We start from the raw sequence: 56,744 nt of genomic DNA, 5'->3' as shown, positions 1-56,744 counted from the left end.
TCCAATTCTGGCATCACTTCTACAGATGTGAAAGAGGTATGGCGACGTTTAGCAGAGTCAAACGGCGAAATTCGCACCAAACGGTGAACTCCCATTTCTGACTTGAGAAGACCATAGGCATTAGGCCCTTCAAATGATAAGGTCACCGACTTAATACCAGCCTCATCACCTGCTTGATAATCCAATACTTCTACTTTAAAACCTTTAGCATTGCCATAGCGAGTATACATACGCAGCAACATATCACCCCAGTCCTGAGCCTCTGTACCACCAGAACCTGGATGGATTTCCAAGATGGCATTGTTGTGGTCATAAGGTTCTGACAAGAGTAGAGTCATCTCATAGCTGGTCATCATCTTATCAAGTTCGGCTAACTGCGCTACCAGTTCTTCTTGAACCGACTCGTCTTCTGCCAAAAAGTCCAATAAAATTTCAACTTCATCCTGCAACTCTTCCATCTTATGGAAGGTATTATAGGTGTTTTTTAATTCATTTAATTCTTGCGACGTTTTTTGGGCCGCGATATTATCGTTCCAAAAATCAGGTTCTGTCATCTTGTTTTCCAAGATGGCAATCTCTTCCTCTAGACCTTCTAGGTCAAAGAGACCCCCTGAAAGAAGCTAATTTTTCACGATTTGCGTCAATTTTCTGACGGATTACTGAAATGTCCATAAATACTCCTTTTTTACATCATTTCATTATAGCATATTTTATCATTTCTTTCCATCTTTTGCTCTACTCCTCTTTTCATGAAAAAAGAAGCCTTTCGGCTTCCCTTCTTACAAGACTTTTGCTGAAGTACGAGTAATCTCTTCTACTTGAATATTCTCTGATTCAAATTTTTCTTTCAAGGCTGGTAAATCAATTGATCCATCGATTTGAACTTCGATGATCACCTTACCATCTTTACGCGGAATATTTACTGTATGAGAGATATTCAAATTTTCTTCTGCAATCAAAGAAACAATCTTTCCGAGGACACCAACTTCATCTTCTGTAACAAAGCGCACACGAATTCCTTCTTCACCGTAACCAGCAATTTCAAGAAAGGCTTGGAAAACGTCACGATCTGTAATAACCCCATAGACTTGATGGTTATCTACGACAGGAAGAATACCAATCTTGTTTTTCAACATCAGATAAGTTGCATCTTCTAGACTAGCATAGCCTGAGACAGTGACAACATCACGAATCATGACATCTTTTACTTTTGTCTTATTTAGAAGATAATTCATCTCATAGATAGAAAGACTTGTTGCCTTGGATGGACTAGCTTGGGCAATGGTTCCCTCAGTCACCAAACCAACCAATTGATCATTTTCGATAACAGGCAAGCGGTGCAATCCTTGCTCTCTCATTAAATCTGCTGCATGAGATACTGTTGTATCTGGACTAATATAAACTACCTTGCGGGTCATAAAATCTTTAACTGCCATGAGACTTCTCCTTTTCTATGCTTATCCCTATTATACAATCTTTTTGCAAATCTATCAAACGCTTACATTTCTTTTTCAAAATTCAGAAAAGTATGAATAAGCTAGCAAAAAGAGCTCTAAAATCGAGCTCTGTGAATGAAGGGTAGATACGCTTCATTCGATTTTATTTCAATTATCAGAAGCTAACCTTCCAGTGCAGATGAGAATTGCTTCGCAATCTCTATTCACCGACTAAAAAGGTCCCCCGGACTATAATGATGATTACTTCGTAATCCTCATCCACCGACTAAAACAATCCACTGGATTCGGATGATTGCTTCGCAATCTCTATCCACCGACTAAAACAATCCACTGGATTCGGATGATTGCTTCGCAATCTCTATCCACCGATTAAAAAGGTCCCCCGGACCTTTTTAACCACCTAGATATGCTTTTCTGACTTCTTCTGATGAGGCGAGTTCTTTTCCTGTTCCTGATAGGACGATTTTTCCTGTTTCCAGTACATAACCTCGGTCAGAGATTGCGAGTGCTTTATTGGCATTTTGTTCAATCAAGAGGACGGTTGTTCCTTGTTTCTGGATGTCTTGAATGATATCAAAAATCTCTTGGATAAAGATTGGGGCAAGTCCCATTGATGGTTCATCTAAAAGAAGAAGTTTTGGTGTTGACATAAGAGCGCGTCCCATGGCAAGCATTTGTTGTTCTCCTCCTGAAAGAGTGGCTGCGTCCTGGTTCTTGCGTTCTTCAAGACGTGGGAAGCGTGAAAAGACCTTCTTCAAGTTAGCTTGATTTTCTTCACGATTTTTCTTTAAGAAAGCTCCCATTTCAAGATTTTCCATAACAGTCAAGCCAGGAAAGACGTGGCGTCCTTCTGGAACTTGCGAAAGACCACCTGCCACGATTTTCTGAGCCGGCATTTTTTGGATTTCTTGACCTAAAAACTCAATCTTTCCTGAACTCGGTCTAACCAAACCAGACAAGGTACGGAGAATGGTTGTCTTACCTGCACCATTGGCACCGATAAGGGAAACAACTTCTCCTTCATTCACTTCAAAGCTTACATCACGGACTGCTTGGATCATACCGTAATGTACAGAAAGATTATCAACTTTTAACATAGACATTAGGCTTCACCTCCTAAATAAGCTTCGATAACGCGTTTATTGGTCTTAATTTCGTCTGGAGTTCCCTGAGCAATCAAACGACCATATTCAAGTACGTAGATACGTTCTGTTACTTCCATGACCAGATTCATATCGTGTTCAATCAGCATGATCGTAATCTTAAATTCATCTTTGATACGACGAATTAACTCAGTCAATTCAGCTGTTTCCTGTGGGTTCATACCTGCTGCTGGTTCATCTAAGAAGAGAATTTTAGGTTCCGTAGCGAGGGCACGAACAATTTCCAAACGACGTTGTTGTCCGTAGGCAAGATTTTTAGCAAGCGTTTCTGCATCACCATCTAAATCAAAGATTTTAAGCAATTCCAAAGCCTTAGCCTTTAATTCTTTTTCACTCTTGTAAAAAGCTGGTAGGCGTAAGAAACTAGCAAAAACATGTTGTTTGTGATGGTTGCCAAAGGCAATCAAAACATTGTCCAAAACGGTTAAATCTTTAAAAAGACGGATATTTTGAAAAGTACGTCCAAGTCCCAAAGAAGCAATCTTATAAGGTGACTTCCCATTTAAAAGGTGACCATCTAGGGTCACTGTTCCCTCGCTTGGTTCATAAACACCCGTCAAGAGGTTGAAAAGAGTGGTTTTCCCAGCTCCGTTTGGACCGATTAGTCCAACCAGTTCCCCTTCGTTCAATTCAAGAGTCACATCTCCAACAGCTGTTAGACCGCCAAAATGTTTGGTTAACTGTTTTACTTCAAGTAATGCCATTAGTTTTGTTCCTCCTTCTTAGATTTTTTAAAGAAACGTGATAGACTCAATTCCCATGTTCCAAGGAGTCCACCTGGTCTGAAAATCATTACCAATACCAAGGCCAAAGCGTAAATAATCATACGCACACTAGCAACATCTTGGAGAAGCATATTCAAAATTCCCAAAACAATAGCTGAAACGATGGCACCTGTAATGGAACCAAGTCCACCAAAGACAACAATAATCAAAACGTTGATTGAGTTGATGAAGGTGTAATCTTTCGGTACAACTGAACCGATAAATCCTGCCTGAAGTGACCCTGCAATACTTGCAGTAATAGCACCAAAGACAAAAGCGATAATTTTAATTTTAGTCGTATTAACCCCAACTGACTCAGCAGCAATTTCATCCTCACGAACGGAGAGGGTTGAACGACCAATTGGACTACGCAAGAAGTTCAATGTTGCAATGGTTGTGATCACGACAAAGAAGTAAACCATTTGCCAAGTTGTAAAGTTAGGAATTCCCAAGATACCTGCTGCACCATTTGTAAGGCTTCCACCATTGATGATAAAGATACGGATAATTTCAGAAACACCAAGAGTCGCTACCGCAAGATAGTCCCCCTTCAAGCGTAAGGTTGGAATTCCGACAAGCAAGGCAACTGCCCCTGAAAGTAAAGCCCCTACAATCATAGCTCCAAAGAAGGCACCGTAGGTTGGTGATTTAGATCCAATAATAGCAGCGGCATAGGCACCAATCGCCATGAAACCAGCATGACCAAGTGAAAATTGTCCTGAAAAACCAACGATTAAGTTAAGGCCAACAGCCAAAATAATATTAATTCCAATTTGTTGTAAAATCTGTACATAGAATAGATTGAGTACTCCGATTGAAACCAGTACACTAATCAAGCCATAGCCAGCTAACAAAAGGAGTAACCATAGAATATTAACTTTTAAATTTTCTTTCATCGTTTACACCTTCTCTTTCACATTTTTACCAAGGATACCAGCTGGGCGAACAATCAAGATCAACAACAAGATTCCATAAACAATGGCATCACGGAAGTCTGACATTCCAAAGGCTGTCGCAAAGGTTTCCAATAGACCAATCACAAAACCACCCAGAGCCGCACCAGGAATGATTCCGATACCACCAAGTACTGCGGCAACGAAAGACTTAAGACCTGGAGTAACCCCCATCAAAGGCTCAAGAGAGTTATAATAGAGGGCAATCAGAACACCAGCCGCACCCGCAAGAGCTGAACCCAAAGCGAAGGTAAAGCTGATAGTACGGTTTACATTGATCCCCATCAATTGAGCTGCATCGCTATCTACGGATACCGCACGCATGGCTTTCCCCATCTTAGTCTTTTGGACAATGACTTGTAACAAAATCATCAAAATCAAGGAAATGGCCAAAATCATTAACTGCACGTTTGTTAGGCTAACCGGTCCCAAATCATAGCGAACTGTTTGAATCGCTTGAGGGAAGGCACGGGTATTGGCACCAACCAGATAGACCATGCCATACTCCAATAGGAAGGAAACCCCAATAGCTGTAATCAAAACAGCAATACGAGTAGAGTGACGTAAAGGTCGGTAAGCAAGGAACTCAATCACGACACCAAGAATGGCCGTCGCTAGCATAGCTACAATAAGCGCTACAAAGAAATTCATTTGGAAAGAATTAATCAAGAAATAACCGATAAAGGCTCCCATCATATAAATATCACCGTGGGCGAAGTTGATGAGCTTGATAATTCCGTAAACCATGGTATATCCTAGGGCTAATAGCGCATAAACACTACCTAGAATCAAACCATTTACTAGTTGTTGGAGCATAAGATTCACTCTTTCTATTTATAATTCCGAGGGTTTCCCCTCACTTTTTGATAGGTTCTTAAACATCGAAACAGGGAGTGAGTCCGAGTCTCATTCCCTATTTCAACATTTTCTATTATGGTTTTACAACTTCTGCTGCTTCAACCTTACCATTGTTCATGGTCATCATGTAAGCAGTTTTGACTGTGTTGTGGTCTGCATCGAAGCTTGTTTGACCAGTTACACCTTCAAAGTCTTTTGTTTTAGCAAGGTTATCCTTGATTTCACCTGAGTTTTTAGCACCTTTTGCTGCATTTGCTACAAGGTGAACTGAGTCATAAGCCAAGGCTGCAAATGTTGAAGGCTCTTCATTGTACTTAGCACGGTAAGCATCAAGGAAAGCTTTTGCTTTAGCTGAAACTTCTACAGTAGTTGAGAAGCCTGAGATAAAGTAGATGTTTGATGCTTTTTCAGCAGTTGCTTGTTGTACAAACTCTTCACCGTTGAATCCATCACCACCAACGATTGGTTTGTCAATTCCCATACCACGCGCTTGGTTTACAATTTTACCAGCTTCAGTGTAGTAACCTGGGACGATGATAGCATCAAAGTCTTTCCCTTTCATTTTTGTAAGGGCTGCTTGGAAGTCTGTGTCACCTGCTACGAAAGTTTCATCTGCAACGATTTCACCTTTATAAGCTTCACGGAAGGCTTTGGCAATACCTTTAGCATAGTCACTGGCATTGTCAGTGTAAAGAACAACTTTCTTAGCTTGCAATTTTTCAGAAACATAGTTTGAGATAATTTTTCCTTGGAAGCTATCTTGGAAAGTTCCGATAAAGAGGTAATCTTGACCTTTAGTCAATCCATCTTGAGTCGCACTTGGTGAAATCAATGGAACACCTGCTTTTGTAGCGTTCGCTACCGCAGCTGCAGTTGCACCAGATGTCGCAGGTCCTACGATTGCTGATACTTTAGATTGGGTTACAAGGTTAGTTGTTACTGAAGCAGCCTCTGCTGTTTCAGACTTGTTATCTTTATCAACTACTTCGATTTGTTTTCCATCGATACCACCTGCTGCATTGATTTCATCAACGGCAAGTTGGGCACCTTTTTGTTCAGATGTACCGTAGGCTGCTACAGCACCAGTTTCCTCGAAGTTAAATCCGATTTTGATTGTCTTTTCCTCTACTGAGTTACCAGCAGCGTTTGACGCTCCAGACTTCACTTCTCCACAGGCTGCAAGAAGTGCTACACTTGCAAGCGCCACAAACGATAGGGCAAATTTTTTCTTCATCTTTTTTTGTCTCCTTATTTCTTAAATAAATAGCATGTTAAGAATATACCGAATTATCAGAAAATTGTCAACACTTTTCTTGAACTTTTTCGATGATAACGTTTTCCTCTCGATGAAGATTGCCCACAAAGGGTGTTTCCAGCTCTTGGATATGACAAACTCTGACTTTTTTGATAAACTTTTCCTTGCTCAAGCGCCCGACCAATTGCTCCACTTCTTGAGTTGGAACATAAAGCTGTAAGTAACGATGTTTCTTGGAATGATAGGTAATATCTCCATAATCCTGCAGTTTTTTGGCATCACGATTATAGTAAAGATAGATAATCAAGCCAGATCGATTGACTTTTTCAAACATGATAAATCCTCTTTCTAAGAAATCTCTCCCTATTATACCAAAAAAAGCAAACCCAGTCGAGTTTGCCTCCTTTGATTATTAGTTCAATGAATTGTTGGCCATGATTTCATCAATAAAGCCATATTCAAGTGTTTCTTGAGCACTCATCCAGTTATCGCGTTCTGCATCTGCATGGACTTTTTCGATTGACTGACCTGAATTTTCAGCCAAGATTTTTTCCAAGGTATTACGAGTTTTAAGTAAGTGTTCTGCAGCGATCGCCATATCAGTTTGTTGGGTACCACCACCTGTACCACCCATCGGTTGGTGGATCATGTATTCAGCATTTGGAAGCATGAAACGTTTGCCTTTTGCTCCACTTGATGCGATGACCGTCCCCATAGATGCAGCCATTCCCATAACAATGGTTTGGACATCTGCCTTAATAAAGTTCATGGTATCAACGATTGCCAAACCAGCTGAAACGGAACCACCAGGTGTATTGACATAAAGGTAAATATCTTTTGTACTATCTTGGGCATCCAAGAAAAGCAATTGGGCAATAACAGAGTTGGCCATGTTGTCTTCAACTGGACCAGTCAGCATAATGATGCGGTCTTTGAGAAGACGTGAGTAAATATCGTAGGAACGTTCTCCACGGCTTGTTTGTTCAATAACTACAGGAATCATTCATTTCTCCTTTTGAGTTTTAATTTTGTTGGTCAAATGACTGAAGATAAGACTATTATAATATCTAGGTCAAAAAAGGTCAAATTTTTGCTCTGTTTTCATTAGACAGAAACAAAAATTCAACCTCCTTTCGTGACTGGAACTTCTTTTCCAAGTCAATCTCTTTTTAATTTTATTTTGTACCGAACAAGCGGTCCCCAGCATCTCCAAGACCTGGAACGATATAACCGTGTTCGTTCAAACGTTCATCCAAGGCTGCTGTAAAGATTTCTACATCTGGATGAGCTTCTTGAAGGGCTTTAACACCTTCTGGAGCAGATACAAGGCAGACAAATTTGATATTTGATGCGCCACGTTTTTTAAGAGAATCAACAGCCAAGATTGCTGAGCCACCTGTTGCCAACATTGGGTCTACAACAAAAATTTGACGTTGATCAATATCTTCAGGCAATTTCACCAAGTACTCAACTGGTTGAAGCGTTTCTTCATCACGGTACATACCGATGTGACCAACCTTAGCAGCTGGAACCAAGCTCAAGAGCCCATCGACCATCCCGATACCTGCACGCAAGATTGGAACGATGGCCAATTTCTTACCTGCCAATTGTTTTTGAACTGTTTTTGTAATTGGTGTTTCGATTTCCACATCTTCTAGTGGAAGATCACGAAGTACTTCATACCCCATCAACATTGCAATCTCATCTACTAGCTCACGAAAAGCTTTTGTAGAAGTATCTGTACGACGCAAGATTGACAATTTGTGTTGAATCAGTGGATGATTAATAACTTCAATTTTTCCCATTTTTGGAATTCCTTCTTTCAATTTATTCTTCTTATTATACCAAAAAATGGTTTAAAAATCTTTCTAAGCCATTTATTTTTGATAATTTTTACATTAAATTTGCTTCTTTAAGAGCTACCTGTACGGTCTCAAGTGGTAGATGGGTCAATTCTGTCCCTTTTTCTTGATAAAGGTATTGGGCATAGTCATCCATTCGATACTGGTTGATATAAACCACGCGCTTGCAACCGACCTGAAGCAATTGTTTGGTACAGTTGAGACAAGGAAAATGCGTCACATAGGCTGTAAAGCCTTTAGGAACACCACGTTCTGCACCTTGGAGAATGGCATTAACCTCAGCGTGAAGAGTTCGAACACAGTGGCCTTCAATAACCAGACATTCGTGATCAATACAATGCTCAGTCCCTGACACCGAACCATTATAACCTGTGGAAATTACCTTATTATCCTTTACTAGAATCGCACCCACTTTAGCGCGTTTACAAGTGGAACGATTAGCAATTAGTAGGGCTTGGGCTGCAAAATACTCATCCCATGCTAGTCTTTTTTCAGTCATATCTCTTCTCCTTTTTCTCTATTTTTTAAAAAATGGTAACCGTAAATCCGCTATCTTTTCAGCAGGTACCTTCATGCCATCCTTGATCCACTTTAGAAGGACAGAGACGATGGCCGAGCTCCAGAAGGAATGAAGATAAGAGCTGACACCTTTTGATTTTCCATGGTATTTTTCCAGAAACTCCTGCATGGCTTGGACAAAGATTTTTTCCAGATGGTAATCTAAGGCCAGTTGAATCACTCTGGCTTCCTTTCTGGCCTCCCGGAAAAGGTGAACCCAGACCAGATAAAGGTCTGTCTTTAAATCATAATGATGCAACTGTTCCATAATATTGTGGACAGTTCGTTTAAAGACGCTTTCTAAAATCTCCTCTTTGGAATCATAATTGCGATAAAAGGCCGCACGAGAAACGCCTGCACGTTTGACCAATTCAGAAATACTAATCTTGGTCAAGTCCTTTTTTTCCAAGAGTTGCAAGAGGGCTGTTTCGATGGCTTCTCTAGTTAATAAATTGGATTCTTGGTTTGATTTTCTGAGATTTTCAAGAGACTTTTCAGAGATTCTACGTTCAGACATAACATTTTCTTTCTACTTGTCACAACAGACGGATGAGGCTTTTGTTTCAAGGGCTTTCATGATATAATTGTAAAAAAAGACAGAACCTTTGTCAATGTATAACTGACAAAGATGGAGAATTTCTATGACTTGGAAGATTATTGCTGACTCTGGTTGTGATTATCGTCAGCTAGCAACACCAGCTATTGACACGACCTTTGTAAGTGTTCCCTTAACCATTCAAGTAGCTGATCAGGTCTTTGTTGATGATGCCAGTCTTGACATTGATCAAATGATGGAAACCATGTATGCAACTGCAGAAGCTTCAAAATCAGCTTGTCCAAGCCCAGATGATTATTTGCGAGCATTTGAAGGTGCCAAAAACATTTTCTTGGTAACCATCACTGGTACTCTTTCTGGCAGCCACAATAGTGCTCAACTAGCCAAGAATATTTATCTTGAAGAACATCCTGATACTAAAATTCATGTAATTGATAGTTTGTCTGCTGGTGGGGAAGTTGACTTGCTCATAGAAAAATTAAATGACTTTATTGACCAGGGTCTATCTTTTGAAGAAGTCGTTGAAGCTATCACTGCTTATCAAGAAAAAACCAAGTTGCTCTTTGTCCTAGCCAAAGTAGATAACTTGGTGAAGAACGGCCGTTTGAGTAAGCTTATCGGTACAGTCGTTGGCCTTCTCAACATCCGTATGGTTGGAGAAGCTAGTGAAACCGGAACTCTCGAACTACTACAGAAAGCACGAGGACCAAAGAAATCAGTTCAAGCTGCCTATGATGAGTTAGTAAAAGCTGGATATGCTGGTGGACGTATTATCATGGCCCAACGCAATAACGAGAAATGTTGCCAACAGCTCTCAGAGCGAATTCGCGAAACCTTCCCACAAGCAGATATTAAAATTATCCCAACATCTGGTCTCTGCAGTTTTTATGCAGAAGATGGTGGTTTGCTGATGGGATATGAAATTGATTAATTGCATTCTTGACAAGAGGTGACCATCATCTCTTGTTTTTTGTGGTACAATAGAGCTATGAAACATTTTGATACTATTGTCATCGGTGGAGGACCTGCTGGTATGATGGCTACGATTTCCAGTAGCTTTTATGGACAGAAAACCCTCCTTATCGAAAAAAATCGGAAACTTGGAAAAAAATTAGCTGGGACTGGTGGTGGACGTTGCAATGTGACCAACAATGGTAGCTTGGACGACCTGCTAGCTGGCATCCCTGGAAATGGGCGCTTTCTCTACAGTGTCTTCTCCCAATTTGATAACCATGATATCATTAACTTTTTTACGAAAAATGGGGTTAAACTTAAAGTCGAAGACCACGGGCGCGTCTTTCCGGCCAGCGACAAATCACGAACTATAATCGAGGCTTTGGAAAAGAAAATTACTGAGCTAGGCGGTCAAGTCGCTACTCAAACCGAGATTGTTTCGGTTAAAAAGGTGGATGACCAATTTGTTCTTAAATCAGCTGACCAAATCTTCACTTGTGATAAACTGATTGTCACAACTGGTGGAAAATCCTATCCTTCGACTGGTTCGACTGGTTTTGGTCACGAGATTGCCCGTCATTTCAAACATACCATTACCGAGCTTGAGGCCGCTGAAAGTCCTTTATTGACAGATTTTCCACACAAGGCCTTGCAGGGAATTTCATTGGACGATGTGACCCTATGTTATGGCAAGCATATCATCACTCACGATTTACTCTTTACCCACTTTGGTTTGTCAGGCCCTGCTGCTCTGCGTATGTCAAGTTTTGTCAAGGGTGGCGAAATCCTTTCACTAGATGTCTTGCCTCATCTTTCTGAGGAGGACTTAGTTGTATTTTTAGAAGAAAATCGAGAAAAAGCTCTAAAAAATGCCTTAAAAACCTTGTTACCAGAACGCTTGGCAGAATTTTTTGTGCAAGGCTATCCTGAAAAAGTCAAACAGTTGACTGAAAAAGAACGCGAACAACTTCTCCAGTCTATCAATGCACTCAAAATCCCTGTGACCGGAAAAATGTCCCTTGCCAAGTCCTTTGTTACCAAAGGGGGCGTCAGTCTCAAGGAAATCAATCCCAAAACTCTGGAAAGTAAGCTGGTACCTGGCCTCCACTTTGCTGGTGAGGTACTGGATATCAATGCCCACACGGGTGGGTTTAACATCACTTCTGCCCTCTGTACTGGTTGGGTGGCGGGATCAAACCCAATCTAAATCTGAATTATTTAATGGCTAAATCAGCCCCAAAAGAAAGGAAGTCCTTTGGAACATATTATCTTGTTAAGGGGAGTTACTCCTAATGGAAAAAATGCTATCCCTAAAATGTCTTATCTAGTAGATATCTTAACAGAAGCCGGTTTTCAACAAGTTCGAACCTATATTCAAAGTGGGAATATCATTCTTGAAAGTGATTTAGATTTAGAAGAAATACGAGAACAGGTTCATACTCTAATAAAGGAAAAAATTGGTGCTGATTTAAAAATGGTAATCAAGAATAAGAACGATCTTGAAGAGATTGTTCTTGAGAACCCGTTTGGAGAAGACTATCTTTATGACCGTGTACACGTGATTTTTTATCAAGGATCTATTCAAAGTCTCCCTCTAGAAAAATTGAAAATTGATTACGGTGAAGAAGAAATTTGTATTGGTAACTATTGTCTTTACCTCTATCTCCCTAGAACTGCAAAACACAAAAAGCTCCATACCAACTATCTTGAAAAGCTTTTTAATGTAGATTTGACAATGCGAAAACTAAATGTAGTAGAAAAATTATTAAGCAAGTAGTGCTTGAATTTAGTAAAAATCGGAAGAATACTCCTCCGATTTTATTTTGTCTGAGTTTGGACATAGTGAGCAATGACATCTGATGTGTACTGGGCTGTACCAGGTCCAAATTTGTCAATATTTTCCTTAAATTCTGGATTATAGACGTAGCCCTTGCCGATATATCCGAAGACCTCAACAGAACAATCAAATCCATAAGTACGAATGGCTTGCAAGAGCTTGGCTGCTTGCTCTTGGTTTTCAATTGCTGTTGCAGGTAAACCAGCTTGAAGATTTTGTGACAAAGCTTGAAAAACTTGGTTAAAGGCAACCGTAGCCTCATCTTCGTGACCTTTTTGACGCTCGAGGGCCTGGTCCATGACTTCTTGTCCATATTTCTCTACCGCCTCTTGGTGGTATTTTTGATGGTCTTGGTAGTTAAATCCAGCGAATTTCTCTTGAATGCTCATTTCTCTTTCTCCTTTTTGTTCTTGAATGGTTTTTTGCAAGGTTGAAATCAAGGTATCCAGATGTTCCCTTTCTCGAGTCAAATAGTCCAACTGCCTGGTCAAATGAGGCAATAAATCTTCCCTTTCTTCCTTTAATAGCTCTGCTATTTTTTCTAAAGAAAAACCTAGATATTTGTAGTAAAGAATGACCTGAAGGCGTTCCAAATCCTCTTGACTGTAGGTTCGATAGCCGTTTTCTGACTTTAAAGGGACCAGAAGGCCTATCTTGTCGTAGTGGTGCAGGGTCTTGACAGAGACACCTGAAAGCTGGGCAGCTTCTTTTATATGGTACATGATTCCCTCCTTACACTAATAGTATAACCCCTCCCCTTAGGTCAGAGTCAAGCATTTTTTGTGAGATTTTTTAAACTGTTAAAGAAAGGTCTAAAATCCTGAAAATGGTTTTCTTGACAGACCTTAGAAAACATGATAGGATAGTCAAGTCTATCAATCAAAAGAAAGGCTCATTTTGAGTACTTATGAGGCTAGTTGCCAAGGGCAGTAGCTTTTTCTTTTGTAACATTAATTTTAGGAGTTTAACTATGTCTGAAAAATCGCAATGGGGTTCTAAACTGGGCTTTATCCTCGCATCTGCTGGTTCAGCCATCGGACTTGGAGCAGTTTGGAAATTCCCCTATATGACTGCTGCTAACGGTGGAGGAGGATTTTTACTGGTCTTTCTCGTTTCCACTATTTTAATCGGTTTCCCACTTCTCCTTGCTGAATTTGCCCTCGGCCGAAGCGCTGGTGTCTCTGGGATTAAAACCTTTGGAAAACTAGGAAAGAATAGCAAATACAACTTTATCGGTTGGATTGGTGCCTTTGCCCTCTTTATCCTCTTATCGTTTTACAGTGTTATCGGAGGATGGATTTTAGTCTATCTAGGCATTGAGTTTGGAAAATTGTTCCAACATAGTGGAACAGGTGATTATGCTCAGTTATTTACTTCGATCATTTCAAATCCAACCATTGCCCTAGGAGCTCAAGCAGCCTTTATCCTGTTGAATATCTTTATTGTATCACGTGGGGTTCAAAAAGGTATTGAAAGAGCTTCAAAGGTCATGATGCCTCTGCTCTTTATCATCTTTGTCGTCATCATCGGTCGTTCTCTCAGTTTACCAAATGCCATGGAAGGGGTTCTTTACTTCCTAAAACCAGACTTTTCAAAACTGACTAGTGCTGGTCTCCTCTATGCTCTGGGACAATCTTTCTTCGCCCTCTCACTAGGGGTTACAGCCATGCTGACCTATGCTTCTTACTTGGACAAGAAAACCAATCTGGTCCAGTCAGGGATTTCCATTGTAGCCATGAACATTTCAGTATCCATCATGGCAGGTCTAGCCATTTTCCCAGCCATGTCAGCCTTCAATATCCAGTCTGAAGGGGGACCGAGCTTGCTCTTTATCGTCTTGCCTCAACTCTTTGACAAGATGCCTTTTGGAACCATTTTCTACATCCTCTTCCTCTTGCTCTTTCTCTTTGCGACAGTCACTTCTTCTGTCGTGATGCTGGAAATCAATGTCGGAAATATCACTAATCAGGATAACAGCAAGCGTGCTAAGTGGAGTGCGATTTTAGGAATCTCGACCTTTATCTTTGGAATTCCTTCAGCCCTGTCTTACGGTGTTATGGCAGATGTTCACATTTTTGGGAAGACCTTCTTTGACGCTATGGATTTCTTGGTTTCTAATCTTCTTATGCCATTTGGAGCTCTCTGCCTTTCACTCTTTACAGGCTACATTTTCAAAAAGGCTCTTGCCATGGAGGAACTACACCTTGATGAAACAGCATGGAAACAGGGACTTTTCCAAGTCTGGCTCTTCCTTCTTCGTTTCGTCATTCCAATCATCATCATCGTGGTCTTCATCGCCCAATTTATGTAATCAAAAAGGACTTGAGTAGTGAACTCAGGTCCTTTCTTTTTATGGATGACTAACAATCAATTCCAAACCATGTCCTTCTAAGGTCCAAACATCAACATCACTAGGTAGGATAAAATGGCTACCTTTTTGGATTGGATAGTTTTTTCCATCAACAGTAAGCTGACCTTGACCTTGACCAGCCAAGACACTAAACAAGCTGTAATCAGCTGTCCTTTCGAAGTCAACTTTTCCAGTAATTTCCCACTTGTAAACTGCGAAAAAATCATTAGAGACAAGTAAAGTTGAACGCAAATCATCTGCTTTAACAGTTACAGGACGGCTATTTGCAGGCTCTCCAATGTTTAAAACATCGATAGATTTTTCAAGGTGAAGTTCACGCAAGTTGCCCTTGTCGTCCTTGCGGTCAAAGTCATAGACGCGATAGGTGGTATCGCTAGACTGTTGGGTTTCAAGAATCAAGATGCCTGCTCCGATAGCATGCATGGTGCCACTTGGAACATAGAAGAAATCTCCAGCCTTAACAGGCACTTTGGTAAGCAAGGCATCCCAGTTCTTATCCTCAATTTGCTGGCGGAGTTCTTCTTTTGACTTGGCATTGTGGCCGTAGATAATCTCTGAACCTTCATCCGCAGCGATGATGTACCAGCATTCTGTTTTTCCTAGTTCGCCTTCATGCTCTAGTCCATAAGCATCGTCTGGGTGAACTTGGACGCTGAGCCAGTCGTTGGCATCCAGAATCTTTGTCAAAAGCGGAAATACAGGTTCTGGACGATTGCCAAATAATTCACGGTGCTCTGCATACAAAGTAGCTAGGTCTGTTCCCTCAAAACAACCATTAGCAACTGTAGAGACACCATTTGGATAGGCTGAGATGGCCCAATATTCTCCGATTTTTTCACTTGGGATGTCATAACCAAACTCATCACGTAGCTTGGTACCACCCCAAATTTTTTCTTGCATAACTGATTGTAAAAATAATGGTTCTGACATCTTATTCTCCTGTCTGATTTTTCTCCCCTCATTATAGCAAAAAAAGAGTTCCAGTTGAACTCTTTTTCACATCTTATAAAGTAGGGAGAAGATTTTATAAAAATAGTGAACAAATGTGCTCTACTCAATGCTTGCACCATTGCTAGCAATGACATCCTTATACCAGTAAAAGGACTTCTTCTTGCTACGTTTGAGAGTCCCATTCCCCACATTATCTCGATCTACATAGATAAAGCCATGGCGCTTGTTCATTTCGCCTGTTCCAGCTGAAACCAGATCGATACAGCCCCAAGTCGTATAACCTAGCAAGTCAACTCCATCTTGGTAAATGGCATCTCGCATGGCCTTAATGTGGGCCTCTAAGTAAGCAATCCGATAGTCATCTGCCACATAACCATTCTCATCCGGTCTGTCCATAGCACCGAGTCCATTTTCTACGATAAACATAGGCTTTTGGTAACGATCTCAAATGGCATTGAGGGTGATACGAAGGCCAAGTGGGTCAATCTGCCACCCCCATTCTGAGGATTCAAGATAAGGATTTTTGATAGAGGAAAAGACATTTCCAGAGGTCAGATCCCTCACTTCTGGATCGCCTGAGGCCACTCGACTTGCATAGTAAGAGAAGGGAAACAAAGTCAACAGTGTGATTCTTTAACAAATCTAAATCTTCTGTTGTCATTTGAATCTCGATTCCCTCACGCTCCCACTGCTTCTTGGCATAATTTGGGTATTCCCCACGCGCTTGAACATCAATGAAGAAGTAACTCTTGCGGTCTTCCTCCATGGCTGTCCAGTAGTCTCTCGGATGGGCTGTATTAGGATAGTATTGCCCTGCAGCCAACATACATCCCACCTTGTTTTCTGGATCAATTTCGTGGGCAAGCTTAGTCGCCATGGCCGAGGCTACCAACTCATGGTGGGCCGCCTGATATTTAACCTGTTCTTGATTTTCTCCTTCTTCAAAACAGAGTCCAGCTCCCATAAAGGGTGCATGGAGAATCATGTTGATTTCATTGAAGGTTAGCCAGAATTTGACCAAACCCTTATAGCGGGTAAAGAGTGTGCGACAAAGTTTTTCATAGAAGTCTAACATCCGACGATTGCGCCATCCACCGTATTTTTCAATCAAGTGCATAGGACAGTCGAAATGGGTGATAGTCACCAAAGGTTCAATACCATACTTGTGGCACTCCTTAAATAAATCCTCATAAAAGGTTAGACCAGCTTCATTTGACTCGATTTCGTCCCCCTTAGGAAAAATCCGAGTCCAAGCGATGGAAAGTCGATAAGTCTTAAAGCCCATCTATGCAAAAAGAGCAATATCTTCCTTGTAATGATGGTACATATCAATGGCTTCTTTTGCTGGGTAAAAATAGCCCTCCTCAAACGAAAACATCTTTTTCTGACCTGTGATAATGGCTTCACGCTCCTTACCGATTGGAACAACATCCACGTTGGCCAACCCACGACCGTCTAAATTATGAGCACCTTCACATTGATTAGCAGCCGTAGCACCACCCCAGAGGAAGCCCTCTGGAAATTGTAGTATTTCTGTCATCACTTTACCTCACTTGATTTGATAGTTCTATTATACTAAAAAGAGGCCAAAAAGTTTGGAACTATCTGGGTAATGATGGGATTAAGCTTGCTTTTATGTTTGATGCAAAAACAATCAAGAGTTTGAGAGTTTTGTTATAGAAATGTAAATTATTACCGTCTTGAGATAAGAAAAAGACCGGATTGCTCCGATCTTTTCAATAGTTCATATTCTCAATTTCTGTTTTAAAAATAGTTAAGGTTAACGTCAAATGACTAAGCACCTTATTTCATACGATAAAAATCAATCACTAGACCAGCAGGGCCTTTAACTAATAAGGACTCTGTTCCCCAATCCGTTTCACAAATACCGTGTAAAATCTCGACACCAAGCTCTTTTAAACGTTGGTAATTCTGATTTAGATCCTCAACCTCGATATGAAGAATGATTCCTGACTGAAAATCTTCCAAAGGAATCAAATGATTTTGGGACAACATCAGACAGTGACTGCCAATCGTAAACTGAGCAAAACTGTCATCAACATAATCGGACTTTTTATCCAAAATACGCTCCAAGTCAGCACAGACTTGGGGAACATTTGAAACGATAATATCTAATTGATTTAAATCCATTTACTATCCTCCATAAAAAGACCGGATTGCTCCGATCTTTTCAAGTTCTGCTCTATGAAAATCAAAGAATAAAATCTACAAGTTTTATATTTGATTTTCGACGAGAGGAATTATTTAATTGCACGTGATTGCAATCCTTCTTCTTCCAAGAAGAGACGGAATGGTACGAGTTCTTCTGCTTCGTATTTTTCCTTGAAGGCTTTGATTGCTTCTTCTGAGTGAAGTTTTGGATCCAATTCAAGTACTTCTACTGGAAGTGGACGGTGTGGAGTGATGCGAGCATCGATAACAACAGTTTTACCTTCTTTGTTCAATTTAACAGCTTCTGCAACCACTGCATCGATGTCTTCGATACGGTCAACTGTAAATCCAACAGCTCCTTGAGCTTCAGCAATTTTCGCATAGTCAGCATTAGGGAAGTCACAACCAAACAAGTGTTTGTTTGTGTCTTCGTATTTGTCCTTGATGAAGGCATATTTACCATTTGAGAAGACAACGTTGATAACTGGAAGGTCGTATTGAACGTTTGTGATAACGTCTGGGTAGCACATGTTGAATGCACCGTCACCCATGATGTTCCATACTTGGCGATCTGGATTGTCTTTCTTAGCAGCGATACCACCAGGAAGGGCAATACCCATTGTCGCAAATAGTGGAGATGTACGCCACATGTTCTTAGGTGTCATGTGAAGGTGACGAGTAGATGTTTGAGTAGTGTCACCTACGTCGATTGAGTAGATAGCGTCTTGATCAGCATGTTTGTTGATTGCATTGTAAACTTGATACAATTGCAATTCACCTTCAGTTTTACCTTCGATTTTGTTCATGTAATCACGCCAGTTTTGGTTGTTCTTAACGTTTGCACGCCACCATGGAGTTGATTCAACTGGATTCACTTTGTCAAGGATTGCTTTAGCTGCTTGACCTGCGTCACCAAGGATTGAAGCGTCTAGGGCATGACGTTTACCAAGTTTGTAAGGGTCGATATCCACTTGGATGAATTTTTCAGTGTTCTTGAATGCTTCGTAAACTTCAGCAAATGGGAAGTTTGAACCAAGGAAAAGAACTGTGTCTGCTTCAAAGACAACTTCGTTGGCTGGTTTCCAACCAACACGGTAAGCAGAACCTGTCAAACCTTCATAGTTCCATTCGAAAGCTTCAAAGTTTTTACCAGTTGTGATGATTGGTGCTTTGATTTTACGTGACAATTCAGTAATCACTTCACCAGCTTTAACACCACCGTAACCAGCATAGATAACTGGACGTTCAGCATTGTTCAAGATTTCAACAGCTTTGTCGATTTCAACTTCGTTCAAAGCAGGAGCGATGAATGAACGCTCGTATGAACCTGATCCATAGTATGAGTTTTCGTCGATTTCTTGGAAACCGAAGTTTACTGGGATTTCAACAACAGCTGGACCTTTTTTAGAAACTGCAGCACGGCAAGCTTCGTCAATAACTTTTGGTAATTGCTCAGCGTAAGCTACACGTTTGTTGTATACAGCAACACCGTTGTACATTGGGTTTTGGTTCAATTCTTGGAAAGCATCCATGTTCAATTCGTTAACTGGACGAGATCCAAGGATCGCTAGGAATGGAGTGTTATCCATAGCTGCATCGTAAACACCGTTAATCAAGTGAGTAGCACCTGGACCACCTGAACCAACTGCAACCCCGATTGAGCCACCGAATTTAGCTTGCATAACCGCTGCAAGGGCACCTGTTTCTTCGTGGCGAACTTGCAAGAAGCGGATATCTTTGTCTTCAGCCAAAGCATCCATCAATGAGCTGAGTGTTCCTGATGGGATACCGTAGATTGTGTCTACGCCCCATGTTTTCAATACATTAAGCATTGCTGCAGATGCAGTAATTTTCCCTTGAGTCATAATGATAACTCTCCTTCAAATATTTTTAAATCTACTAAAAAAGGTTTCATATAGTTTTTGAAAACGTTTCAGTAAATTTTTACACTACTAATTTATCACATTTATTTTGACTTTACTAAGAATCTGCTCAGAAGTTTTTATTCTCTATTACAGTACAGTTTGGAAATGTTTTTTAATTTCTGTTTTATAATAAAAAGCGAGCAAGCCCGCTTTTAATCTATTTTACTAAAGTTTAAGAGAAGGGAACTGGTCAGCACAGATACAGAACTAAATGCCATGGCTAGACCTGCCAGTTCTGGGTTAAGGGCCAGTCCAACACCTGAAAAGACTCCTGCTGCTATCGGAATTCCGACGACATTGTAGATAAAGGCCCAGAAAAGATTGAGCAGAATACGATTAAAAGTTTTCTTACTCATGTCGAAGGCACGAACTACGCCTAGGAGGTTATTGGTTGTCAACACCAAATCTGCTGACTCGATAGCAATATCTGTTCCAGCTCCCATAGCAATTCCCACATCCGCTACACTGAGGGCAGGAGCGTCATTGATACCATCACCAACAAAGGCTACTTTGCCAGCCGCTTGTAGTTTATGGATTTCGTTGGCTTTTTCTTCTGGTAAGACACCTGCAATGACTTCTTCGATTCCGATTTGATCTGCAATAGCACGCGCCACACCTGCATTGTCTCCTGTCAGCATGACTGTTTTAAGACCTCGTTTTTTCAACTGACTGATGGCAAGCTTAGCATTTTCCTTAGGAATATCTTGCAGAGCAAGCAAGCCTTTGATTTCATTGTCAACAGCCAAGAACACAACTGTCTTAGCTTCTTTTTCTAGTTCTTCTAGTTTATCTTGATAAGTGCTAGAAATGTTCATGCCATCCAGCATTTTAGCATTTCCAAGCAGAACTTGTTTTCCAGCTATTTGCCCTGAAACACCTTTTCCGTGCAAGGCTTGAAAATTTTCAACAGTTTGAAACTCAAGTCCAGCTTCACTCGCTCGTTTCACAACGGCTTCAGCCAGTGGGTGTTGAGAAGCTTCTTCCAAGGAAGCTGCCAATCCAAGCACTTCTACTTCGTCGCCGATGATATCTGTTACCACAGGCTTCCCTTCCGTCAAAGTCCCAGTCTTATCAAATACAATCGTTTGAACTTTCTGGATTTCCTGTAGAACAATTCCATTTTTGAGGAGAACTCCCATCTTGGCACTGCGTCCTGTCCCCACCATAAGGGCTGTCGGTGTTGCGAGCCCCAAGGCACAAGGACAGGCGATAATCAAAACCGCCACCGCATAGAGAAGAGAAGAGACAAAACTCGCTCCAAGCACGACTACACTATCCCTGAGCAAGACGAACCAAATCCAAAAGGTCACAATCCCTAAAATGACAACTGCTGGGACAAAAATGCCTGAAATCTTATCCGTCAAGTCCTGAATCGGCGCACGACTGGTCTGAGCTTTCTTCACAAAATCGACAATCTGAGCCAAAACTGTCTCTGAACCAACTTTTTCTGCCCTAAAAACAAGCGTTCCACTATTATTGATGGTTGAACCAATCACAATATCTCCAACTGTCTTGTCCACAGGCAGACTCTCACCTGTCACCATAGACTCATCAATACTAGAGATACCTTCTACTACGACACCATCAACAGCAATCTTTTCACCGGGACGCACTCGAATCAGGTCTCCTACCTTGACTTGGTCCAAAGGAACTTGGACATAGCTATCCTCACGCAAGACTTCTGCTGTTTTAGCCTGCAAGTCCAGCAATTTCTCCACAGCTTGGGAAGTATTTTTCCGCATTTTCTCCTCAAAAACGGCTCCCATAAGAACGAAGAAGAAGATAAATGCAGCACTTTCAAAGTAAACGGGGAGACCAGCGAAGAGGGCAACTAAGCTATAGAAATAGGCCACTAGGGTTCCCAGAGCAACCAAGGTATCCATGTTGGCATTGTGCTTTTTAAAACTAGCCCAAGCACTTTGGATATAAGGACCACCTGCTACTAGCATAATCGGTGTTGTGGCTAAAAAGGTGCCCCAACGCATGACTTGGTGACTAATTCCTCCTGTCGACATCCCAATCATGAGAATCACAAGAGGCACAGTAAAGATACTAGTAATCCAAAAACGCTGTAAAAGGGATAGAGATTTTCGAGTCTTCTCAACTACGGTATAACTCCCCTTTTGCATCTTCATACCACATGAAAATTCATGTTGGCCTAATTCTTGAGGTGTAAAACGAATTGTTTTCTCTTCGTCTACGCCGATTTGTTCTAAGATGCCTTCTTCTTCAAACAGAATTTCCTTGTAACAGTTTGAAGGTGTCACACGGTGAAAGGTGATCTCAGCAGGAACTCCTTTTTGCAGTTGAATGTGGGCTGGATGGTAGCCTTTGTCTGCCGTGATACGGATTTTTTGAACACCATTTTCAAGACTTGCTTTTACAATTTCAGTCATATCATTCTCCTATTCTACAATCATCTTACCGTGCATCATATTCATGCCACAAGAGAAACCATACTCTCCAGCCTGCTCAGGCGTGATTTCCACTATATACTCTTCCCCCATAGGCAGGTCCGCATGTACACCAAAATCTGGAAAAACAATTTGATCCAGACATGGTGAAGGATCCTTGCGGTCAAAGACAATGCGGGCTGGCACTGATTTCTTGAGGATAATCAACTCAGGCGTATAGCCCCCCATGACCTCCACTCGAATCTCTTGGTAGCCCTTTTTTTGCTGGGCCTTTTGTCCAGATTTTTCAGGCTTTTTGAAAAACCAGAACAAGATAAACGCGATAAGGGCAATACAAATAATGGTTACAATACTATTTAACATGACGTCTCCTTTACATACAATTACATTTTACTTTTGTTACAGCGCTTGATTTCTTCTCAGAAATCACAGCTTCCAAGTCTTCCAAGTCAGCCTGAGTAAAATCACATTCAGTAATCAAATCAGCCAACAAGTTCTTAATCCTACGGGAACAAACCTTGTCCTTAATATCTTGGACAAGTAAATCCCTACTTTGGTCCAAAGTTAAAAGGGCTGAATAGACAAAGGACTTGCCTTCTTTTTTCCGAGTCAAACACTCTTTCTCAACCAAACGAGCCAAAAGAGTTTGAATGGTCGACTTGGACCAATCGAACCGCTCCGCCAGAACCCTGATCAAATCCGTACTGGTCTGTTCGCCCTGCATCCAAATAATCTTCATGACCTGCCATTCTGCATCTGAAATCTGCATCATCACACCTCCAAAATCTACATTTGTCAATTACAATCATCAGTATACTCTTAAAATCTACATTTGTCAACTATAAAATTAATTTTTTCTTTGAAAAATAGAATTTTAACCCTATGATAAAGGATTTTCAATCAAATCTTACTATATAAACTATAAAAATATGCTATACTAAAGAAAAAAGAAAACAACCACTAGGGGTGCGTAAAGCTGAGATTAACGACTGTTAGACCCTTTGACTCAATCTAGGTAATGCTAGCTGATGGAAGTGGAAATGATAATGGGGACTAGCAGTCTTCTATTACCTTTCTAAAACAGGCCAGCTTGTTCTTAAGAATACAAACTTCAGTTGGTTGGGAGGTTTTAGATGACTTATTTACCCGTTGCTTTGACCATTGCAGGGACTGACCCTAGTGGTGGTGCTGGCATTATGGCTGATTTAAAGTCGTTCCAAGCGAGAGATGTCTATGGAATGGCCGTTGTGACCAGTCTTGTCGCTCAAAATACCAAAGGCGTTCAATTGATCGAGCACGTTTCTCCTCAAATGTTGAAAGCCCAATTGGACAGTGTCTTTTCGGATATCAAGCCTCAGGCTGTAAAAACTGGGATGTTGGCAACTACCGAAATCATGGAAATTATCCAACCCTACTTAAAGAACCTTGAATGTCCATACGTCCTTGACCCTGTTATGGTCGCTACGAGCGGAGACACCCTGATTGATACCAGTGCCAGAACTTACCTAAAAACAAACTTACTTCCTCTTGCAAGTATTATTACACCGAATCTTCCTGAGGCAGAAGAAATTGTTGGTTTTTCAATCCATGATCCTGAAGACATGCAGCGTGCTGGTCGCCTGATTTTAAAAGAATTTGGTCCTCAGTCCGTTGTTATCAAAGGCGGGCATCTCGAAGGCGGTGCCAAGGATTTCCTCTTTACCAAGGATGACCAATTTGTCTGGGAAAGTCCACGAATTCAAACCTGTCATACACATGGTACTGGATGTACCTTTGCTGCAGTGATTACGGCTGAACTAGCCAAGGGGAAAACCCTCTATCAAGCAGTCGATAAAGCCAAGGCCTTTATCACGAAAGCCATCCAAGATGCCCCTCAACTCGGTCATGGTTCTGGCCCAGTCAACCATACAACTTTTAAAGATTAAGAAAAAACTCTCTAGTTCCCACTTTAAGGGAATTAGAGAGTTTTTATGCTCTTCGAAAATCTCTTCAAACTACGTCGTCAGTCTTATCTAAAACCTCAAGGCAGGGCTTTGAGCAACCTGCGGCTAGCTTCCTAGTTTGCTCTTTGATTTTCATCGAGTATTAGTTAGGAAATAATGTCATGCAACTTTGTTAAAAAGGCTTGCGTTTTTGTTTCTATATCTTCTGCCTGCATCAAATCACGTACGACAGCTACTCCAGCTATGCCAGTTGCGGCAAGTTGGTCAATATTCTCTGATGTCAAGCCGCCAATAGCAACTACTGGAATAGCGACTCTTTGGCAAATTGTTTTCAAGGTTGAAATCAGGGTAATAGGCGCATTTTCCTTGGTCGTAGTCGGGAAAATGGCTCCTGTCCCCAAGTAATCTGCACCTGATTTCTCCGCTTCCAGAGCTCTTTTAACCGTTTTAGCGGTGACACCGAGGATTTTTTCAGGACCCAAGACTTTGCGAGCTACCGAAACTGGTAATTCATCATCTCCGATATGCAGACCTGCTGCATCAACCGCAAGACAAACATCCAACCGATCATCGATTATCAAGGGTACCTGATAGGCATCTGTTATTTCCTTGACTTCTTTTGCCAGTTGATAATATTGATTGGTTGTGAGATTTTTTTCTCGTAATTGGACTATGGTAACCCCTGAACGGCAAGCCCTCTCAATCTTTTCAAGAAAGCTTTCCAAGGAATCTTGGTAGCGATTGGTTACCAGATACAGTCTAAGCGCCTCTCTATTCATAAACATCTCCTTTGATAGCATCTAGCCAGTTTTCATCTCTTTTGAGGAGCGAAAGCTGATTGAGTACTTGGTAACGAAAATCTTCCAATCCCATTCCTTGAACAACTATTCTCTCAGCAGAGATATTGAGATAAGAGACCGCTAAGCAGGAAGCTTCAAATCCAGTCTTTCCTTGGCTGAGAAAAACAGCTGTTAAAGCTCCAACCAAGTCTCCTGTCCCTGTTATCCAGTCTAATTCTGCACATCCATTTCCCAGTACAGCAACCTGATTCTCTGAAACGATGAGGTCCTTGGGGCCAGTGACTAAGAATGACATACCTGGATAGGTCTGACACCAGTCTTTCAAGACTTGAAGTAAATCCTCAGTTTCTTGGTCTTTAGCACTTGCATCGACCCCAACGCCATGGTGCTTTAAGCCAACAAGACTTCGAATTTCTGACATATTTCCTTTAAGGACCGTAGGTCTATAGTCTAAAAGGTCTCTGACTAAGCTCTTACGAATGGATGAAGCTGTTACGCCAACCGCATCGACTACCATTGGAAGAGAAACTTGAGCTGCATAAGAAGCTGCCATACGAATTGCTTTTTCCTTCTCAGCTGATAAATGCCCCAAATTGATGAAGAGTGCCTGGCTTTGCTTAGTAAAATCAAGAACCTCACGGGGATCATCTGCCATGACAGGTTTGCATCCCAAAGCCAAAATCCCATTTGCCAACATCTCACAAGAAATCTCATTGGTAATGCAGTGAATGAGGGAAGTCGTTTCCAGAGGAAAAGGATTTGATAATTCCAGCATCAGTCTATCCTTTCAGCAAAGAAATATCCCTGCACTTTTTTAAAGAATTCCTGCTTGATTAAAAATCGAAAGGCAATAAAGGAAATTGCTGTACCAATCAAAGTTGCTCCGAAAAATCGAGGAGTGTAGATAAACCAGCTAAGCTTAGCAGCCGATCCTGTAAAGAGTACCATAACAGGATAGGAAACAATAGAACCGATAATACCTGTTCCCAAAATCTCTCCTAGAGCAGAATAATGGAATTTTCGACCGTACTTATAAAAGAGACCTGCTAGAAGGGCTCCAAAAGTCGCTCCTGTGAGAGCTAAAGGCGGAATCCCTTGAGTCGTCATACGGATAAAGGCTGTCACTGTAGCCATAGCCAAGGCATAAACAGGTCCCATCATGATTCCTGCTAGAATATTGACTACACTGGACATCGGTGCCATTCCCTCAATCCGAAAGATAGGCGTAAGGACTACATCAAGGGCAATCATCATGGATAAAATGGTTAATTTGTGAACTTGTAATTGGTGCTTTCTCATGTTTATAATTCTCCTGTTTCTAAAGACTGTAAATCACTCTTCCATGTCTGGTGTTGGTAGGCCATTTGCCAAAACTTGGCTTCCATGTGAACACTGATGTGGAAGGCATCTAACATTTTTTTCTTGTCTGTATCATCACTTTCGCGATAAAGTTGATTGACTAGCTCAGACTCTTCTTTTATTTGCTGTTCGAGTTCATCCGTAATATAAGTTTCAATCCATTGTTGGTAGAGAGGATTTGGTGATGGTTTAAGATTAAGTGATTTGCCTATATCATGATATAGCCAAGGACAAGGCAGCAAGCTCGCAAAGGCAATACCCAAGTTTGGCTCTGCAAATTGCCGATAAATGTGAGAGATATAATGATAACAAGTTGGAGCGATTGGATGTTGCTCCATTTCCTGGTCGCTGATTTCCAATTCCTTGAAAAATTGTTGGCGGATAAATAACTCACCCTCCACTAAACTCTGAGCATTTTGTTTCAATAGTCTTTTCATCTCTTGGTTTGAAGTCTTATCAGCCAAGAGGTGATAGGCTTCTGAGAAGGCCTTCAAATAGTAGGCATCCTGAATCAAGTAATAGCGAAAGATGGACGGGTCTAAATTTCCCTCTTGTAACTGTAAAACAAAGGGGTGATGAAAGGAAGCCTGCCAAGCTTCCTTGGATAATTCCATCGCAATATCTGTAAATTCCATAATAACTCCTTTATAAAAATAGACTGGTTTGAAGCAATAAAAAGAACAGCAGGTAGATGAATATTGTCCTTTGAGGAATATAAAAAGTCCGATAGTGATTCTCCACCTGTGCATGTTCGTCATATCCATGCGCTGATAGAGCTCTCAGGTAAAGATGGCGCCACCTAAAGACTGTCATCAGAACCTTGCTATAAATCAAGGGCGACCAAAAATGTAGTTCTTGACCGCGTAATAAGCAAGCTTCCTTGAGAGACTTGATTTCTTGCTGAATAAGGGGGAAGGAATTGAATACCACAATCAAGGCATAGGCCCAAGAACGTGATAGTCCCTTTTGAGCCAAGTACAAGAGAAGCTCTTTTAGGGAAATAGAGGAAACAAAGACAAGACCGATACAAACGGTTACAAAGGCCCTCGTTCCAAGCATCACTGCCTGCGAAGCATCCCCATGCAACTGAACTGCCCAGTAGTTGGCCAAAGATGGCAAAATGGCGAGCAGAATCATCCAAGCTAACATTTTAAATCGACGGTAATAGAGCATAAAGAGAATGCAAAATGCGACTACCGAAAGATTCAAAGCAATCGAAGGAATGAAAGATGTCTCCAAGGATAAAATCAGCAAGAAGAGACTGATAATAGGTGTCTGAGTTGCTACTTTGACCATACTATCTCACCTCCCCTTGAGTATTGCTACTCTGAGATGTGAGTGGTTTGGTAATTGTCACTTCTTTCACATGACTGAGACCCTGACTAGTCATCTCAATCCAATAATCAACCACAGTGATTAAGGGATCTAAACGATGTGTAATCATCAAAAAACTTCTTCCTTGATTTCTCTCCTCCACGATCCACTGACAAAAATAATGGCAAGCTCTATCATCCAAACCCGCAAAAGGTTCGTCTAGCAAGATTACAGAAGCCTTGCTGGTCAAGATGGTCAAAAGCTGAAGAATCTTTTGCTGGCCACCACTTAATTGATAGGGACTCTTATCGAGCGCCTGCTCCAGATCAAAATACCGTAAAGCTTGGAGAATACGCTGATTTCTTTCAGAATCAGGTCCATCTAATTGAAGTTCTTCTCGCAGACTGACTCGGATAAACTGCTTCTCAGCTTCCTGAACAACACCCGTCAGGTCATGATACAAACTCTTTTTCTTTTTTAGAACCGAACCCTTCCAAGTAATGCGCCCCTTATACTTTTGAAATTGAAGAATGGAGCGAAAGAGGGTTGATTTCCCGACACCATTGTCACCCAAGATACAGGAAATTCCTTGGTAAACTGTAAAATCCGCAATTGAAAAGAGGGGACGATGATCCAGCTCACAAGTCACACGGTCCATATGGAATAGTTCTGGGCTAGAAGCAACTTCCTTTGAAGCAACCTGGATCATATCAGAGGCAGGGATTTGAAACACTTCCCTTAGTTGTCCATCTCTTAGATCCACCATATGGTCGATATAGGCTTCATAGTCCGTTAAATCATGGTCGCACAAAATAACTGTCTTCCCATTAGAAGCTAACTCTTTTAGAATCTCCAAGATCTCTATCCTACTCTTGCGGTCAATGGAAGCAAAAGGCTCATCCAAGAGATAGACCCTAGGATTCATAGCAAAGAGAACTGCCAAGGCAGCCTTTTGCTTTTCTCCACCTGATAAGTGATGGATGGGACGGTGCAAAATCGCCTTGCAGCGACATTGCTGGACAACCTCTGCTATTTTAGAATCAATTTCCTGAACGGGATGCCCGATATTTTCCAAGGTAAAAATCAGCTCCTCAAACAAGTTCTCCATGGTAAATTGATGATTGGGATTTTGAAAGAGAATACCAACCGTCTGGACACGTTCGATGATAGAAAGCTGACTGACCTCGCTCCCATTTATCAGGACTTGACCGATATAGGGAAGAGAACTGACTTGGGCAATCATTTGAAAGAGACTCGATTTTCCTGAACCACTGCTTCCAACTAACAAGGTAAAGGCTTGCGCATGAAAAGTAAAATCAAGCGGCTCAGAGAAGATTGGGGACTGAATCGCTCGTAGTTCCAGCCCCATCTATGCCTTGCCCCCAGCTGCAAACTGATGATAAAGTTTGACAATGGCACGAACCAAAATGGTACAGAAGAAAAAGACGGAAATAAAACGTACTACAAGCAAGGAAAGGACAAAAGGAAGGGAGAAGGCGTAGTAACCTAACTTAATGTATTCATAGACAAAGCTAACAAGCGTAATTCCAATACTATTGGCAGTTAGAGAGAGCCAACTTTCATAGCGATTCTTGGTTACGATAAAACCAAGTTCACTTCCCAAACCTTGAACCAAGCCAGACAAAAGGGCACCTAGACCAAATTGGCTACCATAAAGGACTTCAGCAAGCGCAGCTAGCACTTCTCCAATCGTTGCACTTCCGACTCTTGGAACAAAGATTGCAGCAATAGGCGCAGCCATACACCAGAGACCAAAGAGGATTTCATTGGCAAAGGCCTGCAAGCCAAGAGGGGCTAAAATCAGAGTGAGGATATCAAATAGATAGCCTGATCCCACAAAAACGCCACCAAAAAAGATAGATAAGAAAGCAAGTAAGATAACATCTTTTAACTGCCATTTTTTCAACATAAAAACTCCTTTTTAAAGAAAAGTGGGGCATTCAAGGTGAGCTACCTAAATGCTTTGTATCATCTTCATCCAGTTTCGTAAAAGAAAAAACTCTAATTACAGATAGGAATTAGAGTTCAGCTTACAAGATTAGATGGTTAGTTTCTATAAATACAAAACCATTTCACATTTCCCTTCGCCAGTCTTAACTGTATCAGGTTCAATGGGTATCATCTCAGCCTAAAGCACCCCAAATGTCTTTATTATTTAATTATATAAATATTATAACAAACGATTTTTTCCAGTTCAAGAAATTGAACTGGAAATACAGCCTTGCACTAACAAAGACAGCAGATCTTTCTTTGGTTAGATAGATACCTATTGTTCACTCATTTCCCGAACAGTTTTTTCTATATTTTTTGCATACGATATTGCTGAAATGATTGAAACACCATCCATATTCGTCTTCATAATGTCTTTAATATGTTTCGTCTGTATTCCACCAATTGCAACTAAGGGCATTTGTGGCAATAGTTTTCTCATCAATTTAAGACCTTCATAACCTATAGCGCCACCAGCATCATCCTTTGACTGGGTATCAAACACAGGACCAACACCAACATAATCTACATATTCAACTTTTGATTGTTGAAATTCTTCCTCGTTTTTTATAGAAAGACCAATTATTTTATCTGGCATCAATTTTCTAATTTCATCAACACCGAGGTCATCTTGTCCTACATGTACGCCATCAGCATCAATTTCCATTGCCAAATCAATATCATCATTAACAATAAATGGAACATTGTATTTTTTACAAAGATTCTGTAGTTTAATTGCTAATTCGACTTTTTCTTTACCTTCTAAAGATCCCTCACCTTTTTCACGAAATTGAAATAAGGTTATACCACCTTTTAAGGCTTCCTCAACGACTCTATATAGATCTTTTCCTTGGCAAGTGGTCGTTCCACAAATAAAATATAGTTTTAGTAATTCTTTATGAAACATTTTACTTCACTCTTTTGAATTCCTTTACATCTTCATCTGTAATCTCATATAAGGCATTTATAAATTCAACTTTAAATGTTCCAGGAAGATGTCCATTTGGACGTTTTTCTGCCATTTCTCCAGCGATATTGTAAACCAACATTGCTGTTTCTAATGATTTCAATTCTTGACCTTTTTCTAGTCCGATAAAGCTTGCTACTACAGCACCTAATAAACATCCAGTTCCAATGACTTTTGGCATCATGGCACTACCATTATGAATCGTTACCACTTCTCCATTTACCGCGATGGCATCCACTTCACCTGTTACTATTATAGGAATATTGAACTTCTCATTTGCTGCTAAAGCAATTTCGTCAATATTATCTACGCCTGCACTATCTACTCCTTTAGATGCCACATTTATTCCCACTAAAGAAGCGATCTCTCCAGCATTTCCTCTAATCGCTGCGAGTTTGTAATTATTTATTAAATCTTCGGATACTTTTTTTCTATAAGATCCTGCTCCACAAGCTACAGGATCTAAAACTGCTGGGACATTATATTTCTCTGCAATTTTCAGAGCAGCTTGGTATAATTTCCAATTTTCATCTGTCAATGTTCCTATGTTTATTAATAAACCTCCAGCATACTTTAACAAATCCTCTAAATCTGCAGGAAACTCACTCATGGCTGGTGATGCCCCCAGTGCTACTAATCCATTTGCTGTGAAATTTTTTACTACATCATTGGTTATACAAATGACCAAAGGTGCTTTTTCTTTTAATAATTTTAAACTTGTCATATTGAAATCCTTCCTTTTCACTTTATACGATCTACTGATTTCGATTTATTTCTATCTTTCGTTAAGAAATTTTTTTATTTACATTGAATGATTTGTGCTCAATGAAAATCAAAGAGCAAACTAGGAAGCTAGCCGCAGGTTGCTCAAAGCACTGCTTTGAGGTTGTAGATAAGACTGACGAAGTCAGTCACATATATAATCTAAGATGAAGCTGACGTGGTTTGAAGAGATTTTCGAAGAGAATTACCTCATCAAATTTGTAAATATCCTAAACTTTCTCTAGGCGTCATAACCAATATCAAAAAAGGCTAATTCTAAAGCAACCGCTTGATTCCAACGTTCCTGAAGTTCTGTCAAATCCTCTCTACCTTTCCCGACACGATTAAGTTCGTCAACCAGAAATTGAACCCACTCTGCAAAGAAAGGACCTCTGTGGAGATTAATCCATTCCGAATGAATGTAGGCTTCAGGTAGAGCCAAATCTTTAGAACCCCAGTCTAAATAGAGACCTTCTGCAATGACCAGCATGACCAAAAGATGGGCATAGTTTGATGAATCCACTGCCGAATACATTAGATCCTGAAAGGCTTTTGTTACAGGATGCAAGGTCACTTCCAGATAGTCATTCTCAGATACTTTTAACTCTTTGAAAGCCTTTTGGAAATAACCATCTTCATCTGCTTCAAGAAAGCCTAGTTGCTTGGCAAAACGAAGCTTGGATTCAAGCTGGTCTGCGTGGGCTACGCAGCCACCCAGCATAGATAAGAAGGCATCAAAGAAGTGATAATCTTGAATTAGGTAGTCTTTTAAGACCTTATTCTCAATTTTCCCTGCAAAAAGTTCCTTGACAAAACGATGATTGATTGCAACCTGCCAATCCTTCTGACTGCTTTTTAATAATTCTCCAACAGTCAAACCTGGCTCAAATGCATAGTCTTGTGTTTCCATATTTACTTCTCCTCTCTTTACTCGTTCGTAATCAACAAAATACCAAGAAAATCCTAGTTTTACTTGACCTTTTTAAAGAAAATCAAGGGCGTTCAAGAAGAGTTACCTAAATGCTTTGTATCACCTTCATCCAGCTTATATAAACAAAAAAACTCCAATTACAATCAAGAATTAGAGTTGACTTACAAGATTAGATCGTTCATTTCGCCATACGAAAAAACGTTTCACATTTCCCTTCGCCAGTATTAACTGTATCAGGTTCAATGGGTATCATCTCAGCCTAAAGCACCCCAAATGTCTTTATTATTTAATTACTGCACCAGTATAGCAAAAAATGAAAGCCCTAGCAAGATATTTGACTGAAAAATATATTTATATAGTTTTCAATGGTGATTTATTCTTCCTATACACTAAGAAAAACCTCCACATTCAGTGGAGGCAATATTTTTATCAATACAATTTTAAGTCGCGTGGGTCAACTGGGAAGGTTGGGTTGTATGGGTTGTGACGGAGTTTGAAGTGTTTGACATCTTCAATAGTCTGAGTTCCAGATAATTGCATAACTGTCTTCAATTCTGCATTCAAGTGTTCAAAGACTTGACGTACACCAACACTACCACCGAGAGCCAAACCATAGATGACAGGGCGACCAATAGCTACCAAGTCTGCTCCTGAAGCCAAGGCTTTAAAGACGTGTTGACCACGACGAATACCTGAGTCAAAGACGATTGGCACACGTTTGTCAACTGCTTCTGCTACTTCTTGAAGTGAGTCAAAGGCAGCTGGTCCACCGTCGATTTGGCGGCCACCGTGGTTGGTTACCCAGATACCAGAAGCTCCCGCAGCAAGCGAACGTTCAACGTCCTCACGGCATTGTGGTCCCTTGACATAAACAGGAAGTCCTGAGTATTCAGCGATAAATTCTACATCACGTGGAGACAAGCGTTGTTTAGCTGATTTGTAAACAAAGTCCATTGATTTACCAGCACCTTCTGGTAGATATTCCTCAACAATCGGCATGCCAACTGGGAAGACAAAACCATTACGCTTGTCCACCTCACGATTACCTCCTACAGTCGCATCTGCTGTCAAGACAATCGCTTTATAACCTTCAGCCTTCACACGGTCCATGATATGGCGGTTGATACCGTCATCCTTACTAAAGTAAAATTGGAACCAGTGAGGTGTCCCTTGAAGGGCTTCTGTAATTTCTGGAAGATCGACAGTAGAGTAAGAACTGGTTGTATAGAGGGACCCAAACTCATGCACACCACGCGCAGTCGCCACTTCACCCTGTTCGTTTGCTAATTTATGAGCCGCAACAGGCGCCATAATGATTGGTGAAGACAATTTTTCACCTGCAAATTCAATCTCTGTACTTGGATTTTCTACATTGCAAAGTGTATGAGGAACGATGAGTTTGTGGTTAAAGGCACGAATATTCTCACGTAAAGTGAAAGTATCTTCCGCCCCACTAGCGATATAGCCAAATGCTGCTTTAGGAATAACTTGTTGCGCCATTGGCTCCAAATCATAGGTATTAATGAAATCTACATGACCTTCTGCATTGCTTGTTTTGTATGACATAAAATGCCCTCCTTAATAAGTAAGCGTTTACTTTGTATATTACAAAAATATCTTAACTCTTTTTTCAAAATTTTTCAAATATTTTGTTTGGAAATTTCAGAAATTTTATGTCTATGATAAAAAATCCTTATAAGGGCAATAAAAAATAGATATTATCCAAAGGAGATTTTAAGTGCTACAATAACTGTATTATTTCTAGATGGGAGGTTCTATTTTTGGATTGGTCCATTGTTGAACAATATCTACCACTATATCAAAAGGCATTTCTTCTGACCTTGCATATTGCAGTTTGGGGGATTCTGGGATCCTTTCTGCTCGGCTTAATCGTTAGTATCATCCGACACTATCAAATCCCTGTTTTGGCGCAAGTAGCGACAGCCTATATTGAATTGTCACGCAATACGCCCCTTTTGATTCAACTCTTCTTTCTCTACTTCGGTCTTCCTAGAGTAGGGATTGTCCTATCTTCAGAAGTCTGTGCCACTTTAGGACTGGTCTTTTTAGGAGGCTCCTATATGGCAGAATCTTTCCGAAGTGGGCTGGAAGCCGTCAGTCAAACCCAGCAGGAGATTGGATTAGCTATCGGTCTGACACCTATACAGGTCTTTCGCTATGTGGTTCTTCCGCAAGCAACAGCGGTGGCACTCCCCTCTTTTAGTGCCAATGTCATTTTCCTGATCAAGGAAACCTCTGTTTTCTCAGCAGTGGCTTTGGCCGATCTCATGTATGTCGCCAAGGACTTGATTGGGCTCTACTATGAGACAGACATTGCGCTTGCTATGTTGGTAGTTGCTTATCTGATCATGCTTCTACCCATCTCACTGGTCTTTAGCTGGATAGAAAGGAGGCTCCGCCATGCAGGATTCGGGAATCCAAGTACTCTTTCAGGGAAATAATCTCCTGAGAATCTTACAGGGATTGGGCGTTACGATTGGCATATCCATTCTGTCTGTCCTCTTATCCATAATGTTCGGAACAGTCATGGGAATCATTATGACCTCCCATTCTAGAATCGTACGATTTTTAACACGATTGTATTTAGAATTCATCCGTATCATGCCCCAGCTGGTATTGCTCTTCATCGTTTACTTTGGCTTAGCTCGAAACTTTAATATCAATATCTCAGGTGAGACTTCAGCTATTATCGTTTTCACCCTCTGGGGAACAGCTGAAATGGGGGACTTGGTACGTGGAGCTATCACTTCCCTCCCTAAGCATCAGTTTGAAAGTGGACAGGCGCTAGGTTTGACCAATGTTCAACTTTACTACCACATCATCATCCCACAGGTTTTGAGAAGACTGCTACCGCAGGCCATTAATCTTGTCACTCGGATGATTAAAACGACTTCCTTGGTTGTCCTGATTGGGGTTGTTGAAGTTACCAAGGTTGGACAACAAATCATCGACAGCAATCGCCTGACCATCCCAACCGCTTCCTTCTGGATTTATGGAACCATTCTGGTCTTGTATTTCGCAGTCTGCTTTCCTATTTCCAAACTATCCACTCACTTAGAAAAACATTGGAGGAACTAAATGTCTGAAACTATTTTAGAAATCAAGGAACTAAAAAAATCCTTCGGAGACAATCCTATCCTCCAAGGACTTTCTTTAGATATTAAAAAGGGGGAAGTTATCGTCATCCTAGGACCATCTGGTTGTGGTAAAAGCACGCTACTTCGCTGTCTCAATGGTTTAGAAAGTATTCAAGGAGGAGATATCCTGCTGGATGGCCAGTCCATTATTAGCAATCAGAAAGACTTTCACCTCGTTCGCCAAAAGATTGGCATGGTCTTTCAAAGCTATGAACTCTTTCCCCATCTTGATGTCCTTCAAAACCTCATCCTAGGCCCTATCAAGGCTCAAGGGAAAGACAAGAATGAAGTAACGGAAGAAGCTCTGAAACTACTGGAACGTATTGGTTTGCTAGACAAACAACATAGCTTTGCCCGTCAATTATCTGGTGGACAGAAGCAACGGGTTGCAATTGTCCGTGCCCTCCTCATGCATCCAGAAATCATCCTTTTTGACGAAGTGACTGCTTCGCTGGATCCAGAAATGGTGCGTGAGGTTCTAGAACTCATCAATGACTTGGCTCAAGAAGGTCGCACCATGATTTTAGTAACCCATGAAATGCAGTTTGCTCAAGCTATTGCCGATCGGATTATCTTCCTAGACCAAGGGAAAATCGCTGAAGAAGGAACGGCTCAAGCCTTCTTTACCAATCCGCAAACCAAACGAGCACAGGAATTTTTAAACGTCTTTGACTTTAGCCAGTTTGGATCATATCTATAATCAATAAAGGAGATTATTATGAAACTACTTAAACCACTCTTAACTGTTTTGGCACTTGCCTTCGCCCTTATCTTTGTCACAGCTTGTAGCTCAGGTGGAAATGGTGGTGCATCGTCTGGCAAAACTACTGCCAAGGCTCGCACAATCGATGAAATCAAAAAAAGCGGTGAGCTACGAATCGCCGTATTTGGAGATAAAAAACCGTTTGGTTACGTTGACAATGACGGTTCTTACCAAGGTTACGATATCGAACTTGGGAACCAACTTGCACAAGACTTGGGTGTCAACGTTAAATATGTTTCAGTCGATGCTGCCAACCGTGCTGAATACTTGATTTCAAACAAGGTAGATATTACTCTTGCCAACTTTACGGTGACTGACGAACGCAAGAAACAAGTTGATTTTGCCCTTCCATACATGAAAGTTTCACTTGGAGTCGTATCGCCTAAGACTGGTCTCATTACAGACGTCAAACAACTTGAAGGTAAAACCTTAATTGTCACAAAAGGAACGACTGCTGAGACTTATTTTGAGAAAAATCACCCAGAAGTAAAACTCCAAAAATACGACCAATACAGTGACTCTTACCAAGCCCTTCTTGACGGACGTGGAGATGCCTTTTCAACTGACAATACGGAAGTCCTAGCTTGGGCACTTGAAAATAAAGGATTTGAAGTAGGAATTACTTCCCTCGGTAATCCAGATACCATTGCGGCAGCAGTTCAAAAAGGCAACCAAGAACTGCTAGACTTCATCAATAAAGATATTGAAAAATTAGGTAAGGGAAACTTCTTCCACAAAGCCTATGAAAAAACACTTCACCCAACCTACGGTGACGCTGCTAAAGCAGATGATCTGGTTGTTGAAGGTGGAAAAGTTGACTAATACTCTTCGAAAATCTCTTCAAACCGCGTCAGCTTTATCTACAACCTCAAAGCAGTGCTTTGAGCAACCTGCGGCTAGCTTCCTAGTTTGCTCTTTGATTTTCATTGAGTATAACATCCAATGAAATCACAAAAAGAAATCAGGTAATCCTAGTGACTACCTGATTTTCTATATTTTAGGCATTTTGCCAATTCTCTTGGTCTTCTTTAAATCGTTTTAGAAGACCCAAGCCTTCTGGGGTGATATAGCCTTCTTCTTGGGCTAGATGGATGAGTTCACTGTAGTTAGAAAGCGTCACAAGTTTGACACCTGCATCTGAGAAGTTCTTATCTGCTTTTGGCAATTGGTAGCTGAAAATCGCTACAACTCCAAGAACATCTGCTCCTTCTCGCTTGGCTGCTGCCACGGCCTCGAGAACAGAACCACCTGTTGAAATGAGGTCTTCAACCACTACCATTTTTTGACCTTGAGCTACACGGCCTTCGATTTGATTACCTGCTCCGTGGTCTTTTGGTTTGCTACGGATGTAGGCAAATGGCAAGTTCATCTTATCAGCAATGATAGCTCCGTGTGGAATCCCAGCTGTCGCAGTTCCTGCAATCACTTCTACATCTGGAAAGGCTTCTTTGATAGCTTCCACAAAGCCATTTTCAATGAGAGTACGAGTTTCTGGATAGGCAAGGGTAACACGGTTATCCGTATAAATGGGTGACTTGATACCAGATGCCCAAGTGAAAGGCTCCTCTGGTTTGAGGTAAACGGCTTGAATTTTCAAGAGGTGGCTAGCGATATCTTTAGCAAGTGTCATGATATTCTCCTTTTATTTTTATAATCTATTCTTTAATTCCAGTTCTGTGTCCATTCATCCTTGATAGCATGATAAGCTACAACAGGATCCTCAGCTTGAGTAATGGGACGTCCCACCACGATATAGTCACTACCGATTTGATAAGCATCCGCTGGCGTCATCACGCGTTTTTGGTCTCCAACTGCAGCTCCTGCTGGACGAATACCCGGTGTCAGACAGATAAAATCTGGATTGGTAGCCTGCTTGATGACTTGCACTTCCTGAGCTGAACAAACAACACCATCTAATCCCACTTCGGCTGTCTTCTTGGCATAATGTATCACAGACTCTTGCAGGCTAGTTTGGATATTTTGAAAATCCTGCATCTGGGCTTCTGATGTTGATGTGAGCTGAGTGACAGCTATCAATTTGGCTTGACTACCAAGACCTTCACGAGCAGCCTTCATCATCTCTACACCCCCAGCAGCATGAACATTGGTCATATCCACACCAAGCTGAGATAGGACCTTCATAGCTGATTTGACTGTATTGGGAATGTCATGCAACTTGAGATCCAAAAAGACACTGTGACCCAGATCTTTCAAGTAAGACACAATCTCAGGCCCCGTTGCGTAATAAAGCTCCATCCCTACCTTTAGATAAAGGCTTTCTTCCTCTGGAAAAAGAGCTAAAAATTCCTTGACCGCCTCAAAACTAGGAAAATCAAGAGCAATGACTGGACGATGTTCTCGCATAGGTTTCTCCTTTTACCTTTGCTAGTGAGAGAGTCTGGCCACAAGAAGCCACGAAAAAAGGAACCTGCCAACAGCAAGGTTCCACGAAAAATGGGTAGTCTCCACCCTTTCACCGTCTAACCTTAGCTGCCTCTCTGGACTGCTTTAAAGGTTTTTTACTATTCTATTATTTCTACTAGCACTTGTCAAGTAAAAACATGGCAACTAAAGAGCTATAGGAAAAAAGGTAAACCTAGCGACGCGGTGAACGCTGACTTGTTTGATTTCGATTGCTTTCTTCCTCCAGTTTTTTCTTCTCTTCTTCCAATTTTTTCTGCTGTTCTTCCAGTCTTTTCTTCTCTTCCTCTTTCTGTTTCTTCTCAGCTTCTTCAGCCTCTTTTTTGGCTTTTTCTTCTGCTTCCATAATTAATTTATCCGCCACAGTGTAGCTGTAGATTCCAGCTTCCATATCGACCACACTTGGTTCTGACAATTGAGGCTTAATCTTACTGTAATAAGGCAATTTCTTACTCATTTCAGAAAGTGGAACCAAGACTTCGTCCGAATCATTCATGGTCAATCGAATTAAATCTGAAGTCACCTTACTTGGGGCTAATTCCACCTTTTGGATAGCAGCCTTGAGTTCTGGGCTAATTTGAGCAAGTTCTGAGACAAAAGCCTTGATTTGTTCACTATCATTAAAGAGAACTGATAAATAAGTTTCTGGTAGACTGACCAAACTCACAGCACTGGTCTCAAGCTGACCACTGGAAAGAATAGGATAATGATTTTCACCAGAAATATAGTAAGCCACAATATCATATTCCTTGACCTTGATAGTGAACTTGGTTGGAAATTGATAAACAAGCTGAGCTGATTCCACCCAATAATTAGACTTGATCCGCTCTTCATATTTTGCCTTGTCTAGCAGAAGGTTAATCGTATAATCCGTATCCTGAATGCCTGAAGCCTGTCGAATATCATCAGCCGTAGTTTGCACCGTTCCCTCAACACGAATATCCTTCATGGTCGCATAAGGACTGAGTAAGTAGGCAGAGACAATCAATAAAAGCAGACTTGGAAATAAAATCGTTAAGGCTCGTAAGATATGAAGGCCAGGAATCTTTGCTTTGGCTGGTTTTTCTTTTGTAGCCTTTTTAGCAAGCTTTTTATCCTGTTCCTCGTCCTCTTTAGACCCTGATTCTTCTTTCTCTTCTTCCTCTTTGTCACCCTCTGAGGATGCTACTTTTTCCTCAGACTCCTCCTTAGTTGATTCTTCATCTCCCTGGTCTGTGTCACTCTCCTGGTCCTCTGACTTCTCAGATTCTTCTCCCATTCGAGCTTGTCTTTCCTTTTCCTTCTTCTCAGCTAGGGCTGCCTCTTCTTCAGCCTTCTTTTTTAGATATTCTTGGTTCCGTTTCTGCCATTCTGATAACTCTTTAAATTCTTCGAGGATTTCTTTACCCTCATTTTTCTTATCTTTTGACATTTACTTTCCTTATGATAAATCGTTTTTCAATAGTTGATAAAAATCTGCTAGAGATTTCAATTCCTTAGAAGCCTTCATCTTAGCTTGATAATCTTCCTTGTGACTTAGTAAGTGAGAAAGCTTCTCTTCTAAACTGTCCAAGGTCAAATCGCTTTCTTGAAGCTCTTCTGCATAGCCTTTTTTTACAAAGTAGGCTGCATTTTCAATCTGGTCACCACGACTAGCTTCACGACCAAGCGGCACAATAACATGCAATTTTGCCATGGCCAAGAGCTCAAAAATCGTATTGGCGCCACCACGTGTCACAACAATATCAGCCAATTCCATCAAGGGTTGATAGAGATTGGTCACATAGTCAACACGAAAAAGATTTTGGCTCAACTCGTTCAGGCTAGAATCTCCAGTTAGGTTGATAATATTGTAGCGCTCTGTCAGTTCTTTCTTATGGTCTGTCACCAATTGGTTAAAGACACGAGCACCTGCAGAACCGCCAACAAACAATACAGTTGGCAATTTAGGATTAAAGTGGGTTTGAATATCTACCAATTCATCTGGTTCTGGACCTTTTTGGTCTGAAACCTTGGTCACTGCTCCCACATGCTCGACCTTAGACAAACTTGAAGCTTGCTCAAAGGTTGAATACATCTTCGTCGCAAATTTATAGGCGATTTTATTGGCCAAGCCCATAGACAGGTCAGATTCGTGAATAAAGACAGGAACTCCTGAAACACGCGCTGCGATAACAGGCGGTACTGAAACAAAGCCTCCCTTTGAAAAAAGAGCTTGTGGACGAAGTCGCAACATGATAAAGAGAGATTGGACGATTCCCCAGCCAACTTTGAAGATGTCCAGCATATTTTGCCAAGAGAAATAGCGACGCAATTTCCCAGTCGCAATGGAGTGGAAAGTGACATCCAAGCCTGACTTGAGGATTTCTTGATGTTCAATACCACGCTTGTCCCCGATATAGTGGACTTCCCAACCATCTTCGATGAACTTGGGCATTAACAAAAGATTGAGGGTAACGTGTCCCACCGTCCCCCCACCTGTAAAGACAATTTTTTTCATATTATTCCTTTAACTCCGCTACTGTGTCGATAAAGAGGTCGCCACGTACTTCAAAGTTAGCATACATATCCCAGCTGGCATTGGCAGGACTGAGAAGAACCACGTCTCCTTGAGTCGCAAGTTCATAGGCCTTGCGGGTCGCATCTGCAATATCAGTCGCATCCACATAAGACACATCAGCCTTATCTGCTGCCCGTTTGACACGTTCGGCAGACTGACCAAGGATGACCATCTTCTTGAGTCCAGTAATGTCTGGTACCAATTCGTCAAACTCATTACCACGGTCCAAACCACCTGCAATCAAGATCACCTTGCTGTTGTCAAATCCTGATAAGGCTTTTTGAGTAGCCAAGATATTGGTTGACTTGCTATCATTATAGAATTTGACACCCTTGATTTCATCCACAAATTGGAGACGGTGTTTGACACCACCAAAGGCTGAAAGAGTTTCTTTGATGGTTTGGTTATCCACACCACGAAGCTTGGCTACAGCAATCGTCGCAAGGGCATTTTCTACATTGTGGCTACCTGGAACTCCGATTTCATTCGCTGCCATGACCACTTCCCCACGGAAGTAGAGTTGACCATCTTCCAGATAAGCTCCATCAACCTTTTCCTGTGTTGAAAATGGTACAACGGTAGCTTGTGTTTTGCTAGCCAATTCTTTTGCCAAATCTTGGTTAAAGTTCAAGACAAGGAAATCAGCTGCTGTCATCTTGTTCTGGATATTCCACTTGGCTGCTACATATTCCTCAAATGATCCATGGTAGTCGATATGAGTTGGCATGAGGTTGGTAATAACCGCAATCTCAGGATGGAATTCTTGGACGCCCATGAGTTGGAAAGAAGAAAGTTCCATGACAAGCGTGTCCTTGTCTGACGCAGTTTGTGCCACTTGACTAGCTGGATAGCCGATATTTCCTGATAAAAGACCATGTTGTCCAGCAGCAGTCAAAACTTCCCCAATCATGGTCGTTGTGGTCGTTTTTCCATTAGAACCAGTAATACCAACAATCGGTGCTTCTGAAATCAAGTAAGCCAATTCTACCTCGGTCAAGACAGGAATACCCTTTGACAATGCCTTTTCAATCATGGGATTGCTGTAGGGAATGCCTGGATTTTTTACCATAAGGGCAAACTCTTCATCCAAGAGTTCCAAAGGATGGCCACCTGTGATAACCTTGATTCCTTCTTCCAGCAAACTTTGCGCAGCTGGATTGTCCTCAAAAGGTTTCCCGTCATTTACCGTCACAATAGCTCCTAGCTTGTCCAACAAACGGGCCGCAGACTCACCAGACTTAGCCAAACCTAAAACAAGAACTTTCTTATTTTTAAATTGATCGATTACTTTCATGTCTCAAACTCCATTTCTACTCCTACTATTTTACCATTTTTATGAAAATAAAAAAGCCACAAAGTGTGTTTGTGACTCTTTCTTCTAACTGATACTCTTCGAAAATCAAATTCAAACCACGTCAGCTTCGCCTTGCCGTACTCAAGTACAGCCTGCGGCTAGCTTCCTAGTTTGCTTTTTGATTTTCATTGAGTATGAATCTTACCATATCATCTATGTGATAAATCGGTAACTCGAATAACTTGGTCCACTTGCTCCCAAATCAGAGGATTGTGGGTCGCAATAATAATAGTTCGATTCGGATTTTTTAGAGATTCTAGGATAGAAAGTAATTCCTCAGAGTTTTTGGGGTCTAAGGAAGCGGTTGGTTCATCTGCGAGAATCAAAGGTGGATCCTTTAAAATTATCTTCGCTAGTGCAACACGTTGTGCTTCTCCTCCTGATAATTCAAAGATAGGTTGCTTTAAATCTAAATAAGAGAGGTTTACACGGTTTAGAGCTTGTTTCATCAAAGAGATTTTCTCTTTTTCTTTCAACTTTTTACCAACTAAACCCAGATTGAGATTCTCTTTGACGGTTTGACTTTCAATTAAGCCAAAATCTTGAAATAAGTATCCTAAGTAATCTCTAAAGAAAACAGAAGGCTTGATGTCCTTAAGAGAGGTACCATCATAGATGATTTGCCCTTTGTCATATGGCTCTAATCGTCCAATCATATTCAAGAGTGTTGTCTTACCACAGCCACTTGTACCGATTAAGGAATAAATTTTCCCACCTTCAAAATGAAGATTCGTATCTGAAAATAGCTGACGGCTTCCAAATTTTTTAGATATATTCTTTAGTTCAATCATCCTATTTTCCTTTCATAATTGTCATAGAAACACGAGATTCTTTATGAGCTTGACGGTAAAGCGTCAAAACTGCACTAGCTAGAAAGACTAATAAAGTGAGCAAGCCAATCACCAAGTCTCGACTGCTTAAAATAAAGAAACTAGCACCAAATACAAAACTGGCAAATTGACTAACCATATACTGAGCATGTGTTTCAAAAAATCGTAAACCTGAAATTCGTTTAATCAAGATATCTCGGCGGAATTGCTCGAAATATAGAAGATTGACAGAATAAAAGAGTAACAAGGAACTAGCTATTCCAACAATAGCTCCTAGGATTAAAGTTGCTGTTTCAGTTTGAACTTCATTATAACGAGTTAGATAAACACTTCTTCCTTCTTTAAGATAGGATACTTGCTCATAAATTCCAGCTTTCTTTAAGAGTTCTAGCCCACTCTCATATCCTTTGATAAAGAGTTGTTTTCCAGCATTGATAGACCAAATAGATTTGGAAATGATACTATCACCTGTAGATGTAGGAGTGAACACAACTAAAATCGGATCGGTTAAGTACTGAATGGATACTGGACTTTCACCGTTATTATAAATAAATCGCTTTTCTCCAGTTGGAAGATAGCTAACAATCGCTCTCATTTCATACTCTAAAGGAGCGTTTTTATCCTCGCTTGATTTTCCGTAATAGTTCAAACTCTCTTCAAAAGCTTTCTTAAGTTCTGCTTCCTGTGAACGAAGAGATTCTGGTAATAAGAGTCCAAATTCTCCTTTTTGAAGATGAGCTAGTTTCTGTCTAGTCTCATCATTTACAGTAACATTTTCCTTGTCCAAATAACTTGGGCTTATATAGAGAACATTAGCATCTGGACTATAGGTATCCAGTGTTTCCTCTTTTTCATTTTTTCCTTGAGGATTTGCAAAATGAATGAGATTATCTTTTACAAATAGAGCCTGTTCTTTTTCAACTGCTTCTTTGGAAAATTCATACCACTTATTCAGATTTTCTGTATCTTTTCCTCTATCACCTAAGCCAAAAGAAATTTGATAATAATCTGCTCTATCCTGCCATGCTTGTTTTGAAATTTCAAGTTCTTTCAATCGTTGGTAAGACGTCAAGCCTGTCTTAACAGCGTAGCCCACTGTAAAAACAGCTACTAACTGACACAATAGGGTTAAAATCATCAGGCGTTTAAGGGGTAATCTTCCCTTAATAACGGGAACTAATGCTTTGTAACTCAAACTCATTAGATAAAGAAGCATTAGTAAAATTGAAATCACCAATAAAAACAACAGATAGAAACTAATCCCAAAACCATAGGTGGCTAACAAGATAGGATAAAACAAGCCTTGACTAAAAAGAACGACTCCCCCACCTAGGAAGGAAAGGAGGGCTGATAGAAGGAGCCACTTGATATCAGTCGATAAAGAATGCCCCATGATGGATAAGAGAGTCTGACCAGAAAAGAGTTTTATACCTGCTGCTCTCATTTCCTTAATCCGAGTGATAATCACTAAAGCAAAGAAAGATAAGCCAAATATTGCTAAACTAATTAAAATAAGGGGATTTAGTAACATTCGAAAAGCAAGAGAATAGGGAGGTGTCTTTCGGTCAGCAATTGCTTTATAACCCAAATCCCCTAATTTATCAGCTAGCTTTTCTTTTGTCAAGGAGCCTGACAAAAGGAGATAACTATTTAGTGGATCACTACGTTCACGACTTTCTTGACTAGCTTCTTGGAATTCTTTTGGTAAAGTTCCCTGACCATAAGTTGCATAAGTAAAGTGAGTCGTCCCATCCTTACTCGGCTCTACAATTCTTCTAGCTATTAAACTCTGTTCTGAGTTTGCAAAATTCTCCAATTCCTGTTCAAATATCTCACGCGTCGGTTCCTGAGTATCTTTTTTGACACGAAGTAAAGTAACGGAATCATAGCTTGCATATAAATATTGTGGAGCACGTAAGACAATAATCCAAGCAAGGAAGAAGCTGAGAAAAAAAGTTGATAATAATATGAATAGTTTCTTCATAGTAGACTCCTTGTATAAGAGAATAACCCTATATAACAAAGATTTTATCTTTTATAAATTCTTAGACTTATTTTCCTAGTTTAATCAATCACACCCTGAGCACCAAGACAACAATACTCTTCAAAAATCTCTTCAAACCGCGTCAACGTCGCCTTGCCGTAGATATATGTAACTGACTTCGTCAGTCTTATCTACAACCTCAAAGCAGTGCTTTGAGCAACCTGCGGCTAGTTTCCTAGTTTGCTCTTTGATTTTCATTGAGTATAAATTTAATCCTTTCTTGTTTTGAAATCGATTTCTTTTTACTTAAGTATATCACTTTTTATATAATCTATCAACATATTTTACTAAGATATCATTAGTAATGAAGTTTTACAATTTCCTAAAAAATAGATGACATTAGCGGATTTTATTCCAGTTTCCGCCTTTATACTTTACAAGCAAAAGAGATGATGTTATAGTAAAAGGCAATTCAAACTATTGTAAAATTTCTACAAAAAAAGAGAGCCAAAACTCTCTTTTTATCTTCTTTTACTTTTATGGACCGACATGAGGGTAATATCTCGCAAGCTAAAGTATGCTAGGAAGAGCATGGCGATTGCGATAAAAAATTCTGTCGGTAGCTGAAAGATTTGCAGAACTGACAACATCAGTAAAATCAAGAGTGCTACGAAAGCAAAGACGACAAGGACGATATTAACTGTCCCTTTAATGCTTTGTGGTGTCGCAAATACATAGAGTAGTAATAAGAGGAGTCCTATGATTAAATAAACCATCTTTATCTCTTTCTAGCTCTTATTCAGCTGATTTTTTCTTCTTGTTAGCTTTCTCACGCTCTGCCTTGTTAAGGATTTGTTTACGCAAACGGATAGACTCAGGCGTTACTTCCATGTACTCATCGTCGTTCAAGAACTCAAGAGACTCTTCAAGTGTCAAGATACGAGGTGTCTTGATAACAGCTGTTTGGTCCTTAGTAGCTGAACGGACGTTGGTCATTTGTTTAGCCTTAGTGATGTTAACTGTCAAGTCGTTTTCACGAGAGTTTTCACCGATGATCATTCCTTCATAAACCTCAGTACCTGGGTTAACAAAGATTGTTCCACGTTCTTCGATAGACATGATTGAGTAAGTTGTAGCCTTACCAGCATCGATAGAAACAAGAGCACCACGGTGACGACCACCAATTTCACCTGGAATCAATGGCAAGTATTGGTCGAAGGTATGGTTCATGATACCGTAACCACGAGTCATTGACAAGAACTCAGTTGAGTATCCAATCAACCCACGCGCTGGAACAAGGAAGACCAAACGAGTTTGACCATTACCAGTTGAAATCATATCCAACATTTCACCCTTACGTTCAGAAAGGCTTTGGATAACAGACCCTTGGTATTCTTCTGGTGTGTCGATTTGAACACGTTCAAATGGTTCACATTTAACACCGTCGATTTCTTTTACGATAACCTCTGGACGAGATACTTGAAGTTCATATCCCTCACGACGCATTGTTTCGATAAGGATTGACAAGTGCAATTCTCCACGTCCTGAAACAGTCCATTTATCTGGTGAATCAGTTGGGTCAACACGAAGGGAAACGTCTGTTTGCAATTCTGCCTGCAAGCGTTCTTCTACCTTACGAGAAGTTACCCATTTACCTTCTTTACCAGCAAATGGTGAGTTGTTAACCAAGAAAGTCATTTGAAGAGTTGGCTCATCGATGTGTAGGATTGGAAGAGCTTCAACTGCATCTGTCGGAGTGATAGTTTCACCGACAAAGATATCTTCCATACCAGAAACGGCAATCAAATCACCTGCTTTTGCTTCTTGGATTTCACGACGTTCCAAACCAAAGAAACCAAAGAGTTTTGTAACACGGAAGTTTTTAGTTGTGCCATCAAGTTTAGAAAGGGTAACTTGGTCACCAACTTTAACAGTACCACGGAAGACACGACCGATACCAATACGTCCAACGAAGTCATTGTAGTCCAAAAGTGACACTTGGAACTGCAGAGGCTCATCTGAGTTATCTACTGGAGCTGGGATATGGTCGATAATCGTGTCAAAGATTGGGGCCATAGTCGCTTCTTGGTCAGCTGGATCGTCTGACAATGAAGAAGTTCCGTTGATCGCTGAAGCATACACAACTGGGAAATCAAGCTGGTCATCATCTGCACCAAGCTCGATGAAAAGTTCCAAGACTTCGTCCACTACTTCTGCTGGACGAGCTGATGGTTTATCGATTTTATTGACAACCACGATTGGGACTAGGTCTTGTTCCAAAGCTTTTTTCAATACGAAACGAGTCTGTGGCATTGTTCCTTCGTAGGCATCTACGACCAAGACAACACCGTCAACCATTTTCATGATACGCTCAACTTCTCCACCGAAGTCCGCGTGTCCTGGTGTATCCATGATGTTGATACGAGTTCCGTTGTAGGCAACGGCTGTATTTTTAGCAAGGATGGTAATTCCGCGCTCTTTTTCGATATCGTTTGAGTCCATAGCACGCTCTGCCAATTCAGTACGTGCATCAAGCGTTTCTGATTGTTTCAATAATTCGTCAACGAGGGTTGTTTTCCCGTGGTCAACGTGGGCGATAATCGCAATGTTACGGATATCTTCTCTTAATTTTGTCATGATTTCCTCTATAATATTCAAAATTTATTTTCTAACTGAACGATTATACCATAATTTCAGGTAAATAACATAACTCAAGCAAGTGTAAATGTTTTCACTCTGCTTTTCTTTTCACGTCAAGCCTTTTCAAAGCAGGCGACTTATGATAAGATAGGCACAGTATGCGTTTAGATAATTTATTAGCCCAAGAAAAAGTTAGCCGAAAGGCTATGAAGCAAGCCTTACTCAAAGGGGACATTCTCGTCGATGGTTGCCCAGCCCGCTCCCTAGCCCAAAATATCGATACAGGACTACAGGAACTCCTTTTTCAGGAACAAATCATTCAAGGCTATGAGCACACCTATCTTATGCTTCATAAGCCTGCTGGTGTCGTTACAGCCAACAAAGACAAGGAACTTCCAACCGTCATGGACTTGCTTCCGCCTGACATCCAGTCTGACAAGCTCTATGCTGTCGGCCGACTGGACCGAGATACGACGGGTCTCCTCCTCTTGACCGACAACGGTCCCTTGGGCTTTCAGCTCCTCCATCCCCAATATCATGTCGATAAAACTTATCGAGTTGAGGTCAATGGACTTCTAACACTTGACCATATCCAAGCCTTTCAAAAAGGAATTGTCTTTTTAGATGGCACTATCTGTAAACCTGCAAGACTAGAGATTCTATCTGCAAGTCCTTCCCTCAGTCAAGCCTCCATCACCATTTCAGAAGGAAAATTTCATCAGGTCAAGAAAATGTTCCTATCAGTTGGTGTCAAGGTGACATCCCTCAAACGCACCCATTTTGGACCTTGGAGCTTGGATGAGAATCTTCAAGCAGGAGACTATCGTCCCCTAAACTCAGAAGAATTGGCAAGCATTCGTGACTTTCTCAGAAAAAGTGGTTAAAAAATGAGCTCGGAAACATCCAAGCTCGTTTTCTTATTTCTCAACTTTAACTTTCCCTTTCCAAGAATCCAAACCATAAGAAAGGATATAAATCTCAGAAAAACCTTGTTTTTTCAAGTAAAGGGCCGCATTTGTCACACGTTGCGCACGTTGATTTTCGTAAAGAAGGACAGGTTTATCTTTACGAAGGGCTGCAAGACTAGTCTTCAACTGACTTGAAGGAATATTGCGAGCACCAAGGATATGTTTTCTGTGGAATTCTGCTGGATCGCGCAAATCAATCAATTGACCCGTACGAATCAAGGCTTCAAACTCCTCATTGTCTACAATTTTAGCCGCACGGCGAATACGAAGATAGTTAAAGCCCATCCATGCCAACATTGCTAGTATAAGTGCCCACAAAATCCAAGTAACCATTAGTTCTTTTCTCCATTTTTCTCAATATAATCCAATTCTAGCTTGTGCTCCCTGCGAAGAACTGCTTCTGCTTCTAGATAGTCTAATTTGTCCATCAACCCTGCATCGTAAATCCGAGAGAGTTCCAACTTCATCAGTTCAATATCATATAAGCGTTTTCCCATATAAACAATAATACCAAATCGTTTGAGGAATTGCTGCACATCATAGAATGTTTTCATAAGACTCATTCTAGCAAAATTTTGTCTTTTTTTCAAGAAGAGACCCACACAATGCTCCTGATTTTCCTATCTTCTTTGGCGATTCTGACGCAAGTGTGGTACAATAAAAACATGAGAATTCAACAATTACATTATATTATCAAAATCGTCGAAACCGGCTCCATGAATGAGGCAGCTAAGCAACTCTTTATCACTCAACCGAGTCTTTCCAACGCTGTGAGAGATTTGGAAAATGAAATGGGCATTGAAATCTTTATCCGCAATCCCAAGGGTATTACCTTGACCCGTGATGGGATGGAGTTCCTCTCTTATGCCCGTCAGGTTGTCGAGCAGACCCAGCTTCTGGAGGAACGCTATAAAAATCCTGTCGCCCACCGCGAACTCTTTAGCGTTTCGTCTCAACACTATGCCTTTGTGGTCAATGCCTTTGTTTCTCTGCTCAAGAAAAGTGATATGGAGAAATACGAGCTCTTCCTTCGTGAAACTCGGACTTGGGAGATTATTGACGACGTCAAGAACTTCCGTAGTGAGGTCGGTGTCCTATTTTTGAACAGCTACAACCGTGATGTTTTAACAAAAATGCTGGATGACAACCACCTCCTGGCACACCATCTCTTCACAGCGCAACCACATATCTTTGTCAGCAAGACCAACCCTCTGGCAAAGAAAGACAAGGTGAAACTATCTGATTTGGAAAACTTCCCTTACCTCAGCTATGACCAGGGGACGCACAATTCCTTCTACTTCTCAGAAGAGATTCTTTCTCAAGAGCACCACAAGAAATCCATTGTGGTTAGTGACCGTGCCACCCTCTTTAATCTCTTGATTGGTCTGGACGGATACACAATCGCAACAGGGATTTTGAACAGCAACCTCAACGGAGACAATATCGTTTCTATCCCACTGGACATTGATGACCCCATTGAGTTGGTCTATATCCAGCATGAGAAAACCAGCCTATCCAAGATGGGTGAACGCTTTATCGACTATCTCCTAGAAGAAGTCCAGTTTGATAGTTGAGAGTCACTCTAAATCGAATAACCTAAAAACCTCAAGAACTAGCTTTCAACCCTAGTTCTTGAGGTTTTTTATCTAATAGTAAATCATAAGGATTTTATAAAATCTTATTTTTTAAACAAAAATATAGCAAGGATTAAAACAAGAACGAGTCCAGCTCCTGCAACAATGGCAAACACTGGAATGTTTCCGAATAGTTTTTGTTCTGGCTTTATCTCCTCACTACTGTCTTGAGTTGATTCTGGCACTGTATCTCCTTGTTTCGCTACTTCTTGCTCTGATTTTTTCTCTATTTTCTTAGGACCATAATTTGGATTTACAAAAGTTGCGAGCATGGTGGGCTTAGAATAGTCTTCCTCTCCTTCTTTGACTAACCATGACGCATTATATAAATTCCGTCCTTCCAATACCAGCCCAAAATCAATTCGCTCACCAGGAAGCAAAACTGCTCCTAAACCTACACTAAAAAAGAAAGCTTCTCCGTCATTTTTCTCTTTTAAGACAATAAATCCGTTCTCACTCACTTTTTTTAGTCGAGATAATTTTCCTTTAATATCTCCATCTTTAAAGGTTCCAGTGTAGTTTCCATCTTCTCCTAAAATGAGTGATGAAGCTCTACCAGGTTTAGTACCATTATTAGGTTCTTTATTAATCCAAGTACCCACTAATTCGGATGGGAGAGGAATTTCATCACCAATTTTAGCATCAACAAGGGGCTTGGGCATAGGGGGATTAGGATCCATATTATCTCCAACAATCGGGAGATTTAGAGAAGTATATTCAATAGTTGAGGTATCTATTTTTGTTTTAGAATCAAGATTTAACTCGCTTAGATCACCTTCTCCTGCTCTAAATTCACCTTTTTTAATTAAACTTGCCTCCTTATTTTCTTTAGAAAGTTGGAACAATCTATATGACATAATCCCTGGAGCACTTTCGAACACCATAATACTACCATCTGTGTAGGTATCAATAACTGTCCCCATTCTAAGACTTGTATCCCAAAATCTATCAAATAATGGAGTGGGAGTATTACCATTCATATAATATACTTCAAACAGTTCCCATTTTTCACCATTGGTCAAACCGATTAATAATTCATCCGTCCCATTTTTGTCAATATCCTTCAAAGCGTAACCAAGTCTATTAATATTATTTTCAAATAGATGTTTACTCTCCCACTTCTCAGTGATTTGTGGCAATAGTTGGTTGTTGTCAGTACTGTCAGCTTGGGCTGAATTCACTAGTGAAAACAAACCACAAAGTAAACCCAGACAGGTCATCATGTTTATAATTTTCTTCATATTATTTCTAATTTTAATTTCACTTATATAAATCAATAAATATTATTTTGATGGTAATGATTATGCGTATGGTAATGATTTTCTTGAACATGTAAATTTCTCAAGTAATCAACTGCTTCTTCTGTATTTCTACGGATTCCATCTAACTGCTGTAATTGCAAAGTTTGAACATAATTGTTATATCTTAATGCTTGAAGCATTTTCTTAGTATCAATATATTGTTCCCTTTGTAACTGTAGCATTTCTTTCTGATAGTTCAACTGTAATTCTTTATATTTTGTTTCATCATATAAATTTACAAGTTCCTTCATATTATCAGCTTTGAAATTTTCTAAAGCTCCGATAAAAAATTCTATAGCTTCTATGAAATAGTAATCTTTGGGATACCATCCACTACCAAAAGCCACTAGAGCTCCTGCAGCTTCTTGCATCTCTATTTCACACTGCTGTTGCTCTTGCTTAATTTCTTGTTCATGTCTAATCTGTCTATCATAATCAGACTGTCTCATGCCTGAATTTTTAATGAGTTGTTTATTATCATCATCAATTAGCGTATTAATGAAATCAACCCATTTAGGATACCAAATTTTACCTAAAATAGAAGTTAAATAAAGCATTCCTAAGGCTATAATTGAAAAAAATATACCTTCAAATAAGTTAAAACTTATTAACCCTATTATTGCAAAAAATATTATCCTAAGAGGTGCAGCTAATAACATGACTAAAATAATCCCTGTCCATATATTTAACCATTTTTCTGTTTTTCGACGTATCTTTTTTTGAAGATAAAAAATTAAAATTGCTGTTGCTGCCAAATACATAACAAGTTCAAGAAGATTACCGTCACCAAACCAAAACATTAGTAGAAATTTAGCTAGATTTCCCAAAGCACCAAACAGAACTACATAAAATGATTGCCTCATCATTTTCTCTATTTTGTTAGATGAATTACTTTCTAATAAATTTTGTAATTGAGCTTGTATTTGCTTAGCTTTCCTTCTATCATTTTCTAACTTCATCTTATAGTTTTGCTTTTGATAAATATAATCTATACCTCTATGTAGATTATATAAATTTTCTAATAATACTGATTTTTCTTCCACTTCATTCTCCATCTTTTTTCTATTTTACTAAAAACCTGCCATTACTATCACATTCATCCCAACTACTACTGAAAGAAAGTTATTTAATGAATCTGTTTACTAGTAGTCTTATCACCTTTTATGACCATTATTGCTGCAAAAATATTTATCAAAACACAGACATAATATAGAATCGCTCCAAAACCTAAATCCGATCTTCCAACCAATTCTTTTGTTATTGAAAAATGAACAAAAATTCCAAATAAACTTACTAGAATAACTATAATAGATGTAATAATTTGAAGCACCCTTCCTTTTCCAATTACTAAAGACAATAAAAAAGTAATCACAAATGCACCATACCAAATCAAAAATAAATACCATAATGGTGCATCTAAATATTCTGAAACATGTTCACTTAATGGAGGTATAAACTGATTACCCGATGAAACAACTGGCAATAAGAAAGTAATCAATCCTACTAAACTAGCTATAGTTATTAATTTTTTAAATTTCATTCATATTCTCCCTATATACAATTTCTTACCCCAGTAACTTTTAGGGTACTGAGGTAAGCTTTTAATGTGTAGTCTATTTTACTCGGTTAAAGGTTTGATCTGGCTCTTGAAGATAAAGTTCCTTATCTTTTAACATATATTTTGTTTTTCCTAAATTTCTTCCTTTAGTGTCTGTGATTGTCAATTCTTTCTTTTGTTTATCAATTTTCACTAGTCTTTGTTCTTTGTCTCCGTCTGAATCCTCAGAGGTGACGGTCCCAGCATTTCCTTTAATCACCATGACTAAATGATCACGTTTTGTTAAAATTTCATAAGTTCCATCTAAGGGATCAGTCGTTAATTTCTTTATTCCAAAAATTAACACTAGTGCAATTACAACTAAACCTGCAATGCTCTCCTTACGTTTGGTTTCAAATAAGCTTTTTAATTTACCAATTACATTTTCCATATTGAACTCTAATTCCTTATTTTACCCACTTACCTGAGCCATCTACTTTGTAGCCATCTGGGGTACGTTCGTTGACTGCCATCTTACCATTCGATTTGAGGTAGTAGTCACCTACCCATTGGTTACGAGCATAGCTTCCTTCTGACGTTAGGTAATAGTAAGATTGGTAGCTACTATCATAAATCCACTCACTCTTGGCCATTTTACCATCTGATTTAAGGTAGTAACTTCCAGCCCAGGTATTACGTGCATAGCTACCCTCTGCTGTCAAGTAATAGTATGATTTATAGTTATTGTCATAAATCCACTCGCTCTTAGCCATGTAGCCACCTGATTTGAGGTAATAACTTCCTGACCAAGCATTTTGAACAAAGTTACCTGAAGCATTTAGGTAGAAGTAAGAATTGTACTGAACATCAAAAATCCATTGATTGACTACTTTAACACCAGCTTTATAGTAAGAAGAACCTGACCAACCAGTCTGACCTGAGTTAGAGCTAGTGGTTTGTTTTGGAGCTTCAGTAGCTTTGGGTGCTTCTACTTTCTTAATAGGATAGTATTCCTTATCTGATATTCTAAAAATTTCTGAACGTCCAAAATAACGTTTTCCAAAATCATCTACACTATATATATCTAAATAATAATTGCCATCCTCTACTAGAAGTAAATTAATACCCGACTGTAATCTATTCTTGCCATCAAATTTACCAAAATAATGCGATTCAGTCAAAGTTCCAGTACTCTCATTAACTATATCAAAATAGAGAGAAGTACTATCATTAACGTTGGAACTTCTTTGTAGGTCAACTAAAAGAGTAGCTGATGTAGAACCTCCCGCTGTCGGTATTAAGGTGATTTTCAAGGGATTTTGAGTATCCTTGACACTCATATCTGTTAAAGCATGAACCTCCATTGGTTTAGAAGTCATAAGACCCACTGATAACAACGAACCTGCTAATAAAGAACTAACTAATATTTTTTTATTTTTCATGATTTCAAATTCCTTTTCTCATCCTTATCCTACCCACTCACCGTTGGTATTGACTGTATAGCCATCTGGTGTAGTGGTGTTTACTGCTAAAGCTCCTGAACTATAGGCGTAGTACCATTTACCAGAAACTTTAAACCATCCTGTTGTCATAGCACCTGACTTGTCAAGATAGTACCATGAACCATTATCTTTTACCCATCCTGTAGCCATTGAGCCTGAGTTATTCAAGTAATACCATGTACCGTTATCTTTTATCCAACCTGTAGCTATTGATCCTGACTTGTTCAAGTAATACCATGTACCGTTATCTTTTACCCATCCTGTAGCCATTAAACCTGACTTGTTAAGGTAATACCATGTACCATTATCTTTTACCCATCCTGTAGCCATTGAACCTGAGTTGTTCAAGTAATACCATGAGCTACCAGTTTTGACCCAGCCAGTTTTCATCCAACCTGCGTGATCAAAGTAGTACCATTTATCCTTTATTTGTTCCCAACCGTTGGTTGTATATGAACCATCAGCATGTTTGTACCACCAACGACCAGATGATTCAATCCAGTTACCAGCTTGTGAGTCTTCTACTTTCTTGAGTTCTGTATCTGTTTTCTTCTTCGCTTGTTTCCCTGCAAGATACTCCAGATACCAATCTGATAAATTGTAGTCATCCTTGCTTTCAGCCTTAACCAACTTATCAAACTCTTCTTGGATTTCAGCTAGTTTAGCTTGTTCAGCTTTCAATTTAGCTGTAACTGCATCCAATTTGTCTTGTGCCAATTTTGCAGCAGATTTTTCTTGAGTTAGTTTTGCTTCTAAATCAGCTACTTTTGCTTGCGCATCTGCAAGATTTTTGTCTGCATTTAGATAAGCACTCAATTCAGTTGCAATTGCTTTCGCATCTGACACCAATTTGTCTTTTTCTTCATGGAGTTTTGCTTGTTCAGCTTGAAGAGCAGTCAACTTGTTTTCTTCTGCTTGCAATTTTGCTTGCGCATTTGTAAGAGCAGTTTCAGCATCTTTTTGAGCAGTTTTGGCTGTAGCTAGTTCAGCTTTAGCTGTTTCAAGAGCAGTTGCTTTTTCTGCTTGGCTTCTTGAGAAGTTTTCAACAGCTGTTTCAGCAGTTGCTTTACGTTCTTGTGCATTTTTCAAAGCAAGGTTTGCCAATTGCAAGTGCTTTTCAGCAACTTCTGTTTGAAGTGGACTAGCTGTTTTGCTTGCCAATTCTTTTTCAGCTTCTGTTTTAGCTTCAAGTGCAGAAGCATATTTGCTTGAAGCTATTGCCAATTCTGCTTTAGCATTTGCAAGCGCAGTTTGAATTTTAGCAAGTTCATCTTTTACTTTTTTGAGATTTTTATTTAAATATTCTTCAATTCTATAAATTTTGTCAATAAAAGGTCGAGAGACATTATTTACATATTGAATTGTTTCAAAATACATAAGCCGTTGAGTAATATTTCGTACTTTTTTATCATCATCAATAGCTTTGTTGATAGCATTATTGATGATTGCTTTATATTTATCCGTACTAATACCATCAGCCAATGTAACTGTTCCATTAGTATCTTTTTTTAAATATTCATATTTGGTATATGGACTTGATGATTGATTGGGTGAAATAACAGGTAAAGTTTTTAAGTGAGGATGACTTATCACCATAGTTGCTGAATTTGAGCCATTGTCAAATACAAATTTAGCTAAAGGTACATTATGTATCTCTTCATACTTTTTAATTTCAGCATCCATAGCGTTTAGTTTATTCTGTTTTTCAGGATCTACTTTTTTCGTTCTAATATACTCATTTTGAGAATCAATGAAAAAATTATCATATTCTTGCAGAAGATATGCATAGTTTAAATCATTATACAAATATTCTTTTGCTTTTTTTATACTATTACGCATATCTTCTAAACTACTATGTACAGTTTCAAACATGCTTTTCGCATTTTGACTATAAATTATTTTATCTTTTAATGCATTATGGAATGAGTGAGTGAAAAATGCTCCTCCTTTATTATTTTGATAAATTCCCATTAAAAC

The 56,744-nt window shown here is 40.0% G+C and carries 59 protein-coding genes, 1 pseudogene and 3 riboswitches (1 of these 63 running past the window's edge); of the genes and pseudogenes, 11 read left to right on the top strand and 49 right to left on the bottom strand.

What is annotated here, in order from left to right:
• The 12 genes from prfB to SMSK564_RS03900 all read right to left on the bottom strand — a co-directional run.
• A protein-coding gene (gene prfB, locus SMSK564_RS03955) for a peptide chain release factor 2 (RefSeq protein ID WP_100104218.1) occupies positions 1-672 on the bottom strand; the annotation gives its coding sequence in 2 pieces (ribosomal slippage) (positions 1-599 and positions 601-672; 1,095 coding nt in all) (it extends 424 nt beyond the left edge of the window).
• A 107-nt stretch (positions 673-779) separates the two neighbouring features.
• Entirely contained in the window at positions 780-1,436 is a 657-nt protein-coding gene (locus SMSK564_RS03950; RefSeq protein ID WP_000268660.1) for a CBS domain-containing protein, read from the bottom strand.
• Between the two features lie 413 nt (positions 1,437-1,849).
• Positions 1,850-2,560, bottom strand: a complete 711-nt coding sequence (locus SMSK564_RS03945) for an ABC transporter ATP-binding protein (protein WP_000062200.1) — start codon at positions 2,558-2,560, stop codon at positions 1,850-1,852.
• A complete protein-coding gene (locus tag SMSK564_RS03940) occupies positions 2,560-3,324 on the bottom strand; it encodes an ABC transporter ATP-binding protein (RefSeq protein ID WP_001185997.1) in 765 nt (254 codons plus the stop codon). The genes SMSK564_RS03945 and SMSK564_RS03940 overlap by 1 nt, the downstream gene beginning before the upstream one ends.
• Entirely contained in the window at positions 3,324-4,280 is a 957-nt protein-coding gene (locus SMSK564_RS03935; RefSeq protein ID WP_000662279.1) for a branched-chain amino acid ABC transporter permease, read from the bottom strand. Before SMSK564_RS03935 ends, SMSK564_RS03940 begins: the two co-directional genes overlap by 1 nt.
• Before the next feature lie 3 nt (positions 4,281-4,283).
• Positions 4,284-5,153, bottom strand: coding sequence for a branched-chain amino acid ABC transporter permease (locus SMSK564_RS03930; protein WP_000941427.1), 870 nt, complete (start codon positions 5,151-5,153; stop codon positions 4,284-4,286).
• Positions 5,154-5,268: 115 nt separating this feature from the next.
• Entirely contained in the window at positions 5,269-6,429 is a 1,161-nt protein-coding gene (locus SMSK564_RS03925) for an ABC transporter substrate-binding protein (protein WP_000726119.1), read from the bottom strand.
• Between the two features lie 67 nt (positions 6,430-6,496).
• A complete protein-coding gene (locus tag SMSK564_RS03920) occupies positions 6,497-6,784 on the bottom strand; it encodes a YlbG family protein (protein WP_000462125.1) in 288 nt (95 codons plus the stop codon).
• Between the two features lie 78 nt (positions 6,785-6,862).
• Positions 6,863-7,453: an ATP-dependent Clp protease proteolytic subunit ClpP gene (gene clpP / locus SMSK564_RS03915; protein WP_000613475.1), complete on the bottom strand. Its 591-nt coding sequence runs from the start codon at positions 7,451-7,453 to the stop codon at positions 6,863-6,865.
• Positions 7,454-7,625: 172 nt separating this feature from the next.
• Entirely contained in the window at positions 7,626-8,255 is a 630-nt protein-coding gene (gene upp / locus SMSK564_RS03910; RefSeq protein ID WP_000515974.1) for a uracil phosphoribosyltransferase, read from the bottom strand.
• Between the two features lie 88 nt (positions 8,256-8,343).
• Positions 8,344-8,811 (bottom strand): deoxycytidylate deaminase, encoded by a 468-nt coding sequence (locus SMSK564_RS03905; RefSeq protein WP_000136978.1) that lies wholly within the window; start codon positions 8,809-8,811, stop codon positions 8,344-8,346.
• A gap of 18 nt (positions 8,812-8,829) precedes the next feature.
• Positions 8,830-9,387, bottom strand: a complete 558-nt coding sequence (locus SMSK564_RS03900) for a TetR/AcrR family transcriptional regulator (RefSeq protein ID WP_000004136.1) — start codon at positions 9,385-9,387, stop codon at positions 8,830-8,832.
• A gap of 124 nt (positions 9,388-9,511) precedes the next feature.
• Between SMSK564_RS03900 and SMSK564_RS03895 the strand changes: the two genes are divergently transcribed.
• The 3 genes from SMSK564_RS03895 to SMSK564_RS03885 are packed head-to-tail and all read left to right on the top strand — an operon-like array spanning position 9,512 to position 12,157.
• Positions 9,512-10,357: a DegV family protein gene (locus SMSK564_RS03895; protein ID WP_000219924.1), complete on the top strand. Its 846-nt coding sequence runs from the start codon at positions 9,512-9,514 to the stop codon at positions 10,355-10,357.
• Positions 10,358-10,414: 57 nt separating this feature from the next.
• Positions 10,415-11,587: an aminoacetone oxidase gene (gene aao, locus SMSK564_RS03890; RefSeq protein WP_000680049.1), complete on the top strand. Its 1,173-nt coding sequence runs from the start codon at positions 10,415-10,417 to the stop codon at positions 11,585-11,587.
• Positions 11,588-11,635: 48 nt separating this feature from the next.
• Entirely contained in the window at positions 11,636-12,157 is a 522-nt protein-coding gene (locus tag SMSK564_RS03885) for a DUF1697 domain-containing protein (RefSeq protein ID WP_000400048.1), read from the top strand.
• A 41-nt stretch (positions 12,158-12,198) separates the two neighbouring features.
• Here SMSK564_RS03885 and SMSK564_RS03880 read toward each other — a convergent pair whose 3' ends face one another.
• Positions 12,199-12,939: a MerR family transcriptional regulator gene (locus SMSK564_RS03880; protein ID WP_000274771.1), complete on the bottom strand. Its 741-nt coding sequence runs from the start codon at positions 12,937-12,939 to the stop codon at positions 12,199-12,201.
• A gap of 248 nt (positions 12,940-13,187) precedes the next feature.
• On the opposite strand from SMSK564_RS03880, the gene SMSK564_RS03875 reads away from it, so the two are divergent.
• Entirely contained in the window at positions 13,188-14,528 is a 1,341-nt protein-coding gene (locus tag SMSK564_RS03875) for a sodium-dependent transporter (RefSeq protein WP_004236087.1), read from the top strand.
• Positions 14,529-14,567: 39 nt separating this feature from the next.
• On the opposite strand, the gene manA is transcribed toward SMSK564_RS03875, so the two are convergent.
• The 7 genes and pseudogenes from manA to SMSK564_RS03840 all read right to left on the bottom strand — a co-directional run bounded on the left by manA (position 14,568) and on the right by SMSK564_RS03840 (position 22,819).
• Positions 14,568-15,518 (bottom strand): mannose-6-phosphate isomerase, class I, encoded by a 951-nt coding sequence (gene manA / locus SMSK564_RS03870; RefSeq protein ID WP_001294314.1) that lies wholly within the window; start codon positions 15,516-15,518, stop codon positions 14,568-14,570.
• A 120-nt stretch (positions 15,519-15,638) separates the two neighbouring features.
• A pseudogene (locus tag SMSK564_RS03865) lies at positions 15,639-17,079 on the bottom strand (6-phospho-beta-glucosidase).
• Positions 17,080-17,342: 263 nt separating this feature from the next.
• Positions 17,343-17,690: a VOC family protein gene (locus SMSK564_RS03860; RefSeq protein ID WP_000365360.1), complete on the bottom strand. Its 348-nt coding sequence runs from the start codon at positions 17,688-17,690 to the stop codon at positions 17,343-17,345.
• 110 nt (positions 17,691-17,800) lie between these two features.
• On the bottom strand, positions 17,801-19,576 hold the full coding sequence (gene spxB / locus SMSK564_RS03855) for a pyruvate oxidase (protein ID WP_000191827.1): 1,776 nt from the start codon (positions 19,574-19,576) through the stop codon (positions 17,801-17,803).
• Positions 19,577-19,788: 212 nt separating this feature from the next.
• Positions 19,789-22,032 (bottom strand): heavy metal translocating P-type ATPase, encoded by a 2,244-nt coding sequence (locus SMSK564_RS03850; RefSeq protein WP_000136351.1) that lies wholly within the window; start codon positions 22,030-22,032, stop codon positions 19,789-19,791.
• A 9-nt stretch (positions 22,033-22,041) separates the two neighbouring features.
• Positions 22,042-22,413, bottom strand: coding sequence for a cupredoxin domain-containing protein (locus SMSK564_RS03845; RefSeq protein ID WP_000935054.1), 372 nt, complete (start codon positions 22,411-22,413; stop codon positions 22,042-22,044).
• A gap of 10 nt (positions 22,414-22,423) precedes the next feature.
• Entirely contained in the window at positions 22,424-22,819 is a 396-nt protein-coding gene (locus tag SMSK564_RS03840) for a CopY/TcrY family copper transport repressor (RefSeq protein ID WP_001167206.1), read from the bottom strand.
• 183 nt (positions 22,820-23,002) lie between these two features.
• Positions 23,003-23,100, top strand: a riboswitch (TPP riboswitch).
• 83 nt (positions 23,101-23,183) lie between these two features.
• Between SMSK564_RS03840 and thiD the strand changes: the two genes are divergently transcribed.
• Positions 23,184-23,975 carry a bifunctional hydroxymethylpyrimidine kinase/phosphomethylpyrimidine kinase gene (gene thiD / locus SMSK564_RS03835; protein ID WP_000221716.1) on the top strand — a complete coding sequence of 264 codons (792 nt, stop codon included), beginning with the start codon at positions 23,184-23,186 and terminating at the stop codon, positions 23,973-23,975.
• A gap of 164 nt (positions 23,976-24,139) precedes the next feature.
• On the opposite strand, the gene thiE (SMSK564_RS03830) is transcribed toward thiD, so the two are convergent.
• The 11 genes from thiE (SMSK564_RS03830) to lctO form a co-directional block, all read right to left on the bottom strand.
• Positions 24,140-24,772: a thiamine phosphate synthase gene (thiE, locus tag SMSK564_RS03830; protein ID WP_001078206.1), complete on the bottom strand. Its 633-nt coding sequence runs from the start codon at positions 24,770-24,772 to the stop codon at positions 24,140-24,142.
• The gene (gene thiM / locus SMSK564_RS03825) at positions 24,765-25,568 is read right to left on the bottom strand and encodes a hydroxyethylthiazole kinase (protein ID WP_000891845.1); all 804 of its coding nucleotides are present in this window, start codon (positions 25,566-25,568) and stop codon (positions 24,765-24,767) included. The genes thiE (SMSK564_RS03830) and thiM (SMSK564_RS03825) overlap by 8 nt, the downstream gene beginning before the upstream one ends.
• On the bottom strand, positions 25,568-26,092 hold the full coding sequence (thiW, locus tag SMSK564_RS03820; RefSeq protein WP_001225549.1) for an energy coupling factor transporter S component ThiW: 525 nt from the start codon (positions 26,090-26,092) through the stop codon (positions 25,568-25,570). The genes thiM (SMSK564_RS03825) and thiW overlap by 1 nt, the downstream gene beginning before the upstream one ends.
• Before the next feature lie 2 nt (positions 26,093-26,094).
• Entirely contained in the window at positions 26,095-26,787 is a 693-nt protein-coding gene (tenA, locus tag SMSK564_RS03815; RefSeq protein WP_000397190.1) for a thiaminase II, read from the bottom strand.
• A 10-nt stretch (positions 26,788-26,797) separates the two neighbouring features.
• On the bottom strand, positions 26,798-27,448 hold the full coding sequence (locus tag SMSK564_RS03810; protein WP_000241381.1) for an energy-coupling factor transporter transmembrane component T: 651 nt from the start codon (positions 27,446-27,448) through the stop codon (positions 26,798-26,800).
• A 1-nt stretch (position 27,449) separates the two neighbouring features.
• Positions 27,450-28,835, bottom strand: a complete 1,386-nt coding sequence (locus tag SMSK564_RS03805; protein WP_000522129.1) for an ATP-binding cassette domain-containing protein — start codon at positions 28,833-28,835, stop codon at positions 27,450-27,452.
• Positions 28,836-29,396: an ECF transporter S component gene (locus SMSK564_RS03800; RefSeq protein WP_000915275.1), complete on the bottom strand. Its 561-nt coding sequence runs from the start codon at positions 29,394-29,396 to the stop codon at positions 28,836-28,838.
• A 153-nt stretch (positions 29,397-29,549) separates the two neighbouring features.
• A riboswitch (TPP riboswitch) is annotated at positions 29,550-29,638 on the bottom strand.
• Between the two features lie 115 nt (positions 29,639-29,753).
• The gene (thiE, locus tag SMSK564_RS03795; protein WP_000468567.1) at positions 29,754-30,383 is read right to left on the bottom strand and encodes a thiamine phosphate synthase; all 630 of its coding nucleotides are present in this window, start codon (positions 30,381-30,383) and stop codon (positions 29,754-29,756) included.
• Position 30,384: 1 nt separating this feature from the next.
• Positions 30,385-31,167 carry a hydroxyethylthiazole kinase gene (gene thiM / locus SMSK564_RS03790; protein ID WP_000202462.1) on the bottom strand — a complete coding sequence of 261 codons (783 nt, stop codon included), beginning with the start codon at positions 31,165-31,167 and terminating at the stop codon, positions 30,385-30,387.
• 279 nt (positions 31,168-31,446) lie between these two features.
• Positions 31,447-32,115 (bottom strand): TenA family protein, encoded by a 669-nt coding sequence (locus SMSK564_RS03785; RefSeq protein WP_000449809.1) that lies wholly within the window; start codon positions 32,113-32,115, stop codon positions 31,447-31,449.
• Between the two features lie 214 nt (positions 32,116-32,329).
• Positions 32,330-32,418, bottom strand: a riboswitch (TPP riboswitch).
• Between the two features lie 147 nt (positions 32,419-32,565).
• On the bottom strand, positions 32,566-33,702 hold the full coding sequence (lctO, locus tag SMSK564_RS03780; protein ID WP_000120723.1) for an L-lactate oxidase: 1,137 nt from the start codon (positions 33,700-33,702) through the stop codon (positions 32,566-32,568).
• Positions 33,703-33,917: 215 nt separating this feature from the next.
• Here lctO and SMSK564_RS03775 point away from each other — a divergent pair, with 215 nt between their 5' ends.
• From SMSK564_RS03775 to SMSK564_RS03765, 4 genes are read left to right on the top strand one after another with little or no spacing between them, the layout of a single operon-like run.
• A complete protein-coding gene (locus tag SMSK564_RS03775; protein WP_000384104.1) occupies positions 33,918-34,598 on the top strand; it encodes an amino acid ABC transporter permease in 681 nt (226 codons plus the stop codon).
• Positions 34,558-35,235 (top strand): amino acid ABC transporter permease, encoded by a 678-nt coding sequence (locus SMSK564_RS0101960; RefSeq protein ID WP_001154133.1) that lies wholly within the window; start codon positions 34,558-34,560, stop codon positions 35,233-35,235. Before SMSK564_RS03775 ends, SMSK564_RS0101960 begins: the two co-directional genes overlap by 41 nt.
• Positions 35,236-35,994, top strand: coding sequence for an amino acid ABC transporter ATP-binding protein (locus SMSK564_RS03770; RefSeq protein ID WP_000004996.1), 759 nt, complete (start codon positions 35,236-35,238; stop codon positions 35,992-35,994).
• A gap of 18 nt (positions 35,995-36,012) precedes the next feature.
• Positions 36,013-36,879 (top strand): cysteine ABC transporter substrate-binding protein, encoded by an 867-nt coding sequence (locus SMSK564_RS03765; RefSeq protein ID WP_000771299.1) that lies wholly within the window; start codon positions 36,013-36,015, stop codon positions 36,877-36,879.
• Between the two features lie 175 nt (positions 36,880-37,054).
• Here the strand turns inward: SMSK564_RS03765 and pyrE are convergent, their stop codons facing one another.
• The 10 genes from pyrE to typA all read right to left on the bottom strand — a co-directional run bounded on the left by pyrE (position 37,055) and on the right by typA (position 47,822).
• Positions 37,055-37,687 (bottom strand): orotate phosphoribosyltransferase, encoded by a 633-nt coding sequence (gene pyrE / locus SMSK564_RS03760; protein ID WP_000170909.1) that lies wholly within the window; start codon positions 37,685-37,687, stop codon positions 37,055-37,057.
• A gap of 32 nt (positions 37,688-37,719) precedes the next feature.
• On the bottom strand, positions 37,720-38,421 hold the full coding sequence (pyrF, locus tag SMSK564_RS03755; protein ID WP_001206740.1) for an orotidine-5'-phosphate decarboxylase: 702 nt from the start codon (positions 38,419-38,421) through the stop codon (positions 37,720-37,722).
• A gap of 232 nt (positions 38,422-38,653) precedes the next feature.
• The gene (locus tag SMSK564_RS03750) at positions 38,654-39,889 is read right to left on the bottom strand and encodes a cell division protein FtsQ/DivIB (protein WP_000031173.1); all 1,236 of its coding nucleotides are present in this window, start codon (positions 39,887-39,889) and stop codon (positions 38,654-38,656) included.
• Between the two features lie 9 nt (positions 39,890-39,898).
• Positions 39,899-40,957: a UDP-N-acetylglucosamine--N-acetylmuramyl-(pentapeptide) pyrophosphoryl-undecaprenol N-acetylglucosamine transferase gene (locus SMSK564_RS03745; RefSeq protein WP_000724813.1), complete on the bottom strand. Its 1,059-nt coding sequence runs from the start codon at positions 40,955-40,957 to the stop codon at positions 39,899-39,901.
• Position 40,958: 1 nt separating this feature from the next.
• A complete protein-coding gene (gene murD, locus SMSK564_RS03740) occupies positions 40,959-42,311 on the bottom strand; it encodes a UDP-N-acetylmuramoyl-L-alanine--D-glutamate ligase (protein WP_000863056.1) in 1,353 nt (450 codons plus the stop codon).
• A 209-nt stretch (positions 42,312-42,520) separates the two neighbouring features.
• Positions 42,521-43,162 (bottom strand): ABC transporter ATP-binding protein, encoded by a 642-nt coding sequence (locus SMSK564_RS03735; RefSeq protein WP_000571295.1) that lies wholly within the window; start codon positions 43,160-43,162, stop codon positions 42,521-42,523.
• A gap of 1 nt (position 43,163) precedes the next feature.
• Positions 43,164-45,185, bottom strand: a complete 2,022-nt coding sequence (locus tag SMSK564_RS03730; RefSeq protein WP_000732442.1) for a bacteriocin-associated integral membrane family protein — start codon at positions 45,183-45,185, stop codon at positions 43,164-43,166.
• A gap of 132 nt (positions 45,186-45,317) precedes the next feature.
• Positions 45,318-45,443 carry a hypothetical protein gene (locus SMSK564_RS13555; protein ID WP_001818081.1) on the bottom strand — a complete coding sequence of 42 codons (126 nt, stop codon included), beginning with the start codon at positions 45,441-45,443 and terminating at the stop codon, positions 45,318-45,320.
• A 263-nt stretch (positions 45,444-45,706) separates the two neighbouring features.
• Positions 45,707-45,961 (bottom strand): DUF3165 family protein, encoded by a 255-nt coding sequence (locus SMSK564_RS03725; protein WP_000262674.1) that lies wholly within the window; start codon positions 45,959-45,961, stop codon positions 45,707-45,709.
• Between the two features lie 19 nt (positions 45,962-45,980).
• Positions 45,981-47,822: a translational GTPase TypA gene (gene typA, locus SMSK564_RS03720; protein WP_000164111.1), complete on the bottom strand. Its 1,842-nt coding sequence runs from the start codon at positions 47,820-47,822 to the stop codon at positions 45,981-45,983.
• Positions 47,823-47,983: 161 nt separating this feature from the next.
• Here typA and SMSK564_RS03715 point away from each other — a divergent pair, with 161 nt between their 5' ends.
• Entirely contained in the window at positions 47,984-48,709 is a 726-nt protein-coding gene (locus SMSK564_RS03715) for a 16S rRNA pseudouridine(516) synthase (RefSeq protein WP_001235026.1), read from the top strand.
• Positions 48,710-48,742: 33 nt separating this feature from the next.
• Here SMSK564_RS03715 and SMSK564_RS03710 read toward each other — a convergent pair whose 3' ends face one another.
• Both SMSK564_RS03710 and SMSK564_RS03705 read right to left on the bottom strand, forming a co-directional pair.
• The gene (locus SMSK564_RS03710) at positions 48,743-49,126 is read right to left on the bottom strand and encodes a rhodanese-like domain-containing protein (RefSeq protein WP_000259257.1); all 384 of its coding nucleotides are present in this window, start codon (positions 49,124-49,126) and stop codon (positions 48,743-48,745) included.
• Positions 49,126-49,395 (bottom strand): YqgQ family protein, encoded by a 270-nt coding sequence (locus tag SMSK564_RS03705; RefSeq protein WP_000522399.1) that lies wholly within the window; start codon positions 49,393-49,395, stop codon positions 49,126-49,128. Before SMSK564_RS03705 ends, SMSK564_RS03710 begins: the two co-directional genes overlap by 1 nt.
• A gap of 63 nt (positions 49,396-49,458) precedes the next feature.
• On the opposite strand from SMSK564_RS03705, the gene SMSK564_RS03700 reads away from it, so the two are divergent.
• Complete coding sequence (locus SMSK564_RS03700) at positions 49,459-50,367, top strand: LysR family transcriptional regulator (RefSeq protein WP_001222592.1); 909 nt, start codon at positions 49,459-49,461, stop codon at positions 50,365-50,367.
• A gap of 104 nt (positions 50,368-50,471) precedes the next feature.
• Here SMSK564_RS03700 and SMSK564_RS03695 read toward each other — a convergent pair whose 3' ends face one another.
• From SMSK564_RS03695 to SMSK564_RS12405, 6 genes are all read right to left on the bottom strand, one after another.
• A complete protein-coding gene (locus tag SMSK564_RS03695; protein ID WP_004249311.1) occupies positions 50,472-51,668 on the bottom strand; it encodes a hypothetical protein in 1,197 nt (398 codons plus the stop codon).
• Positions 51,669-51,700: 32 nt separating this feature from the next.
• A complete protein-coding gene (locus tag SMSK564_RS03690) occupies positions 51,701-52,783 on the bottom strand; it encodes a hypothetical protein (RefSeq protein WP_000426893.1) in 1,083 nt (360 codons plus the stop codon).
• A gap of 71 nt (positions 52,784-52,854) precedes the next feature.
• Positions 52,855-53,268, bottom strand: a complete 414-nt coding sequence (locus tag SMSK564_RS03685) for a hypothetical protein (protein ID WP_000669444.1) — start codon at positions 53,266-53,268, stop codon at positions 52,855-52,857.
• Between the two features lie 73 nt (positions 53,269-53,341).
• Positions 53,342-53,716, bottom strand: a complete 375-nt coding sequence (locus SMSK564_RS03680) for a hypothetical protein (RefSeq protein WP_000432464.1) — start codon at positions 53,714-53,716, stop codon at positions 53,342-53,344.
• Between the two features lie 16 nt (positions 53,717-53,732).
• Positions 53,733-54,707 carry a PspC-like choline-binding domain-containing protein gene (locus SMSK564_RS03675; RefSeq protein WP_000791275.1) on the bottom strand — a complete coding sequence of 325 codons (975 nt, stop codon included), beginning with the start codon at positions 54,705-54,707 and terminating at the stop codon, positions 53,733-53,735.
• Between the two features lie 24 nt (positions 54,708-54,731).
• Positions 54,732-56,738 (bottom strand): choline binding protein J, encoded by a 2,007-nt coding sequence (locus SMSK564_RS12405; RefSeq protein WP_004236067.1) that lies wholly within the window; start codon positions 56,736-56,738, stop codon positions 54,732-54,734.
• Positions 56,739-56,744 lie beyond the last annotated feature (6 nt).

The organism is Streptococcus mitis SK564, assembly GCF_000148525.1.
Taxonomy (GTDB): domain Bacteria; phylum Bacillota; class Bacilli; order Lactobacillales; family Streptococcaceae; genus Streptococcus; species Streptococcus mitis_H.
This window is presented reverse-complemented; position numbering and strand designations above follow the sequence as displayed.

Coding starts and splice junctions, on each gene's coding strand:
- SMSK564_RS03950 (WP_000268660.1), bottom strand. CDS start 1,436: ATGGCAGTTAAAGATTTTATGACCCGCAAGGTAGTTTATATTAGTCCA.
- SMSK564_RS03945 (WP_000062200.1), bottom strand. CDS start 2,560: ATGTCTATGTTAAAAGTTGATAATCTTTCTGTACATTACGGTATGATC.
- SMSK564_RS03940 (WP_001185997.1), bottom strand. CDS start 3,324: ATGGCATTACTTGAAGTAAAACAGTTAACCAAACATTTTGGCGGTCTA.
- SMSK564_RS03935 (WP_000662279.1), bottom strand. CDS start 4,280: ATGAAAGAAAATTTAAAAGTTAATATTCTATGGTTACTCCTTTTGTTA.
- SMSK564_RS03930 (WP_000941427.1), bottom strand. CDS start 5,153: ATGCTCCAACAACTAGTAAATGGTTTGATTCTAGGTAGTGTTTATGCG.
- SMSK564_RS03925 (WP_000726119.1), bottom strand. CDS start 6,429: ATGAAGAAAAAATTTGCCCTATCGTTTGTGGCGCTTGCAAGTGTAGCA.
- SMSK564_RS03920 (WP_000462125.1), bottom strand. CDS start 6,784: ATGTTTGAAAAAGTCAATCGATCTGGCTTGATTATCTATCTTTACTAT.
- clpP (WP_000613475.1), bottom strand. CDS start 7,453: ATGATTCCTGTAGTTATTGAACAAACAAGCCGTGGAGAACGTTCCTAC.
- upp (WP_000515974.1), bottom strand. CDS start 8,255: ATGGGAAAAATTGAAGTTATTAATCATCCACTGATTCAACACAAATTG.
- SMSK564_RS03905 (WP_000136978.1), bottom strand. CDS start 8,811: ATGACTGAAAAAAGACTAGCATGGGATGAGTATTTTGCAGCCCAAGCC.
- SMSK564_RS03900 (WP_000004136.1), bottom strand. CDS start 9,387: ATGTCTGAACGTAGAATCTCTGAAAAGTCTCTTGAAAATCTCAGAAAA.
- SMSK564_RS03895 (WP_000219924.1), top strand. CDS start 9,512: ATGACTTGGAAGATTATTGCTGACTCTGGTTGTGATTATCGTCAGCTA.
- aao (WP_000680049.1), top strand. CDS start 10,415: ATGAAACATTTTGATACTATTGTCATCGGTGGAGGACCTGCTGGTATG.
- SMSK564_RS03880 (WP_000274771.1), bottom strand. CDS start 12,939: ATGTACCATATAAAAGAAGCTGCCCAGCTTTCAGGTGTCTCTGTCAAG.
- SMSK564_RS03875 (WP_004236087.1), top strand. CDS start 13,188: ATGTCTGAAAAATCGCAATGGGGTTCTAAACTGGGCTTTATCCTCGCA.
- manA (WP_001294314.1), bottom strand. CDS start 15,518: ATGTCAGAACCATTATTTTTACAATCAGTTATGCAAGAAAAAATTTGG.
- SMSK564_RS03860 (WP_000365360.1), bottom strand. CDS start 17,690: ATGGATTTAAATCAATTAGATATTATCGTTTCAAATGTTCCCCAAGTC.
- spxB (WP_000191827.1), bottom strand. CDS start 19,576: ATGACTCAAGGGAAAATTACTGCATCTGCAGCAATGCTTAATGTATTG.
- SMSK564_RS03850 (WP_000136351.1), bottom strand. CDS start 22,032: ATGACTGAAATTGTAAAAGCAAGTCTTGAAAATGGTGTTCAAAAAATC.
- SMSK564_RS03845 (WP_000935054.1), bottom strand. CDS start 22,413: ATGTTAAATAGTATTGTAACCATTATTTGTATTGCCCTTATCGCGTTT.
- SMSK564_RS03840 (WP_001167206.1), bottom strand. CDS start 22,819: ATGCAGATTTCAGATGCAGAATGGCAGGTCATGAAGATTATTTGGATG.
- thiD (WP_000221716.1), top strand. CDS start 23,184: ATGACTTATTTACCCGTTGCTTTGACCATTGCAGGGACTGACCCTAGT.
- thiE (WP_001078206.1), bottom strand. CDS start 24,772: ATGAATAGAGAGGCGCTTAGACTGTATCTGGTAACCAATCGCTACCAA.
- thiM (WP_000891845.1), bottom strand. CDS start 25,568: ATGCTGGAATTATCAAATCCTTTTCCTCTGGAAACGACTTCCCTCATT.
- thiW (WP_001225549.1), bottom strand. CDS start 26,092: ATGAGAAAGCACCAATTACAAGTTCACAAATTAACCATTTTATCCATG.
- tenA (WP_000397190.1), bottom strand. CDS start 26,787: ATGGAATTTACAGATATTGCGATGGAATTATCCAAGGAAGCTTGGCAG.
- SMSK564_RS03810 (WP_000241381.1), bottom strand. CDS start 27,448: ATGGTCAAAGTAGCAACTCAGACACCTATTATCAGTCTCTTCTTGCTG.
- SMSK564_RS03805 (WP_000522129.1), bottom strand. CDS start 28,835: ATGGGGCTGGAACTACGAGCGATTCAGTCCCCAATCTTCTCTGAGCCG.
- SMSK564_RS03800 (WP_000915275.1), bottom strand. CDS start 29,396: ATGTTGAAAAAATGGCAGTTAAAAGATGTTATCTTACTTGCTTTCTTA.
- thiE (WP_000468567.1), bottom strand. CDS start 30,383: ATGTTTCATAAAGAATTACTAAAACTATATTTTATTTGTGGAACGACC.
- thiM (WP_000202462.1), bottom strand. CDS start 31,167: ATGACAAGTTTAAAATTATTAAAAGAAAAAGCACCTTTGGTCATTTGT.
- SMSK564_RS03785 (WP_000449809.1), bottom strand. CDS start 32,115: ATGGAAACACAAGACTATGCATTTGAGCCAGGTTTGACTGTTGGAGAA.
- lctO (WP_000120723.1), bottom strand. CDS start 33,702: ATGTCATACAAAACAAGCAATGCAGAAGGTCATGTAGATTTCATTAAT.
- SMSK564_RS0101960 (WP_001154133.1), top strand. CDS start 34,558: ATGCAGGATTCGGGAATCCAAGTACTCTTTCAGGGAAATAATCTCCTG.
- SMSK564_RS03770 (WP_000004996.1), top strand. CDS start 35,236: ATGTCTGAAACTATTTTAGAAATCAAGGAACTAAAAAAATCCTTCGGA.
- SMSK564_RS03765 (WP_000771299.1), top strand. CDS start 36,013: ATGAAACTACTTAAACCACTCTTAACTGTTTTGGCACTTGCCTTCGCC.
- pyrE (WP_000170909.1), bottom strand. CDS start 37,687: ATGACACTTGCTAAAGATATCGCTAGCCACCTCTTGAAAATTCAAGCC.
- pyrF (WP_001206740.1), bottom strand. CDS start 38,421: ATGCGAGAACATCGTCCAGTCATTGCTCTTGATTTTCCTAGTTTTGAG.
- SMSK564_RS03750 (WP_000031173.1), bottom strand. CDS start 39,889: ATGTCAAAAGATAAGAAAAATGAGGGTAAAGAAATCCTCGAAGAATTT.
- SMSK564_RS03745 (WP_000724813.1), bottom strand. CDS start 40,957: ATGAAAAAAATTGTCTTTACAGGTGGGGGGACGGTGGGACACGTTACC.
- murD (WP_000863056.1), bottom strand. CDS start 42,311: ATGAAAGTAATCGATCAATTTAAAAATAAGAAAGTTCTTGTTTTAGGT.
- SMSK564_RS03735 (WP_000571295.1), bottom strand. CDS start 43,162: ATGATTGAACTAAAGAATATATCTAAAAAATTTGGAAGCCGTCAGCTA.
- SMSK564_RS03730 (WP_000732442.1), bottom strand. CDS start 45,185: ATGAAGAAACTATTCATATTATTATCAACTTTTTTTCTCAGCTTCTTC.
- SMSK564_RS13555 (WP_001818081.1), bottom strand. CDS start 45,443: ATGAAAATCAAAGAGCAAACTAGGAAACTAGCCGCAGGTTGCTCAAAG.
- SMSK564_RS03725 (WP_000262674.1), bottom strand. CDS start 45,961: ATGGTTTATTTAATCATAGGACTCCTCTTATTACTACTCTATGTATTT.
- typA (WP_000164111.1), bottom strand. CDS start 47,822: ATGACAAAATTAAGAGAAGATATCCGTAACATTGCGATTATCGCCCAC.
- SMSK564_RS03715 (WP_001235026.1), top strand. CDS start 47,984: ATGCGTTTAGATAATTTATTAGCCCAAGAAAAAGTTAGCCGAAAGGCT.
- SMSK564_RS03710 (WP_000259257.1), bottom strand. CDS start 49,126: ATGGTTACTTGGATTTTGTGGGCACTTATACTAGCAATGTTGGCATGG.
- SMSK564_RS03700 (WP_001222592.1), top strand. CDS start 49,459: ATGAGAATTCAACAATTACATTATATTATCAAAATCGTCGAAACCGGC.
- SMSK564_RS03695 (WP_004249311.1), bottom strand. CDS start 51,668: ATGAAGAAAATTATAAACATGATGACCTGTCTGGGTTTACTTTGTGGT.
- SMSK564_RS03690 (WP_000426893.1), bottom strand. CDS start 52,783: ATGGAGAATGAAGTGGAAGAAAAATCAGTATTATTAGAAAATTTATAT.
- SMSK564_RS03685 (WP_000669444.1), bottom strand. CDS start 53,268: ATGAAATTTAAAAAATTAATAACTATAGCTAGTTTAGTAGGATTGATT.
- SMSK564_RS03680 (WP_000432464.1), bottom strand. CDS start 53,716: ATGGAAAATGTAATTGGTAAATTAAAAAGCTTATTTGAAACCAAACGT.
- SMSK564_RS03675 (WP_000791275.1), bottom strand. CDS start 54,707: ATGAAAAATAAAAAAATATTAGTTAGTTCTTTATTAGCAGGTTCGTTG.
- SMSK564_RS12405 (WP_004236067.1), bottom strand. CDS start 56,738: ATGGGAATTTATCAAAATAATAAAGGAGGAGCATTTTTCACTCACTCA.